This window comes from Alteromonas sp. G4i13, from assembly GCF_054960505.1.
In genome coordinates, this window is the sequence record NZ_JBHNYX010000021.1 from 1 (window position 1) to 57671 (window position 57671).

Genomic DNA, 57671 nt, shown 5'->3' on the forward strand with positions numbered 1-57671 from the left:
AAAAAAGAAGCTGCTTAACAGCTTAGGCGACAACTACCTTGAAAAACGCCGGTTGTGCCGTTGACACAGAATAAGACTAAAAACAGTCTTTATATGAAAAACCTTACGCCGGAAATAGAATTCGAAGGCGAGACATACCTATTCATGACTCAACAACTTAGTTCCATACCCGAAGATGTGCTCAAAGACTGCATCGGTTCTTTAGAGCAATCCCGCGAATTGCTAATAGGTGCAATAGACTTTGCTATTACTGGAATATAGCCTTTCTATAAGAGACTCTGACAGGTGGGCATAACGGCATAATGTGCCTAGAGAAGTGCACAAATGAGCCTGTCTTGTTTAGTCGTAGTTCTAATTACCTTTAAACACGATGACACTCTTTAAAAGTGCTAGTTCCATATTCTCACTAAGCGTAAGACAGATAACAAATGTAGTATTTCCTCCCTAAGCGCATAAGACAGGTACCGAATGCATACCGTTGTAAAAAGTGACTGTCCTGTTTAGTCTTACACAAACATGCCTGTCTTATTTAGTCTTTTTTGCGACATAATTCTTCCTTAAAAATCTAACGCCTAAAGCAGAGGCGCATTTACGCGTCCACTGCCTTTACTTGTTAGGCTAGTCTGTCCACAGACATGCCTGTCTTGTTTAGTACGTTTTCATCTACAAACTTGCCTGTCCTATTTAGTTTATCCACACCATTTTGGGGCACTTCTCCTTTTTTCTTCTTACAACTCTAAACAATAACCAACAGAGAAATAAAGAAAAAACCGTAATGTCGTTTTTCGCTCATTTATTAAAAACATCAAATCGACATGCAGATGATTTCAGTGTATTTAACGCTACACAAACATGCCTGTCTTGTTTAGTCTACACCCTATCTATTGTGAACAAAGTTCAGCTATAAAATGCATAAAACTCGTCGGAATGCGGTAACAGCGTGCGTCAAAAGCTTGCTCAACGGAGAAAAGAAATATGCCTGTCTTGTTTAGTACAGTAGCGAAGCGGAACCGAGCCAAACTTTAGCAGTCCCGCTTTAACAGCTTGTTATGTTTTTTTATTCGTTTCCCAATTATCAAGCAAGACTATGTATGATTCTGTTACTTGTTCCCAAACATCGATACTTTGTTGGTATGACTCTAAATAATAATTGATATCGTCCGCTGACTTCCTGGCAATTGCTCTAAATTTGATTGTATTAGCTACAGTTACTACACCAGATGCCCAAGGGCCGAATACTGTTAAGCCAACAGAAAATGCGACAAACTCTTTTGCAGCGTTTGTATTTGCACTTTGCAGATCCATAAGGTAAATACCTTTAAATAAGGTATTAAAAGTTGTTTCTAAGATGAGAGATAAAAATTGAGTAGTCATTGACTGGGTATCGTCTGCAAGCTTTTTCTGAGATTTCACTTGATAGATGAATGTGTCTCGTAATTTCGAATGACTCTCAAAAGAACCGTATAATTGTTCATTATCCAAACTGTTTAACATGTGACTAGAAATGTCATCTTTTTCCGCCCTCAATGAGTCAATTTGGTTTTCAAAGTCAGCGTTTAACTTTTGATAATCCTTAATTTCTCCTTCAAGAACTTTTGAAAAAGCACTATAAAACTTTTCATACTGTTTAAACGCACTCTCAGTTTGCTTAATACTTTTTTGGTAAGCGATTCTCATGGACTTACTTTTTGCTGAGTTGAATGCGCTTTCAAACTCTTCTTTTTTCATTTTGTAAGAATATAAATCTATGGATTTGATAACGCTCTCCTGAAAAACATAGACACAATGACTCCTTGTAAAAGTGCTAGCCCCTGCATTTTCGTGGGTTAACTTTTCAGCCAGAGCCATAATTAGTTTGTTCAATACTAAATCAATTTGGAGGCTAGCATGAACAAACATAGCATGATTTTTATAGGGTTGGATACTCATAACGAGTTTCATGAGGTTGCTTATTGAGAAGAACAGCGAGGTGCAGCCCCGGTTCATTATGGGCGTATTCCCTCATCTAAGGTCAGTGTCAAAAAGCTGCTCCGCCAGTTTGAATCTAAACACAAACATGCCTGTCATATTTAGTCTTGTCTTGTTTAGTGCTAAAATTCTTCAACATTTTCAAAGTCAAACTTAATTCCTGACGCTTTGTATACTGTACGGCGAACAACAGTAGCTGAATCAATATCAAAAAGTGCGATATTATGACCGTCTGCTAACGAACTTTTATAAGCGATGCCATCGTACCCTTTTGATTTGACATACTCGGATATAATTTGTGTTGGTGCATAGTCAGATTTCATATCTGAATCTTGAGTTGGCTCAGAGAATGCGTTATCAATATCTCTCCAGACCGCTTTGATTTTTTCTTCTGACATTGGCTCTTTAAAGTAAAGGTTAAATTTATGCTTTTCACCATGTTCTACCGAAAAGTCTAACACCTTCAGATTTCTCTCTATCTTTAATTGCGCAATAGAAATTATCGCACCTAGCCAAGGTCTTACTTCAGACATTGCCGTGTTTTTATCAGTGGCTACATACAGGTAAGGAATGCCTTTTGGGTTAGCCCTTCCTTCTACAGCGCTATCAACTAAAGGCTTCATCCTTTCTTCTGGAAAAGGACAAGGAAAGTCGTCCACATGCACCACTTCTTTGGATTCAGGGTCTTCTTGGCAATATGAGTACCAAGAGTGTCCATTTTGAGCTCGCCAAAGTGTTGCTCCAGCTTCAATTTTTCTTTCTCGATCACTACATGTTTCTATAAGTGAGTTAAGGAAATCTTGTGATTCATCATCGAGAATGTAACGATTCTTCCTATGAACAACTTCTTTGAAATCAAAATAGCTTCGCCAAGATTTAAAAGTCACTTCGGATTCCTTTTTTTACATAACGCAGAATTAAGGTGTGAGCAATGCTACCGCCAAACCTTAACCATACTGGCATAAACATGCCTGTCTTGTTTAGTTTTTAGACATGTGGGGCATAATGGCGAAGCCGCTCCACATAACACAAACATGCCTTTCTTGATTATTCTGTTAGGCTATTTGTTCCTGAATAGCTTCTATTAATTTCGAAGCCTTGGGGTGCTTTAGAGCGCGAGCCATTATTAGATATTGTAATGCTTCATTTACATCTCCATCTAATTTAATGATATTCACACCGATATTATAGGGAATACTGGCGTCCTCGTGAGGTAGCATATTTGCTTTTTTTAGAACTTCATTGGCTTCTTCTACACGGTCACAAGCGTCAAGTGCACAACTTAATTGATATAGTACTATTGGGTCACCGGGACATAGCTCACTTAAGTTAGTAAACTCCTCTAGTGCTTTTTCGTGCTCTCCCTTATGACCAAGAGCCATAGCCTTTAGAGAGATTAGGTGAGGAGCTGGGCTCTCCACTTCAGTTGATGCATTTTCCACTTGAAACAAAGCTTCGTCATAATCGCCTTTTCTAATTAGTTCCTCAACAGCATAGGAAAATTGTTCTGCACTTAGAACTTGTACTTTGTCTCCAGAGTCATTAACGTATTCTCGACTTTCCAGTACATTAATAGGTGCTGTCTTCAATAAGGCGTATGGTACTTTGACAACCTCACTACCGTCTTTATGTTTAACCATCTCATAAAGAAATACTTCATGTGGGATATTTCTATTTGCCAAATTAATATAGTGCTCTCTACGATCTTGTGGGCACTTCAACCCAAATACGATTTCTTTTATCTTGCTTGGCCAGTTATATGCACCTCCGGCAGGTTCAACATATCGCCATTCTTGTTCATAGGACCAAGATGTTGGCTTAGTACTGATGACTCGTTGTAACGTACAATCAGTAAATGCCAATTGAAAGGTACGATTCTGAAGTTGACCGTTTGTATCAATCCCGATCCCTAATTCAGTTTTAAAGCCATCCTTTGTCATTTCAGGAATGTCGTCAGAGTAAGTAACTTGAAGACAGTTGTCAGGATTACTCAATTTTGTATTAGGTTCTTCATTGTCAAATCCAACACAAATACCGTAATGCTCCCCACCATAATGAGACCACATTAGCTGATTCGAAGAGCTTTCCGCTAGGCTAAATATCCCTACACGTTCTAATTGATCATTAATATTCGCAAAAAACCTATCTGCATTTGATGTTTCATAGCCAGTTTTTTCAAGCATCAATTTACGAAAATATCTATATTTCTCATCTATTTCTCTTTTAGAACCAAGCTTTTTTAGAACCTTAGATAGTTTCTTATGAGACATTCCAAATGCAAAGTCTTTATTTTCTATTGAGCGAGTAGCTTGCATCACAAAACCGGCAATTGCTGCTTGTTTCATTTGTGCGACTTCATTTTTAATCCATTCAGAACCTATCTCTTTAAGGCTGCATTCGAAAGGATCATTAAGCGCACTTGCGACGGAAAGATGAACTTTTCCTGTAGTGAAAATCATTTCGGTATATTGATTGTCTGCTCTATATTTATATAACAATTTTCGTCCTTATTTATTGCTAACGACTTCCATAGCTAATTTCGCAATCACGCACTTGTCGCGTGCACTGACTTGTTATGTAATTATTCCTAGTTTTCTGGCTTCTAAGTTACTTGTGTATTCAAAAGGTTTGAATTCAACTGAGAATGATTCACTGCTTCTAAAGCCTCGCCAGAACTTAATAGTCGAGTTTTGACCTTTAAGAATCAAGCAAACTATTTCCAGTGCTCTAGGATCTATTTCTGGCCCAAAATATATACTAACCAGCGCATCAGATTCATATGTCCAACTTGTCCCTGCCACTTGATGAATACAACGCCATTCCTTTTCGTATGCCCAAGAACCAGACTTAGTGCAATAAAGCTCAAGAAACTGGTCGTAATCATTGTTAATGAGTGCTTCTGTGATGCTAAGTGTAGGCATTTTATCTGTATAAGTGACTTTTCTCACTTTCGAGAAAGGTTCGTAGTTCGTATCAAACTCGAGACAAAATCCTTTATATTTGTCAGCGTAGTGCGACCACATAAGAAGTTCATTATTAACTTCTGAAAAACATGACACGCCCCGCTGCTCAATATTTTTTTCAACTATTTCATTCGCTGATTGTTGGGTTGCTCTCATGAGCCATTTTTTTAGTTGATCAACCGGAATAGTCTTAAGTTGATTTCGAGTGAGTTCCGGAATTTCATCGATTTCAGAGTACTTTTTTCTAAAATCGTTTATTTCGCTATCTGTCGGCTCTCTTACTCTTGCAGATATTGCACAATCATAAGGGTCGTTGAAATTGGCAGGGGGCCCAAAATAGATGGTCTGAGATTTCAGGTTCAGTAAGCTTTGAACTGAAATCGACTCGTATTTATAAAGTGTCCTAGGCTTATCCATATCTCTCTCTGTACTCGCTCACATAACAGTTTACTCATCCCCAAACCGTCATGCTAATCCACACCACTTTCGGGAACCTTTCCTTGTATTTATACTACTCTAAACCATAAACAACAGAGAAATAAAGAAAAAATCGCATTGTCGTTTTTCGCTGATTTATTAAAAACACCATATCCGTATGCAAATGCTTTCAATGTATTCCACCAAGCCCAAAAACAAAAAAGCCAGCTTCCGCTGGCTTCTAAAACAAATAATTCAACGTCACTCGAACTAAAAATTACTTCCCCTGCCTAGCAGCCAACTTCTCCAACTGCTCGTCAGTGGCAGGAAGCTGGTGCTTCTCTTTCCACTCTGAATACGGCATTTTGTATACCACTTCGCGTGCGGCTTCGTAGTCGATATCAGCGCCCTGCTCGCTTGCAGCGGCCGAATACCATTTTGCCAAGCAGTTGCGGCAGAAATCGGCCAAAATCATCAGGTCGATGTTCTGAACGTCTTTATTCGCGTCTAGGTGTTCTACTAAGCGGCGGAATACCGCTGCTTCTACTTCGGTTTGCGTTTGCTTATCCATTATCTAATACCTCTAAAAAAGCGTTTTTCGTTATGGTTTGAATGTGTGGGTTAACGGATAAAACCCAACCCGCTATCTCTTTTAAAACCTAAAACGAAAAAAGGGAGCCAAGCTCCCTTTTTACTTATATACAGCTAACTAGGTTTAAAACCTAATCGGCATTACTCTGCGTCGTCAGACTTAGGCGCAGGCTTTTCTAGAAGCTCTTTAATGCTTAGGCGTACACGGTTTTGGCGATCGATTTCCATAACCTTAACGTCAACCATTTGGCCTTCTTCTAGGTAGTCAGTTACTTTGTTCACACGCTCGTGAGCGATTTGTGAAATGTGAACAAGACCTTCTTTACCTGGAAGTACTTCTACAAACGCACCGAAGTCTACAATACGTGTAATCTTACCGTTGTAAGTCTTACCTACTTCAATTTCAGCCGTTACTTGCTCAATCTTGCTAATAGCGATGTCTGCTTTCGCACGCTCTGTCGCGAAGATTTTGATAGTACCGTCGTCTTCAATCTCGATGTTAGTGTCAGACTCTTCAGTAATTTGACGGATCATTGCGCCGCCTTTACCGATTACGTCACGAATCTTGTCTTGGTCAATCTTCATTGTGTAAATGCGTGGAGCAAATTCACTTAGCTCTTCACGGTGACCGCCAATCGCTTCGTCCATTACTTTAAGGATGTGCAAACGTGCTTCTTTTGCTTGTTTAAGCGCAATTTGCATGATTTCTTTAGTGATACCTTCAATCTTAATGTCCATTTGAAGTGCAGTAATACCTTCGGTAGTACCCGCTACTTTAAAGTCCATGTCGCCAAGGTGATCTTCGTCACCAAGGATGTCTGAAAGTACAACAAAGTTGTCGTCACTCTTAACTAGGCCCATTGCGATACCCGCAACAGATGCTTTAATTGGAACACCTGCATCCATAAGCGCTAGTGAAGTACCACATACCGACGCCATTGAAGATGAACCGTTTGATTCTGTGATTTCAGAAACCACACGTACTACGTACGGGAATTCTTCTTCACTTGGCATTACTGCTTGAATACCACGCTTCGCTAGACGACCGTGACCAATTTCGCGACGCTTAGGCGAACCAATCATACCGGTTTCACCAACACAGTATGGAGGGAAGTTGTAGTGAAGCATGAAACGGCTGTCGCGCTTACCTTGAAGCTCGTCAATCATCTGTGCGTCACGCTCTGTACCAAGCGTAGCAGCTACAAGTGCCTGAGTTTCACCACGAGTAAATAGTGCAGAACCGTGAGTACGAGGAAGAATACCTGTCGCTACGTCTAGTGCACGGATCATTGCTGGGTCACGACCATCGATACGCGGCGCGCCAGATAGAATGCGTGAACGTACAACGTCAGACTCAAGTTCGTGAAGAAGGTCTAGTACTTCTTTCTGATCTTGCGTTTCGTCTTCAGCAATAATGGCTGCAAGCGCTTTTTCAGTTGCTGCAGTTACCGCGTCTTTACGCTCTAACTTGTCAGAAATCTGGTAAGCCGCAGTCATTTCTGCTTCAGCTAGTGCTTTAACTTTGTCTTTAAGCGCAGTGTTTTCTTCTTCTGGTGCCCAGTCCCACTTCTCAGTGCCAACTTCAGCAGCAAATTCGTTAACTGCGTTAACTACAGTTTGCATTTGCTCGTGACCGAACATAACCGCACCTAGCATGGTGTCTTCAGAAAGCACGTTCGCTTCTGATTCAACCATAAGTACTGCGCCTTCAGTACCCGCAACAACAAGGTCAAGCTCGCTTTCAGCTTGCTCTTCTGCGCGTGTATTTAGAATGTATTCACCGTTGCTAAAACCAACACGAGCCGCACCGATTGGGCCGTTGAAAGGAATACCAGAGATAGCAAGGGCTGCTGAAGTACCAATCATAGAGATGATGTCTGTAGGGATATCTGGGTTAGCAGACATTACAGTAACAACAACTTGTACTTCGTTTTTGAAACCTTCTGGGAATAATGGGCGGATTGGACGGTCGATAAGACGTGCAATCAGTGTTTCACCTTCAGATGGACGACCTTCACGCTTGAAGAAACCACCTGGGATTTTACCCGCAGCGTACGCTTTTTCTTGGTAGTTAACAGTAAGTGGGAAGAAGTCTTGATCTGCTTTGGCTTCTTTTTTACCAACTACTGTTACCAGTACAGACGTATCGTCCATGCTCGCAAGAACCGCAGCTGTTGCCTGACGAGCAATTACACCCGTCTCTAGAGTTACAGTATGCTGTCCATACTGAAATGATTTAGTAATAGGAGTCACTATTTGTCCTTTAATTTCAATCTTTATTTTATCGCTTTTAAACGCGGCGCATAGTATAGCCATGAAGTAGCGTTAATACCATGGTCAAATGCAGCCCCGCGCGGAATTTGTCGTGTTATTTGGTCATTAACCGCTACCACCTATAGCACCATGACTATATGAAATATCTGTGAAATTTCAATTATTGACTATATTTTCATCATATTGACACAAAACAGCGTATGCTAGAACAAAAAGCGAACAAAGCAAGAATATAAATAAGCATCACGTGCGACCAAAGCGCAGAAGTGATTAACCACAACAAGAACGTCTAATATTAGTGTGCTAAAGGAGATAACCATGTTGGTACTTCGACTTAATAAAGCAGGCATGCCACAAGAGTGGATAGATGTTGAACAAGCCGCAAAGCTTTACAGTCAAGATAAGGTGCTATTTGAGCTAGGTAGCGATGCTATTACGCTTAAAGGAGGCTGGAATCACGAAGGGCTGCAAAGTCAGCTTACCCTGTCTAGTATTATCGCGTGCGACGGCAAGGTAACAGATTTATCTGGCAAAGTTGCCCTTACTAATCGCTATTTGTTTAGGCGCGATAGCTACCTGTGTATGTACTGCGGCAATAAGTTTACGCCAAAGCAGCTTACCCGAGACCACATTATCCCACGCTCTCGCGACGGAAAAGACAGTTGGACGAACGTTGCCACTGCTTGCCAGCGGTGTAATCACGCGAAGGGTGCTAAAACACCAGAAGAAGCCAACATGCCTCTACTTGCAGTCCCCTTCAGACCCAATGTGTACGAACGCTTTTATTTAATGAACAGGCGGATTTTGGCTGACCAAATGGCCTTTTTACAAGGCCACTTTACCAGCCACAGAGAATGGACGTGCTTGGAATAAACGCTATAGCGCACCGCTAGTAGTTGTCTGTGCTTCGGGCATTGCTTTAGCTTGGTTTTGCACCGAAGAGGAATCGCTGTGTTGTGCAAGAAGCTGGCGCTGCTCTTCTTTTTGCGCTTTGAACCACAGACTTAACCAATCTGAGCACATTTTGTGCTCTAGCTCGTGGGCTTCGGCTGTGGGGCAAAACAAGCTTACCTTCACCACTACTTTGGCAAGTTCATTGGTTTTAATCTCGACCTCGGGGTCGATGCGAATAAACTCTTGCTCTAAGTGACGTTCAATTAAGCCTTTGTAGCGCTCTGCTACGTCGCGGAAATATTCACAATGTGCCTGAGCCCTGGCATGAAACGCTGGAAGCAAACTATAGGCGTTCACAGAAGGCTCGTTCACTATTTCAAATGAATGCAAACGGTAGCGACGCATAAAGTTAAGGTTACGCACAGTTTGGGTTACAAGCTGACTGTTAGGCACATACACGTGTTTACCCGTGTAGTTAAAGCTTTCAGGGTCTACTTCTAAAAGCGCTGTCTTTGCCCAGTCCATCTCTACTACTTCACCAATGATGTTATTCATTTGAATCCAGTCGCCTACCCTAAACGGCCGTGCGCCCAGGTAGTAAATGAACCCCATAAAGCACTGAATAAACTCGCGGGTTGCCAGCACAATTGCCACCATAAAAGCAGCAATGGAAATTGCCAGTGTTTGGATTTCAGAGCTCCACACCATCATTAACACAATAATGATAAAGGCATTACCCAGCTGCTCTAGGATATTGATTTGGTTTCGGCGGTCTTCGCCACGATGAGAACTAATGCGCCTGATAAGACGCAACACACCCTTTTTGATAAAGTGCAGTACAATTAAAAGTACTAGAGATGTCAGCAGTTTATAATCATTGGCAAAACTTATAAATTGATGCCATAACTGCGCTGGTTCTATCACAATCTCCATGTAGGCTCCGTCTGTACTCCGAGGGTAAATATTTGAATAGGCGAAAAAAAGCGCCGACGAATGTCAGCGCTTTTAATTATGAAGCATGTAAACTCGCGGCACAATGCCGACCAGTTATAACATCTTTTTATTAGTCGCGAATTTGGCCTTCGCCATTCACTAAATATTTCTCTGAAGTCAGTGACTCCAAGCCCATTGGGCCATAAGCATGCAGTTTAGTGGTTGCAATACCAATTTCTGCACCTAAGCCAAGCTGACTGCCGTCTGAGAAGCGTGAAGAGGCATTAACCATTACTACACTTGCATCAACAGTACGTTGGAACAGCTTGCCTTTTTCCGCGTCTTCAGTACAAATTACTTCCGTGTGGTTACTACCAAACTGCGCAATGTGGTCAACCGCAGCGTCGAAATCGTCAACCACGCGAATCGCGATTTCAAGGCCAAGATACTCTTCACCGTACGCGTCTTCAGAAATAACGTCAGCGCCGTCGAAGTACTGGCTACCTTTTTCATTAACGTGAACCTTAACGCCTTTCTCTTTAAACGCCTCGGCCACTTTTGGCAGAAAATCACCCGCAATAGCCTGGTGTACAATTAGACCTTCCAAAGCATTACACACGCCGGTACGTTGTGTCTTACCGTTTAGAAGTAGCGCCATCGCTTTATCTAAATTTGCATCTTTGTCTACATAAAGGTGACACACACCTTTAAAGTGCTGAATAACTGGCACCTTGGCGTTATCAGTCACGTAGTTAATAAGGCCTTCGCCACCACGTGGAATAATAACGTCAATATAGTCGCGTTGTTCCATTAGCTCTTGCATTAATGCGCGGTCAGGATTTGGCACAACCGTAACCAGTGCTTTCGGCAAGTTGTGTTTTTCCAGCACATCTTGCATAAGCTCAGCAATGGCTAAGCTGGTATCCAATGCCTCTTTACCACCACGTAATATTACTGCGTTACCCGATTTGAAGCACAGCGCGCCTGCGTCGGCAGTAACATTAGGTCGTGCTTCATATATCATGCACACAACACCAAGCGGTATACGCATTTTCTTAATTTCAATACCGTTTGGACGAGTACCGATAACGCGCTCTTTACCTACCGGATCGTCAAGTTCAACAATAACTTCAATACCCTCAGCCATGGCTTCAATACGCTCTTCATTAAGTATTAAGCGATCAACCATTGCTGCGTCTAAGTTATTTTCTTTAGCGCGCGCTACTTCCTTTTCGTTTACTTCAATAATTTTGCTTTTGTTTGCACGAATTGCCGCGGCCATATCAGTTAACACCGCGTTTTTCTGGCTTTCACTTAAAATTGCCAGTGTACGTGCAGCTTTTTTTGCCTGTTGTGCTAACTCTGTAATAATGCTCATTCTTTCTCCAGATTTGCTATGTGCTGATCAGAAATAATTGGCCCAGTCTTTTCCTCGAACTCATGGGCGAATTCTTCGTTTTCCTGATTCGCAATAAAATTCAATAAACAGCTACTGTAATTCGACTTGGCTTTTACCAATTTAGTACCGTCTTCTTTGCGTACTAGAATAGTGTCGCCTACCGAGAACTCACCTTTCACGTCTATAATCTCGCTACTTGTAAGCTGCTCTGCGTCGCTGTCTAAAGAGGCGTCAAAGTCCCCTTCAACTATCACCTCACCCTGCGCGTTTGATGTATGGCGCATCCAATGCACATTCTCTTGCATTGGTTTGTCATGAGGTACGAAATGCGTGCCCGGGTTTTCTCCCGCCAACAGCATATTAAACGACAGTTCAGTAAAGCCGTTAATAATATATGTATCTATACCATGCGAAACGGCTTTTTCGGCCGCTTCAATTTTAGTGCGCATGCCGCCGGTGCCTACACCGCCTTTAACCGCACCACCAGCCATGTCGTAAATGCTTTGGTCAATGGTATTAACTGACTTCAGCAATTTCGCGTCGTCATGTTCATGCGGGTTCTTGTCATACAACCCATCGATGTCTGAACAAATGATAAGCGCGTCTGCTTCCGCTGCCGACGCCACCATGGCCGATAAATTATCGTTATCACCCACTTTCAATTTGTCGGTGGTAACGGTGTCGTTCTCATTCACGATTGGCAGAATATTGTTATCCAATAAACTGAATATCGTTTCACGAATACTTACATAACGCTCTCTGTCTCGCAGGTCAGCATGCGTTAAAAGCATTTGGGCAGATGGAAAATCAAACAGTCTGTCCCACGTGGCGATCATTTCAGTTTGACCCGCTGCCGCCATTGCTTTTTTAACCGCAATATCTGACTTCTCTTGCTCTGGAAACAGATGCGCACCTGCTGCGACAGAACCAGAAGACACGAGTACAACTTGTGTACCGTTGGCTCTGCATCGCACGATAAATTGCGCAATGCTCAAAAGGTAATGACTGCTACAACCTTGTTGGTTGGGCGATATCAATGCACTACCCACTTTGATGACTACGCGTTTCCAATTTGGATGACTCATAATAAACTTTTTAACCTTAAGATTGTTGATTTGCTAATTCTTCACTGGCTTGCGCGAATGTTGCTTGTACGTTTGACGATGGGTTTTCGCTAAAGCGACTTACCACATAAAGCGTTAACGTACTTACCGCAAACCCTGGAATAATTTCATAAATAACGCTGCTTAACGTTTTACCGTCAGCTAAAACGGGCGCATAAATCCAGAACAATACGGTTACCGCACCGCTGATCATGCCCGCCATTGCCGCTTTCGCTGTAAGGTCCTTTTTATACAGACAAAACAGTACTAACGGACCAAATGCTGCACCAAAACCTGCCCAAGCATTACTTACTAAAGATAAAATTGTGTTCGACGCATCCATGGCTAATAACAATGCAACCACAGCTACACCATAACGGCCAATTGTTACCGTTTGCTTTTCACTCAGCGCCTTGGTTGAAGACTTTTTATTTACCATTACGCGGTAAATGTCTTCGGTTAACGAACTTGCGCTAACCAGCAGTTGCGACGAAATTGTACTCATAATAGCGGCTAAAATAGCGGCCATTAAAAATCCACTGATAAGTGGGTGGAACAGCAATTGTGAGAAAATAATAAATATCGTCTCAGGGTCGTCGACAGCAAGACCAAACTGATTGGCATAAGCAATGCCTACGAATCCTGTTGCCAGTGCACCAATGATGGTCACTAACATCCACGACATACCAATATTTCGCGCTGTGCCAATGGCATTAACAGAACGAATTGCCATAAAGCGAACAATAATGTGCGGCTGTCCAAAGTAACCTAAGCCCCAACCTAAACTCGATAGCAACCCTACAATCGTTAGCGTTTCTAACGATTCAGAAAAATTGGGTACAGATTGATAAGCGGCGCTTGTCATTTGCGACACGCTATCGAACTCGGTAAACGCGACAATTGGAACCAGTACCAGCGCCACGAACATAATGCACCCTTGTACAAAGTCCGTAAGGCTTACTGCCAAGAAACCACCAAGTAGCGTATAAGACACCACTACACCCAGCGTGATAAATAAGCCTAACTGATAATCGACTGAAAACGCGCTTTCAAACAACTTACCACCTGCAACTAACCCGGCAGAGGTGTATAGCGTGAAAAACAGTACGATAATCACCGCTGAAACAATGCGTAAGCTTGAGTTAGGCGTATCAAAACGCTTGGCAAAAAACTCAGGCACAGTAAGCGAGTCGTTGGCAACTTCGGTATAAACGCGAAGTTTTGGTGCTACTAGTAAATAATTGGCCAACGCACCTGCAACCAACCCTATTGCAATATAAACCGCATCGAAACCGGTTAAGTACATTGCACCTGGTAAGCCCATTAGCATCCAACCAGACATGTCAGACGCACCCGCAGACAGTGCGGTTACTTGAGGGCTAACTTGTCGCCCTCCCAAAATATAACCAGAAATATCACTGGTAGATTGTCGGTAAGCAAACAACCCTATCCCTAACATCGCTATAAAATACACCGCTAGTGATAGGTAACTTTCCATTGGCATAACGTTCGTTATTTCCTCTATTGCTCTTCGAAAACTCGTAAATGAAAACGCCATTTAACCTTTGCTAATTCAAATTCAAAAGCAAATAATTAAATCGAACAATAATCATTAGAGCTCTAACAATATAAGGATCTGACAGAAAATTTCAAGTGCAATTTTTAAACAACATCGTTTAGCTGGCACTTATGTTTAAATTAGCACCAACCATGTTTCACAGCATATTACGTTAACAACATTTATAATTACCACTAATATTCAACAACTTAAAAACACCAAGTCATTTATGAAACAATTTAACTTTAGCTGAAAAGGCGCGGAAATCAGCAACTTTACTATCAGCTAAAACATTTTCATTAAAAATACTTTGTTACGCGCACTCAGACGAAATAACATCCAAAAGAAGCTTTTCTACAGGCAATAAATGGGTAAGTTGCGTACAATCTTCACTATGTAGCGAGCGAACCCGATTAATTAGCTTCTCACACGCCTTTTCGTCATTTTTCACAGTAAATAGTTTCGGATGAATATAATATTTCCTGCAAACGGTGGGAGTATTGCCAAGTTCTGCTGCAACACACTTACTTAACGTACTCTCCCATTTCTTGGTTCTGGAGTTTGCTATCTGTTCATACACACTGGGCAGGTTTGTTAGTGCAAATCGACTTGATGCCCACGTTCGAAAGTCTTTACAACTGAACTGTTCACTTAGTTCTTTGTGGATGAACGCATTTACGTCTTCGCTCGTTACGTCGTGCCATTGTTTATTCTCATCTTGATAACGAAATAAACAGTAACCTTGTTGTTGCGCACAGTCACAAACTAATGAAGCAAGCTCAGGGTCATTTACTTTTAGTGTTCTTGGTTTGCCGTGCTTACCAATGTAAGCAAGTTCAACACTATCGTCACACTGCGCTTGTACATGCTTGCGCCGCAATGTAGTTAACCCATATGTGTTATTTTCCTTGCTATATTGAGCGTTGCCAACTCTAGCACCTGTGTAATCGAGCAACAGGCACACCAGCGCGCAAGCTCTTTCTTGCGTCCATGTTGGCTGTGAAATTAATGAAAGACAGTGCTCACGGAACTCAGGAAGTGCATTACCAAAGGCAACCAAACGCTCAAATTTTTCTACTTGCTGCTGCTCGTGCCATTTGCTGTGATAGATATATTGTTTACGTCCTTTTTCGTCATAGCCGACGGCTTGAACGCTGGCTTTACTGTCACGGCTTATAAAGGTGTCGCGCCAATTTGGAGGAATGACAAGCTTTTTGATACGCTTTAGCACGCGCTCTCCTGTGACTTTTTTTCCACTTGCATAACGATAGTAAAACCGTTTATCACCGCAAGCGATGCGCCTTATTGATAGATGGCTATCATCAGAGTAGACGTTGCAATAGCCCTTAATCCGTTTCATTTATAGATACTCCTTTCCTTACCAGCTAAGTAAGACCGACTGTTAAGGTGCTGCTACGGCCGCAGATGCTCGCTGTGCTTTCTTAGTCAGATTGCAAACAACGGTACCAAATCTCAATTTATAAATAGAATCTACAGAAGAACGTACAGAAATGATCACTACACGCAAGTAACCTTGCCGCAAGCCGACGCTTCCACGGCAAGACAGTGATTTTAAAGGCCATAACGAATTTTCACGCTATGTGTAAAATTATCTCAGTACCGGCTGTTTGGTCCGGTAGCGGCGATTGCTAAAACTCAGCATATCGCTTCGAAATCCTTCTTTATTTCGCCTTCCAGCTTACTAAATTATATTTAACCTTCCAAAAATAACCATTAAAAACAATAGCATAAAAACGAACTTTCTCTTTTTTCTACTAAAGTATAAACCGCTACTTTTCTTCGTCGGAATGCAACTTGAATAAGTATGAACAATAGTTGTCGAGTTACCTATGCACTTGGGTGAAGCCGAACAGCAATACCCTTTGAAGTGCAAGTGAAATGGATTGATTGAGAGAGTCCAAGTAAGAAGTCGAGGATTTAAAGATGAATGTTCAAAGTTCGAAAAACGTAGAGTCAAAAAGCGAAAACAGTAATGAACATGAGAATTTGAGAGCCCATGTTGTATCAACCGGTGATTTGCAAGTCGCGGCTGTATTTCCGTCAAAACTTAGAGTGCAGGAAGTACTCGAGATAGTTCAAGACCAAACATCTGTTGAGGTATCTCAAGTAGAAATTATCGAAGCTGGCGACCCTAAAATGAGTGAAAAACTTGAACGTAACAGCGCATCCATTGGCAAAAGCATGTGGTCGTCCCACCTGTTGCTTGGTTCAATCGGTCTGATTGTAGGTTTAGTGACCGCATTTTTGTTAACGCAGTTTGGCCCAGCGCTTACTCAACAAAATCCTTTGTTTACCTACATAGCACTAATTAGCCCAGGCATATTCATTGGGTTATTCATAGCGGGTTTAATCGGTTTACGTCCAGACAGAAATGAGGTTATACAAACCGTAAGACACGCGGTTAGATATGGTAAAGTTGCGCTGGTAATTAACCTTAAAAAGTCACAGTCTGCTTCTAAAGTCTCGCAATTACTGAAGCAGCACACCGACAAAGTGGTCGAATCTATTCGGTAGCAAGACTAGCGACATAATATGGAACGCTGCTTCAAAGCAGAATGTGATACAGTAATCATAGCGGAGTTATCAATCTAGCTTTTCCAATATTTTCGAAGGGCAATATAACGAACTCCACGTTTATTGCCCTTCGTCGTTTGGTCGGCGTCATTCTGAAAGAGAGATTAGGCACCAATTGTATGGATTTAATATTTTTTGATTTAGATGGCACTTTATTAAATAAGTCTTCTGAAATCTCCTCGTTTACCAAAGAGACGTTGGGCTTGCTTGGTGAGAGAGACATTGCATTCACCGTAGCAACGGGTCGTACCATGCATTCAGCGCAATTTGTGCTACAAGGTCAGTCTTTTGTACTCCCTCACATTTATAATAATGGGGTGGCAATTTGGGATCCTGCCGGAAACGCGCTAACACTAGAAAATTTGCTCGCGCCCAGTGAAGTAAATCTTATTATCGAGCACGCCGTAAATAATAATATTACGCCTTTCATTAACACAGTGAATATGGATAGCCCAGATCACGAGCACGTGATTTACCATTCGTCGCCTAAGCATCAGGTGGAACACGATTTAATTGAAAAGTATTTTTCGCGCACTAAAGCGCGACTAGCGTCTATTGAGTCGCTACCTGCTAATGCACATATTACAAACATCAGTATGATCGGAGATGCACCGCTAGTCTATGACATGTATAAGCAGCTCAACACGCACGAAGGACTGATAGCGTACTCTGGGCCAGCTATCGAAGGAGACGAGTACCGTTGGATGGATGTACACCACAATCTTGCGAATAAAGGCAGTGCGGTAGAGCTTTTGCGCCAACAGTTGAATGCAAGCAACGTTATTGTGTTTGGCGACAGTGATAATGATTTAAGTATGTTTAAGCTAGCAGACGAGGCTTATGCACCTTCTAACGCTAAACCTTATATCAAAGACGCCGCCACTTCCGTCATTGGGCATCACGATGAAGATGGAATCGCCCGCTTTCTACGAGAGCGATTCTCACTTTAGAAGATGCTGATTAAAAAGCATCGTGAAAATGGTAGCCTTCAAACTATATGAATTAGGCTAGTTAATTAAGGCTACCACTCTATAGGCTCTCTATCTTTTAAGAATTGGCCATGGGGGCCGCCCTCTTCCATGGTTGCTAACCAAATAGCCGTATCTGCTCCCTCCTCGGGCGTTTTGGGCGCATCACTTCCACCCATTCTGGTATGCACCCAACCCGGGGTCATGCTATTAACGGTTACATCAAGAGACTTACCGTCAGCAGCTTCATCAACTACCGCTGCCATCTTAACCGTAAGCGCATTAATAGCAGCCTTTGTTATCGCATAGCACATTGGCCCTTTCAGTCCCTCGGCGAAGCTACCGTAACTAGAGCTTACATTGATAATACGTCCAAAACCTCGCTCAATCATTTGCGGTAACGTTTGCTGGATAAGTGTAAGCGGGGCGTTCACATTAATTTGCATTGATTTAGCCAACGTCTCAGAATTTACATCTTTCCATGGCGTGTCGTCTAAGATACCTGCATTGTTTATGAGGATATCAACAGGGCCATACACGGCCTCAGCTCGAACAAACGCATCGACGATGGCTGTTTCGTTATCAAGAGGCATCTCAATAATATGCAAATCCCCTCCCACAATATCTTTCTTGGCTTCAAGGCCGGCCTCTTCGTCTCGACACCCCATTAGCACTTTATAGCCTTTAGACAGCATTCCTTTTACTATTTCTAGACCTATACCTCTGTTTCCACCTGTAACTAATACGTTTTTCGTCATTGCCAATACACTCCTTGCATTTACGCTTGGGCTTGTTTTGCCTCAAAACGATTGGATAAATAAAAACACAGCGGGAAGATTACACTCCACACTAGAGCGATAAAAATATAAGAAAGTACAACGCTTGCGCCCAATTCAACCGCGCCGAATTTGGCGCCGGCGATATAACTAAGCGGCGCGAAGATAGCTCCAGCAACCGCCGCAACGGCCATTCGACCATTAAAGGCGGTTAAACTGTGATAGACCGTACCTGCAAAGGCTGCCCAAAGAAGACTTAGCCAAATTGGAATTGGCCAGAAGCTGACCAGCGTTTCTGTCTCGTTAAAAATGAACAGCCCGCTTAGGGTTAAAAGTGCATCAACCACCGTGCCCAGTAAAAATACCGTGCCCATTAGCTTTATATCTTCCACTCGCTTGGGCGAAATGGCTATCCACAAAAGGATTAACCCTAACACTGGAATTACTGCTTTATTCTGGAACAAGATGACCAGCCACCAAATTCCTTGGAACCATACAAAGTTCGCAACCTTTAGTACCGCACTATTCTTCATTTGAAACGCTCATATTTTCATTACCAAAGCATACGTTTACCGGTACGTGATAGTTCAACCCTATTGCGACAAAAGTAAACGAAAACGCTCCAGTGTAAGTATAGATGCATAGACTGTTTGCTCTTTCCAATTACAAAGGATGTGTTAATCGTGAAAATGGTGAAGTATTACGTACTTGGTGCATTAGTGGCGTTAGCACTAACGCTGACCGTGCCAGTGATATTATTAAAAGTGGTATTTGGTTGGATTGCATTTTCCCTTATTGCCGTAAGCAGCGCCTATTTGCTCAACTATCCAAGCCTGTTTCGCAAACGTGAGGATGGCTCAATACCATTCTACATACGCTGGATTTTTGTACCTTTTTTACTGGGCTCTTGGCTTTACAATGAATACGCACGCAGAACGGATAAAGTCCCTCCCCTACAAAAAATTGAGCCGCACTTATTCCTTGCGTGCCGCATGTCGGGAAAACACGTTAGCCTTTTAAACGAAAACAACATTGATGCCATTCTTGACGTAACCGCTGAATTTGATGGACTGGATTGGACGGCATATCAAGAAGATTACCGCTATTTAAACGTACCGGTACTCGACCATACAAGCCCCACTCCTGAACAACTTGTTTTAGCAATAAATTGGTTGAATCAACAAATTTCTGAAAAGAAAAATGTTGTTGTGCATTGTGCGCTTGGACGAGGTCGCTCTGTTCTGGTAGTTGCAGCCTATTTACTGGCCAAAAACCCTACGTTGAGTGTAGATGATGCATTACGTGAAATTAACCAGATACGCCAAACAGCAAGGCTCAACAAACGTCAATTAGCATCGCTACAGCAGATCAGAGATGGTGGCCTACTTTCACTACAAAAGAATCTAACCCTTATCGTTAATCCAGTTGCTGGGGGCGGTAAATGGGAGCAATACCGAGATGACGTTCTTTCTCGATTAAATGAAAAATTCAAAGTGACCGTGAAAGAAACCACACCTGAAGTAGATGGTAAGGCACTAGCAGATAGAGCAAAACAAGACGGCGCCCACATTATTGTCGCATGCGGCGGCGATGGAACGTTAACTGAAGTCGCCTCGGCTTTGGTCAACACCGACGTTACCATGGGGATTATCCCCTTTGGTACAGCAAACGCACTAAGCCAAGTGTTGCATGGCTACATTAGTAAAGTCATGCCTATTAGTACAGCATGCGACATCATTATAGAGGGCAACACCTTAGCCATAGATACCGCGACCTGTAACGACCACGTTATGCTTTTGGTGGCAGCAGTTGGCTTCGAGGAAAAAATGATTTCGGCCGCTGATCGCGAAGAAAAGAATGTAGGCGGCCAGTTTGCCTACCTAAAAGGGCTATGGAACGCGATTTCAAATAATGAAAACATGACGTTTAAAGTAGCAAAAGACAACCAGCCAGCTGAAACCTTAGAAACGCCGAGCTTTGTTATTGCAAACGCAGCCCCAATGACCACAGCACTTGCTCAGGGCGCAGAGCCGCCCGACATCACCGATGGAAAGCTTGATTTGACCTGGCTATTACCTCAGCCCAGCTCTGATAAACAATTCGCATCGTTAGCAGAGCTAGTGCTAAGTCCAGCTGAAGCAAAGAAGCAATCTGAATCAATACGGCACGAACGCGCATCAAGCATAACGTTAACATTTGATAAGCCCACGGCGTATGCTGTCGACGGCGAGATCTACGAAGGCGAAAAGCTTGAGATAAAAACATGCCCTCGAAGCCTTAACGTTCTCACCAATTTTGAAGAAAAGGATTAAGCAGTACATGACTCAGAAAAGTAACTTTGAAGAAATCTATACCTTTCTTAATGAGAAGTTTGCTAACGAAACGGAATATCTACAGGCGGTACACGAAGTATTAGAAGATATTGTTCCTATTTACAATGCAAACAAAGACTACAAAGCGTTCGATATTATAAGACGCATTTGCATGCCTGAACGCATTATTTATTTTACCGTGTCGTGGATGAACAGTGATGGCGATATTGAAGTCAATCAAGGTTGGCGTGTACAGCACAATTCAGCCATGGGTCCTTACAAAGGTGGCTTGCGCTTTCATCCTACCGTCAACTTATCGGTGCTTAAGTTTCTAGCTTTCGAACAGTGTTTCAAGAATGCCCTGACCGGCTTACCCATGGGCGGAGGTAAAGGCGGGTCAGACTTTAACCCCAAAGGGCGTACTGATCGCGACATTATGTTGTTTTGCCAAGCCTTCATGCGTGAATTACAGCGACATATTGGCGCAAATACCGATGTACCTGCAGGTGACATAAACGTTGGCGCAAGAGAAATAGGATACCTTTATGGCGAGTATCGCAGACTAAACAATAAGTTCGAAGGCGTATTAACCGGTAAAGGCTTAGAATTTGGTGGTAGCTATGTACGTACTGAAGCTACAGGCTTTGGCTTAATTTACTTTTTAGAAGCGGTATGTCGACATCAAGGTACTCCAATTGAAGGCAAAACCATTGCAGTGTCTGGAGCCGGAAACGTAGCGTTGCATGCTGCACTCAAAGCGGTAGAGAAAGGCGGAAAAGTTATTTCGCTGTCTAATAGCCGAGGGCTTTTACATAATGAGAATGGGTTAACTGATACCGCGCTTAAATGGGCAATCGACAACCATGCAAACCGCAACAATATCCTTGCTGACATGGCAGATGAAAACATGGGCAAGTGGATAGCTGATAAAAAGCCTTGGCATTTAAAATGCGACATAGCACTGCCTTGCGCTACGCAAAACGAACTACTTGAAGAAGATGCAAAATCACTGCTAGATAACGGCTGTCAAATGGTACTAGAAGGTGCGAATATGCCGTGCACAAACGAAGCGCAGGCTTTGTTTTTAGACGCCCAAATTGCATACGTACCAGGCAAAGCATCTAACGCTGGCGGCGTTGCGCTATCAGGCTTAGAAATGAGCCAGAACGCCATGTTCAATCAACGTAACGCAAGCGCACTCGATGAACAGCTCTATTCAATTATGGAAAGCATTCATCAGCGCTGTGTTGATGAGGGTAAATCTGAAGGCGATGCTGGAAGCAGCTACGTTGATTATATGAAAGGCGCCAATGTAGCAGCATTTCGTAGACTCGCTGACGCCATGGTCGCACAAGGCGTGTAGCGCATATCCCATCTCCCTCTTTCGGTAAATTCACGGACTTACTGCCGTGAATTTATCGGAAACTGACTTGTAAAATTTGCGTTGTCCCCTTCCCCAACTCAATGACTCTGTGTCACTTCATTTGAAATTTCTTTTAAAAATCAGCGCGTAACAAATATCTCATTCATGGAATAAAAATAGCATTACCACAGGTGTGATTCATTTTTTAGGTATTTATAAGGAACTACCCATGAAAATTTTTGAAGCTTTGCGTCAAGACCATGAAAAGCAACGTTTACTGCTTAAAATTCTAGCTGAAACAAGCGGAAACACTGCTGCGCGCCGTGAATATTATCAAGAGCTTAAGACACAGCTTGAAAGTCATGCCATCGCTGAAGAGCGCCATTTCTATTCTCATCTTCTGGAGAAAGATGCCACTGTAGATTTAACACGTCACGGCATTGCAGAGCATCACGAAATTGATGAGTTACTCGCAAAGCTCGATGACACGGATATGAGTTCACCAGCTTGGTTGCGTCATTTGAAAACACTTCAGGAAAAGGTAGAACATCACCTTGCCGACGAAGAACAGGAATTCTTCCAAGTTGCAGGCAATGTGCTTAATGACCGCCAAAAAACAAAACTTGCAGATGAATATCAAAAAGAGATGAAGCAAGAGTTAGACGACGAAAAGCTCACCGCCTAACATGGAATATGTCACGTTGCCGAAATCGTCCTATTCGACAAACGTCATCACGTAAAAAGCCAGCTATTAAAGCTGGCTTTTGTTTATTTCATATTTGGTTGCTGTACTCGCTACGACTATGCGATTTATTGCATAGCCGCTAATACAGCGTTTTTCACCACCTACTTTTTAGCGATGATGTAAACAGCGTGAATAACACCTGGGAAATAGCCAAGAATAGTTAAAAGGATATTAATCCAAAAGTGAGCACCGATACCCACTTGTAAAAATACGCCCAGCGGTGGAAGTAAAATCGATAAAAGTATACGAATGATGTCCATAATAAATTCCTTGTTTTTGAAGTAATTTCACAACTCAGTGGGCAAAATACTCACACTTTGGCGAAGAAATCAGGCCCGCAGAGCGTTTTACACGCTTCATTATTAGTTTTGCATTTACGATGCCATGTCGCCAAATACTGCTGCAACGGCATGGTGATTACTGTAAAACAATAAATTTAATTTGAAAAAATAGCTATTCACCGAAAGGCGTATTTTGAAGCCAGTCTTCAAGGTCTGAACGGCTAAGTGGGCGACTAATGTAGTAACCTTGAACGATATCACAGCCCCAGTCCTTTAAGATTTCAAGCGACGCTACGTCTTCAACACCTTCAGCCACAACCTTTAAATTAAACACATTCGCCAAACTCAGCACGGTATGAACAATTTGCTGGTCGTTTTCATCACTCGCGAGCGACAGAATAAAACTCTTATCAATTTTAATCGTTTTTACGGGCAAGTTCTTTAAATAGGCTAACGATGAATAGCCTGTACCAAAGTCGTCGATGGCGAAATGAAAGCCCCGCGCCGTTAGTTCATTAAGGTTCTCTATAGCAAGCGACGCATCAGCAACTAAATCGCTTTCTGTTATTTCAAGTTCCAGAGCTTCAGGTGACAGGCCTTCCTGAGTTAAAAGCGACACCAGCTTCCCTAGAAGTACCTTATTTTGAATATCCTGAGTAGATAAGTTCATCGCAACGGTGAACCCATACCCCATACCTCTAAAATAAGCTAAGTCTGAAATGGTTTGCTTCATTACCCAAGTCGTAACTTGCTCAATTAACCCTGCTTGCTCAGCAATGGTAATAAACTCATCAGGTGGAACAAAGCCCAGAACACTATTATTCCAGCGAATAAGCGCTTCCATGCTGCATACTTTCATTGTCTGCAGATCTATTTTTGGCTGGTAAACCATGGACAGTTCGTTTTGCTTGCTAGCCAGCGCACGTTTTAGTTCGGTGGTAATTGATAGTCTGCGATTGTATTTATCTTCTAGTTCTGTCCTATAGCGAACGCACCAGCTGTCGCTGTGTATCGCTTCATCAGTAACAATATTCATTTTTCTGAATAATTCTTCTGATGTTGTTGCATCTTGCGGGCACTGGATAACCGCCATGGCGACTTTTACTGGAATTGCAATCAGGTTACTTTCCACTGGTTGCTCTAATATGTGCTTGAGCGTTTCGAGCTGGTCATCATTAAGTGAATCTTGCGTAATATATAAAATCTCACCGCCAGCTAATCTTGCGGATGTACCAGGCCAACGCTGAAGCCTCTCGGCCAATGCTTTCAGTGTATTATCGCCGTTAGAGTAACCGTAGAGGTCGTTAATGGTTCGAAATCCGATTACGGTAATGGCAACAACCTGTAACTCTCTTTCTTCCTGAAGTTCTGACTCAAAGAACCCTTCAACATAGTTCCGATTGAAAAGCCCGGTAAGCACGTCGTGTTCTGCTTGATAACGAATATGATTTTCACGACTTTTAATACTTGCTTGCATGCTGTCGACTGCGTTGGCAAGTTCGGTAATCTCTTTGAGGTTCGACGGTGCGTCAAGGGTTGCGCCATAGCTTCCTGACGCGACCTTATTCACTGCTTTTACCAAGGTAGACACTGGTCGACTCACGTTCCTGGCAAGCAGCAGAGAAAGACCCAGAGCAATGAATATTGCGACTAAGCAAAATGCCAGAATCGTCAATTGAATACGTGTGAAAGCACTAAATGAAGACGTTGTATCTACAGCTAGAGTTATCTTAACCGGCAAATTGCCATCAGAGGCGATATTCACCTCACGGGCAAAGTAAGTAAGCTCGTCTTTAAAGGTTACATCTATCCACGAGGGGTCGTGTTCTGACGCGAGGATCCGTTGCGCATCATTTTCTTTTAAGGTAGTCGTAAGAACATCATTGGTATTAGTTCTTGAGATAATAATTTCAGCGTCTACGAGCGCTTTTAGCTCTTCTAATAATCTGCTATCAAACTCAACGCCTATTAGCATGTAATATCTAAGCGTAGGTATTTCTACGCGAATTAGATTTAACTGTACTAATTTGTTATCGACTACGAAGAAACCGCTGTCTTTCCCTTTAGCAACCAATGCTAGGCTACTTTCCACATTTTGACCGACTTCGAATAGGTCTGTACGCGTTACAACTACTTGATGGTCTAGACTTACCAGAGCGATGATATCTGTGTTTAGTCGCTGCGCGTAACTGGTAAACGCCGCTTCAATAGAGGGTATATTCTCTGTGCCAACCGCACGCCTGAAATCAAATGAGCGAGACAGTACTTTTGAAACGTTGCGTATGACAGCTTGACGATCCGCAACCACTTTATCGAATACTTTCTCTGCTAAAACAATATTGTGGTCAATGTTTTGAACAACGAGAGTATTGGCTGAGCGCCACACTGCTCCAATTATCAGAAGTGATGCTATCACAATCCCTACGAATAGGGTTTGGAACAAACTCTGACTAAGTGTTTTTTGCACTATAGTGCCTCGTAAAAATTGTTTTGTTTATGTCGCAGACAGTATGACTAAGTATTGAAAAGCATAGCTGAATAATAAAAATAGGAACAGACATAACATCCTGTAAATTTTAGATTTTAACGCTTTGTTACAATTAACAAGGCCAGTTAAAAGTGGGCGTACAGGGTCACCTTAACAAGAATTTCACGGTGTAAAAACAGAAAAGGCCAGCATTGCGCCGGCCTTTACATTTATTTGGTGCGGAAAGCGGGACTTGAACCCGCACGAGCTATGCTCACCACCCCCTCAAGATGGCGTGTCTACCAATTCCACCACTTCCGCGAAAACTTTTTAGTTTGAACCTTCAGCGTCGTCAGACTTTGGTACGTCTGTCACATCGCTTTCAACAACAGGAACATCACTTTGAGCTGCACCTTCAATAACTGGTACGTCTTGATCAGCTGGTAGCTCTACTGGCTCTTCTACTGTCGCTGGAACTTCTAGGTTGTTCCACTCATCTTCTGCGCTTTCACGGTTTGCAGTCATTGCACCCAAAGAAAGGCTAATTAAGAAGAACAAGCCTGCTAATATAGCGGTCGTACGAGTCATGAAGTTACCCGAACCTGATGAACCGAAAACAGTGTTTGAACCGCCTGAGCCAAATGAAGCGCCCATATCTGCACCTTTACCTTGTTGGATCAATACAAATCCAATAAGTAATAGCGCTACAATTAGGTATGCTACTAATAGCACTTCGTAAATCATAAATACCTCGTCAGTTTGCCGCTTGGCAAATTGAAATAAAATCTTCAGCTTTTAAACTGGCTCCGCCAATTAAACCGCCATCTACATCTTTCTGTGCAAATAGGGTTTCAGCATTATCTGGCTTAACACTACCACCGTACAAAATACGAAGGCCTTGAGCCAATTGTGCGTCTACTTTATTAAAGTAGCCGCGAATAAATTCGTGTACTTCTTGTGCTTGCTCAGGGCTGGCTGTTTTACCAGTACCAATTGCCCAAATCGGCTCGTATGCAATAACAGTTTTGCTGAGTTCGTCTACCGACATGGCGCTAACTAGTGCATCTAGTTGCTCGCCAACAAACGATTCAACATCACCTGCTTCTCTCACTTCAAGTGGCTCACCTACACAAATGATGGGTACAACACCTGAAGAAACACATTGCTTTGCCTTTAATGCAACAAGTTCGCTTGACTCGCCTTGGTCTTCTCGTCTTTCTGAATGCCCAACAATTGCGTAACCGCAACCTGCTTCTTTAAGCATTTCAACTGACAACTCACCAGTGTGAGCGCCGTTATTAAGATGACTTACGTTTTGAGCACCAATGGCAAACGAATGGGTTTCAAATGCGTGTAAAAGAAGTGAAGGAGCGCAAATTACGATTTCCGAATCAGCTTTTACATTCGCCAGTTTTTGATTAAATTCAGCAACTAATGCCAAATTTCCGTTCATTTTCCAGTTGCCAGCCACGAATGGCTTTCTAAGATTTTTACTCACAACGCAGACCTTAGCCCTGTCTTCAAAGCGGGCGTGATATTAACTATTTAATTGAGAAGATACAAGCACAAAAAGCAAAATTTCCTGCTACGCCAACTAATTGGCGAGATTACGAACAGTTTCAGCAATATGCTCTGCCCATTTGTGAGATTGGCTTTCGTCATTCGACTCAACCATCACACGAATTAACGGCTCAGTACCACTTTTACGTAGAAGTACCCTGCCCGTTTTACCTAACGCAGACTCAGCCTCTTTCTTAGCATTTTGTACATTGCTGTGTGCTAAATAATCCACTTCTTGGTTAGCGTACCTCACGTTAACTAGCGTTTGCGGGTACATTTCAAACCCACTTGCTAAGTCGTGTAAGTCCATGTGCGAACGAAGCATTGCGGCAAGCACTTGAAGCCCAGCTACAATACCGTCACCCGTAGAGCTCATATTAAGATTGAGAACATGACCAGAGTTTTCACCGCCAATAGACCAGCCTTTTTGCTGTAGCAGCTCCATCACATAACGGTCGCCAACATTACTTCTTGCGAAAGGAACACCAAGCTTTGACAACGCATTTTCAAGGCCTAAATTGCTCATCAACGTGCCAACGACACCACCCTGCATTTTGCCGTTCTTAAGCGCGTCGCGGGCAATGATGTAAACAATCTGGTCACCATCAAGCACATTACCAAGGTGGTCTACCATCATAATGCGATCGCCATCGCCGTCTAGGGCAAAGCCAAGATCAGCGCCGGTCTCCTTAACCTTTTCAACAATCGCATCCATTGAGGTTGCGCCCACACCGTCGTTAATGTTTAAGCCGTTAGGCGCTGTACCAAGTTCGATAACCGTAGCACCTAACTCTCTCAATACATTGGGGGCAATGTGATACGTTGCGCCATGTGCGCAGTCCACAACAATTTTAAGATCTGTCAGCGATAATTCTGAAGGGAATGTCCCCTTACAAAACTCAATATAACGACCCGCAGCGTCGTTTATACGCGTGGCCTTACCCAGCTTATCAGATGCCACACATGTCATTGGACGCTCAAGCATATCTTCAATCGCTAATTCGATATCATCATCAAGCTTAAAGCCTTGCGCTGAGAAAAATTTAATGCCGTTGTCATAAAACGGATTATGTGACGCACTAATCACTATCCCTGCTTCTGAGCGAAATGTTTTGGTGAGATAAGCAATGGCTGGCGTTGGCATGGGGCCTAGCAAGCCGATATTGATACCAGCAGCCGATAAACCAGCCTCTAAAGACGACTCTAGCATGTAGCCAGAAATACGCGTGTCTTTACCAATAAGTACTTTGTTCGTCCCTCGTCCGGCAAGGACCTTACCTGCTGCCCACCCGAGTTTTGTAACAAACTCTGGGTTGATATTGCTCTCGCCTACCTTTCCGCGGATACCGTCGGTGCCGAAATATTTGCGCTGCGTCATTATTATTCCTTATTTTACTGAATTCAGCATTTTCACGATATTGACAGCATCAGCTGTTTCTTTCACGTCGTGAACGCGAATTATCTGTGCGCCCATTTGGGCGACAATTGTAGCGAGGCTTATGCTTCCCGCCAAGCGCTCATCCACTTTTCTATTTAGCAAATTGCCAATCATCGACTTGCGAGACATGCCTACTAACACTGGGTAACCCAGCTTCATAAGCGATGGCAAGTGTTTCACCAGCGTATAATTGTGTTCCAGTGACTTTCCGAAACCGTAGCCAGGGTCGAACAAAATCTTGTCTTTAGCAATGCCCGCTTCTTCACACACTTTGGTGCGCGCGAGTAGAAACTGACCCACATCATTCACTACATCATCATACTCAGGGCTTTGCTGCATGGTTCTGGGTTGCCCCTGCATATGCATTAAACAAACAGGTACTTGTGCTTCAGCTGCTACTTGCAATGCACCAGGCTCTTGTAACGCGCGTACATCGTTGATTAGCCCCGCGCCGGCTTTCACCGCTTCCCGCATAACGTCAGCCTTGCTGGTATCAATAGAAATAACACATGGGGTATTTTTAGCTACGGCTTCAATAACGGGTATTGTGCGGTCAAGCTCTTCCTGCAGCGATACGTCGGGCGCGCCTGGCCTTGTCGATTCACCACCTATATCAATAAAAGTTGCCCCTTCTTCAATCATGCGAAGCGCATGGTCAAGGGCTTGAGATACATTTGTGTGCTTGCCGCCGTCAGAAAATGAATCAGGAGTAACATTTAAAATGCCCATTACCTGAGGCTGTGACAGATCTATGAAGTACTTACCAAACTGCATGAATTACCTGCATTATCTTTATTTTGAAATTACCGTATTTCTTAGACAGAAAATATGTTGAGAAATGAAGCTATAAAGCAAACTGATTTTGATCCGCTGTGTTAGCAATGAAACCTACTTAAAAATGCATGCTCTTTGCCTTGTTGCTTGCTGAATTCTTTGGTTAGTTCTTCGCCGTGATTTTTTCATTGTTCTTTGCAAAGAACAGTGTAAAGCGTAACGAAATAAATAACTCAGCTGACACCGTGACATAAACTGTAAGTCAAATTCCCAGGTTAAAATCAATCAGCTCTAACAAAAAACGCCAGTTAAACTGGCGTTTTTCAATGGATGTAGAAGGTTAGCTTGGAATATCGCCCGGCTTACCTACCGACGGTTTGTCTACACCGTCATTTTTAATTTCACCTTCGCGAACCGGCGCACCACCACTTGGCTTATCGCCACCCGATGGCTTGCTGTCATCCCAGTCAGCAGGAGGACGAACGTCAGTGCGGTTCATCAGATCATCAATTTGCTTAGCATCAATGGTTTCGTACTTCATCAGTGCGTCTTTCATTGAATGTAAAATATCGATGTTGTCTTCAAGGATCTTTTGAGCGCGCTCGTAGTTGCGGTCAATCAGTGACTTAATTTCCGCATCAATGGCACGTGCTGTGTCATCAGACATATTTGTTGCCTTAGACATAGACTTGCCTAGGAACACTTCACCTTCGTCTTCAGCGTAAAGCATTGGACCCATTTTGCTCGACAAGCCCCATTGGGTCACCATCTTACGTGCAATTTCAGTTGCGCGTTCGATGTCGTTAGATGCACCCGTTGTTACTTTGTCGTCACCATAAATAATGGCTTCAGCAATACGCCCACCAAACAAGCTAGAAATCATACTTTCTAAGTGCTGTTTAGAGTGGCTCACTCGGTCTTGCTCTGGTAAGTACATGGTCACACCCAGCGCGCGACCGCGTGGAATGATTGACACTTTGTATACCGGATCGTGCTCTGGCACTAAGCGACCTACGATAGCGTGACCCGCTTCGTGATACGCTGTCATTTCTTTTTCAGGCTCAGACATCACCATAGACTTACGCTCAGAGCCCATCATGATTTTGTCTTTCGCTTTCTCAAACTCTTCCATAGAAACAAGGCGCTTGTTGCCGCGAGCAGCGAATAACGCAGCTTCGTTTACTAGGTTAGCAAGGTCAGCACCTGAGAAACCTGGTGTACCGCGAGCAATAACTGACGGTTCTACGTTATCAGCCACTGGCACTTTGCGAATATGAACCTTAAGAATTTGTTCACGGCCGCGGATGTCAGGAAGACCAACCACTACTTGACGGTCAAAACGACCAGGACGAAGAAGCGCAGGGTCTAGTACGTCAGGACGGTTAGTTGCCGCAATAACGATAATACCTTCATGACCTTCAAAGCCGTCCATTTCAACAAGCATCTGGTTAAGGGTTTGTTCACGTTCGTCGTGACCACCACCTAGACCAGCACCACGTTGACGGCCTACCGCATCGATTTCATCGATAAAGATAATACAAGGCGCCGCTTTTTTCGCTTGCTCGAACATGTCACGCACACGAGATGCACCTACACCCACGAACATTTCAACGAAGTCAGAACCCGAGATAGTAAAGAATGGTACTTTCGCTTCGCCGGCAATCGCTTTTGCAAGCAAAGTTTTACCCGTACCAGGAGGACCTACCATTAGTACGCCCTTCGGAATTTTACCACCTAGTTTTTGGAACTTAGACGGATCGCGCAGGAAGTCTACCAATTCAGATACATCTTCTTTCGCTTCGTCACAGCCTGCTACGTCAGCAAATGTTGTCTTAATCTGGTCTTCACCAAGTAGGCGAGCTTTGCTCTTACCGAATGACATAGCGCCACGGCCGCCACCACCTTGCATTTGACGCATGAAGAAAATCCACACACCAATAAGCAGTAACATGGGGAACCATGAAATGAAAATAGACGTCAGAAGAGACTGCTCTTCTGGTGGTTCACCGTACACTCTTACGTCGTTCTTAACCAAGTCAGAAATTAACTTGTCATCGAAGTAAGGTACGAATGTTTGGAAAGTTTCGCCTGAACGCTTAGTACCTCGAATTTCGCCACTATTATTGATGCGAACTTCTCGAATATTTCCCTGTTCTGCTTCTCTCAAAAACGTTGTGTAGTCAGTTTGCGAACGAGACGATTCACTCGGTGAAAAGCTCTGGAAAACCGACATTAAAACAACGGCGATGACTAACCATAAGATTAAATTTTTTGCCATATCGCTCAATGCTACTAACCTCTATAAACCCGAATTGCTTGTATATTCAACAAGTTGTTTATTGAATAAACGACACAACTCGCAACGAAAACCGCTTATCTCAAAGCGTACTACACTTTATACCCACAAGCCACCAAATACACCTCTCGCGAACGTGATCTGGACGAGTCAGGCTTACGCGTCTTTATGGTTGTGAAAGATTGTTTAAGTGCGTTCATGAACTCAACAAACCCCTCACCTTGGAACACCTTTATGACAAACGAACCACCAGGCTTTAACACTTGGTGACACATATCAAGCGCTAGTTCGCAAAGATACATAGAGCGAGATTGGTCAACCGACGCGTTACCTGCAAGGTTCGGTGCCATATCAGACAACACAATATCTACGGTGTTCCCACCGATTCTGTTCAATAGTGCGTCGAGAACAGCGTCCTCTCTGAAATCACCTTGTAAAAAGTCTACGCCCACGATTGGGTCCATGGGCAAAATATCGCACGCGATAACTTGACCATTGTCGCCAACGAGCTGTGCGGCTAGCTGTGACCAGCCCCCCGGTGCAGCACCAAGGTCTACAAGTGTCATTCCTGGTTTAATAAGCTTATCTTTTTTCTGAATTTCTTCCAGTTTATAGATAGCTCGCGAGCGCCAACCTTCCTTATTTGCTTTTTGCACATAATGGTCGTTAACGTGTTCTTGTAGCCAGCGTTTACTGCTGGCGGAGTGTTTCTTTTTTGTCATTCCAATACAATGTCATTAGGATTGTAGAGAAGATGGCGTTAGAATACGTTATTTCAAGCATAAACTAACAGATTAATTGTAAGAAATATTACTTCATGAAACTTTCAAATAAACAGAAACAATTCCTAAAAGGCCTTGCACACCCTTTAAAACCTGTTGTGCAGCTAGGTGGGAACGGCCTGACAGAAGGTGTGGTTGCCGAAATTGACAACGCCCTTAGCCATCACGAATTAATTAAAGTTAAGGTGCCAACAGACGATCGCGAAGAAAAAGCGCTAATCATGGATGCCATTGTTCGTGAAACAAACTCAGTTAAGCTACAGGTAATCGGCCACACGCTAATTATCTACCGTCAAAGCGAAGACTGTAAAATTCAGTTGCCAAAATAGCTGCAAAATAACCGAATATAAGGTGCCGATCCCCGTCGGCACCGTAGTTTTTCTTCTTACTTCCCGTTAACATCACTTTAATAATAGTGAAAAACTAGGGTTTAAGGGAAATCTATGACGCTAAATAATCTTACTGCCATTGTTACTGGCGGTTGTTCCGGACTTGGTCACGCCACTGCTATCGCACTTCGAGATGCAGGTGCTAACGTCAGCCTTTTCGACTTAAATGAAGAGCTTGGCGCACAGCGCGTAGAAGAATTAGGCAAAAACAACACACTTTTCACCAAAGTCGATGTACGCGATGAAACTTCTGTTCAAGCAGCTATAGACGCGACAACCGAAAGGTTTGGCGCCATTTCTTTAGTGGTTAACTGTGCAGGCATCGCACCAGCTAAGCGACTGCTCGACAAAGAAGGCAATCCGGCGCCGTTGGGTGACTTCCAGAAAACTATCGATATTAACTTAGTAGGAAGCTTTAATGTTTCTCGCTTAGTTGCAGCGACGATGGCAAAGCAATCGCCAATTAGCGAGGAAGGCGAACGCGGTCTTATCGTAAACACTGCTTCAGTTGCTGGCTACGAAGGTCAAATAGGGCAAACCGCTTATGCTGCGAGTAAAGGTGGTATTATCGGCCTAACTCTTCCAATGGCTCGAGACTTAGCCCCGTTGGGTATTCGTGTTAACACCATTGCGCCGGGTGTAATGGGCACGCCAATGCTACTTGCTATGCCAGAAAAGGTGCAAGACGCCCTTTCTGCTAACGTTCAGTTTCCTAAGCGCCTTGGCCTACCTGAAGAGTTTGCAAAACTGGTTATTCATATGGCAAACAACAGTTACTTGAATGGTGAGACCATCCGACTAGATGGTGGTTTACGCATGCCACCTAAATAGTTGCGAGGTTTTGCCATCAAGGGAGCTTATCGCTCCCTTTTTTAGTTATTAGCTGTTTAAATAAAATTTTTTAATTCTACATTCATAAGGGAAAAATTTTGCTGCAGCGATTCAGACAACGATAAACTCACCAGACTCGTCCATTATCCTTGTGTGCCCTTTTTGATTTTGCTTTGCTGAATACAGCGCCTTATCCGCTTTGAGCAATTGAGACGCAATCACATCAGATTGTGCTAATCCGTTTTTATCTAGCACCGATCCACCTATACTCACGGTTATAGGCCTTCCATCGGGCAATAAAATAGTACTAATAGCGCTATGCAGTCTTTCACTAAAACATTTAATAGATTCGAACGTCGCTTGGTAGAGTACAATCAAAAACTCTTCTCCTCCCCACCTCGCTACAACGTCTGTCTCGCGCACCTGCCCAAGAATAACTTTTGAAAGGTTGATAAGTACCCTATCGCCGACTTTGTGACCAAATGAGTCGTTGATATTTTTAAAAAAATCAATATCTAACAGCAAGAAAGATAGCGGAAAAAAGGCGCATGAAGATTGGACTATCAATGCGTTGATGTCCTCTTTAGCAGCTCGACGATTAAGCAGGGGGGTCAGAGAGTCTCTGCGACTCACTGCAGTTAACTCTTCCGTCTTTTTTTCAAGGAGGTCTCTGGCTTCCAAAAGTTCCTGATAAAGCTTATCTCTCTCCTCGGCTACGTAAATAGCCCAGTAAACGATGTTGCCTGTAACCGTTAAATTCGCTACGGCGGGAACACGTCTTCCCGCATCAGAAATCAACGTTATTTGTACCTCTAAATATTTTCCATTAGCGAGGATTATCGGCTTTATGTAGCTTTCATAAAATATTAAGCTCGCTTTCGATAGGATATTGGCTATTTTAGCTTCAACAGGGCGTGTTAAACCAAGGAAGGAATAAGCAAATGGGTTTAGCCATGTTATTTCCGTCGTTTCGATATGAGATTTTAATAATAGGCAGGGAAAATCTTCCTCTTTCCACTCATTCAACGGACAAACTCCTGCACGATTGAAGAGACAGTCAATGGGTTCGTCATATGTAAACAATGCCCATGGGCATCAACGATTTCAAGCTGAGCATTAGGAATTATTTGATTCATATAGTTACCGACAGCTGTTGAGGCTAGATTGTCGTGTTTGCTCTGCAAAATAAGTGTGGGAAGGGTAAGTTTAGAAAGTAGCGCTCTGTCGTCAGCAAAAAACGTGGCTTTAGCAAAAGGCTTAGCATACTTCGGGTCAGTAGAACAAAAACTCGTTTCAAGCTCCTGAGTTAAGCTGGCATCGCTATCTTGACCCATTACTAAAGGCGCCAAATAATTAGCCCAACCCACATAGTTTTTATCCATGAGATTAATTAACTCCTCCAAATCTTCTTTCTCAAAACCGCCTTCATAATCAGGTGGAAAATTCAGAAAACAAGGAGAAGGGCATATCATTGTGAGTTTTGAGAAGGTATCTGGAGACTGAATGGCAGCGTGCATGCCAATCATGCTACTTACTGAATGACCGATAAAATTGACCTTAGTTAAGTTCAACGCCTCACAAATTTCAAGTACGTCCTGAGCGTAGCCAGCTAGCGAAGAGTAACGGACCTTGTCGTAGGCTGCAAAGTCAGAGGCGCCACATCCAACATAGTCAAACAGTATCACTGTATATTTATCATCGAGGTAAGGTAGTAGATGTCGCCACATTTTTTGATCACAGCCAAAGCCGTGTGCCAACATAATGATAGTACTTCCTGAACCACATATCTTTACGTTGTTCCTCGCCTCTACACTTTGGGAAGTTTGCATGGTTGCACCTCAATTGTTGTTTAGTTCTTAGCGTGAAGAAGTAATAAATTTGAACGACAGCGCCGAACTACACTTCAATTAATTAACAGAGTATAACGAAATTCTTAGGACAGATTAACGTAATTTCACTCACCTTCCCCACCATTCACAATTAACGCAATATTGTATAAACGATTCACGGCATGGTAATTGATTGAATTTTTGGGGTAACGACCTTTACTACTTATTTTACCCGCTTCCTGTTCCATCAAAATAGATAGCGCATCATCAACGGTCTCTACAGTGTAAATATGGAACAGCCCTTTTTTCACTGCGTCGATAACGGTGGCATCTAATACCAAATTAATCGCATTTGATTTAGGAATAATCACGCCCTGCGTACCGGTAAGGCCGCGGTGTTGGCACAAGTCGAAAAAACCTTCTATCTTTTCGTTCACACCGCCAACCGCTTGCACTTCACCATACTGGTTTATGGAACCCGTGATAGCCAAGGTTTGTAAGCAAGGGATTTCAGTCAACGCAGAGATAAGCGCAACCAGTTCACCAAGGGATGCACTATCGCCATCAATATGTCCGTATGACTGCTCTAGCGCTATATTTGCCGATAGGGTTAACGGGAAATGCTGGGCATACTTGTTGCCCAAGTAGCCGTTTAGCAACATAACGCCTTTTGAGTGAATAGGCTGTCCAAGCTCTACCTCACGCTCAATATCAACGACACCACTTGCGCCGGCAAATACAGTAGACGTAATGCGTGCAGGCGTACCAAATGCAGTGTCACCAATATCCAATACCGTTAACCCGTTTACTTTGCCTACCGCTTTTCCTTCAGTGGCAATAAGCACGTGCCCTTCTTTAATATCGTTTAATAGTGTTTGGCTGACACGGCCGGTGCGACGCTTCTTGGCACTTAATGCTGTTTTTAAATGATCAAGTTCTAGCGTGTCGGCATTAGATTTCTGGCAGAAATAATAGGCTTCATTAACTAGCTCGATAACTTCAGCGAAGTGCGCAGATAGCTTTTCTTTATGTTCAGCCATTCTTAACGAGTACTCAACTAGCCTGCACATCGCGTTAGCGGTAATGCCTTTAAGTCCTAACTGAATAAGATGCGCACGTACTTTGCCCACGAAATCAAAAAGCGCCTGTCTGGTGACGGGAATTTCCAAATCAAAATCCACCAACACTCTAAACAGTTCATCAAACTCGTCATCGTAATCTTGCAGCGTGTAGTATAAATCACGCGAGCCTAACAGAACGATTTTCACATTTAAGTCGATGGGCTGTGGATTGAGCGTAATATTGTTCACCATACCCACATCTTGCTGGGGTAAGTCCATGCGCAAGCGCTGTGACTTGATGGCAAGCTTAAGAGTATCCCACACGAAAGGTTGTTCAATAAGTTGGTCGACATCCAACAACAAATAACCGCCATTTGCACGATGGAGCGCACCCGGCTGAATCATGCGATAGTTGGTAAACACGCTGCCGTGAATGTTGGTGTACTCTATTTTGCCAAACAAATTTTGATAAGTAGGGTTCGGCTCATAAATAACAGGGGCTGCGTCATCGAGTTTATTCGACACCAAAACGTTAGGAAGAAATTGCTCTTCTAAAAATACCTTCTTGTCGAAGTCATCACTCTTCTCTTCTTTCTGCTCTTCACTGTGAATGACTAAGATAGCATTGACTAATGCAGTTTTAAGCTGCTTGAGGTACTTCATTACCCCTAGCTCAGATGCGTATTTGTGTTCAAGCACTTTTAGCAGCGGCTTAATTCCCTGCTCTGCGGTCTTTTTGTCAAGCTCACGCAGACGCTCAGAGTTTTCGCGTTTCCACGTAGGTAGGCTTAACAGACCTTCGCTTAACCTATTTTCTAGCTCGTCAATAAGAGTATAAAACCCTTCCCGTTGTGCATCAGATAATGACGCAAACTCTGTGTCACTTATTGGCTTGCCGTTAACGATAGGTGAAAACGTAATAGAGCCGCCCTCTTCGTACAGCGCAACATCATTCGCTTGTGCGTAACGCTCTACCGCATCGATAGCCGCATCGTACTTTTGCTCGAACTCTCTGGAAATTGACGCGCGACGGCGCTGATATCCCGGGTTATCAAAAGCAATGGGCAGTGAGTCTAAGACATCGTCAATAAGCGCAGCCATGTCCTTGTGGAATGCTTTCCCACCACCGGGAGGAAATTTTAGCGCAACAGGTTCGCGCTCTTCGTCAAAATTGTTGATATAACAACAATCATCAGGCGCCGGTAGCTGGGCAACTTGGCGTTCAATGTAATCCTTCACTAGAGTGAAGCGCCCCGTAGCGGGCTCACCCATCACGTAAAGATTATAGCCTTTGGTGTTAATACCTAACCCAAACGTAAGTGCTTCACGCGCACGCTCTTGCCCAATGAAGGTCGCATTTAGCGCTTCATCATCTTTTAAGGCACTGTTTATCGCTCGGCGATTTATGGTAGGTGAAAGCGCGTCTACATCTAACGCATATAATTTACTGTCTACAGACATGTCTGTTCTATCTTTGTTTCTTTACTTAAGTGAAACCCTAATTAACATTAGTGTCAAACGCTTATCCTGAATAAGGCAGCTTTGCATCGCTAATTGCACAACAAACAACCACCTTCATGATTTTAGAGAGGAATTGGCAAGCACTACGAGCTTTTTGTGGTCTTCATTAGAACTGATACCTTGCGACACAAGGTGTAGCATCTAATAAAAGCCGAAAAGGAGTTAAGTACGAAAGAATTTACTTCAATTTAACCGCTGCATTTATTTCTGCCGCATAATTTGGATCAGAGCATTAAAATCACAGCGTTAAGAAAAGCGCGCCAAGGTCTGAGCCGTAAGGACAATGTGGTCAAGACAAAGCTCTGAAGAATCCTGTAACAGTAAGGCTTTAAAGTAGGTAGCAACGCAAGTTGCTTTCAATTACCTTAGAAAACACAAGAACCGAAATTCGTTTTGGCGACGAGACCAGGTTTCGCGCGCAATAACCAATGAACAAAAACAGGGTAATAACAATGACAAAAAAATTGAAAACTCGCTCAACCCTTCTGCTCACCTCCTCTTTCCTTGCTACCTTTCTGGGTACGGCATTTTCTTCAATGAGTATCGCTAACGTAAACTATGCAGATAACTCAGGGTTTTCTATTACCAATGAGAGTGAAAGCTATGCGCCAGTTGAAGTCGTGTACTCTCATTTTATTCAACATGTGGATATGTGGTGGCCGAAAGACCACACATGGTGGAAAGGTGCTTTGCGCATAGATGAGCAGGCTGGTGGCTGTTTCTGTGAAACGACAGACACGGCGAGTGCAGCGCATATGCAGGTAAGCTATGTTGAACCGAACAAAAAAGTGGTGATGACAGGTGGCTTAGGCCCGCTTCAAGAGATGGGTATGTCAGGTGCACTGACATGGGAATTCAGCACAATAGCATCGAGCACTTCATCGGATGCAAACACACAAGACGGTCGCATACCGAAAACTAAAGTCACCCTTACCTACCACGCCTCAGGCAATATTCACTTTAATGGCCAAAAAGCATCTAACGAAGACGCCGCCAATTTAGTTCGAGTAGTAGACAAAGTGCAGGCGCAACAACTAAATGCGCTAACTGCGTTTAGTGACAATAATTAGATGCGACACCGGGGCCTGTTTATCGACAAGATAAGATGGCGCCAAGAGAAAGTAAGATGAGCAAATGGGGCGAGTTCTGGTGTTCAATCGACGTAAACTGTGTCATTAATGCTCACTTTTCAAGCAAGCAACAATAAATATTGCCAAGTTCGGTGTTAAGCTATTGAGGCATGGCTTAGCGCTGGGTTATTCTATTGGGCTATATGTATGTTAAGTGGGTGAATCCCACGCGCGGTTAGTTGGCGTTGCTACAAACTCGCCTTATGCCGCCCCATAAACGTTTTAACTTTTAATGCGGAAGCCTAAGTTTCATGGCCGATAATCAGTACAATCCGAAAGACATTGAACAACGCGTTCAGCAATACTGGGAAGAAAACCAATCGTTTAAAGCAAATGACGACGTAGAAAAAGAAAAGTTCTACTGCCTGTCTATGTTCCCATACCCTAGTGGCCGACTTCACATGGGCCACGTGCGCAACTACACCATTGGTGACGTGATCAGCCGTTTCCAGCGCATGCAGGGTAAAAATGTATTGCAGCCTATGGGTTGGGATGCTTTTGGTCTTCCGGCTGAAAACGCAGCAATTAACAACAACACTGCACCTGCGAAATGGACATACTCAAATATTGATTACATGAAAAACCAACTTCGCTCGTTGGGTTTCGGTTACGACTGGGATCGCGAAGTAACTACATGTAAATCAGATTACTATCGCTGGGAACAGTGGTTCTTCACACGTCTTTACGAAAAAGGTCTTGTTTACAAGAAAAACTCTACTGTGAACTGGGACCCTGTAGACCAAACTGTTTTGGCTAACGAGCAGGTAATCGACGGTCGTGGATGGCGCTCTGGTGCGCTGGTTGAGCAAAAAGAGATCCCTCAGTGGTTTATTAAAATTACTGACTACGCCGAAGAACTTTTACAAGACTTAGAACAGCTTGAAGAATGGCCAGACCAAGTACGCGCAATGCAGGCAAACTGGATTGGCCGCTCTGAAGGTGTTGAAATTACCTTCGATTTAGCGTCAGCGGTTAACGACATTGCCGATTTGACGGTATATACCACGCGCCCAGATACCTTCTACGGCGTTACTTACGTTGCAGTGGCTGCGCAGCACCCTCTTGCCGAATTCGCAGCAAAATCGAACCCAGATTTAGCGGCATTTATCGACGAATGTAAAAACACCAAAGTTGCTGAAGCTGAATTAGCAACCATGGAGAAGAAAGGTTTCGCCACGGGTTTTGAGGTTGTTCACCCACTAACCGGTGAAAAGCTTCCAATTTGGGTCGCTAACTTCGTGTTGATGGACTACGGTTCAGGCGCGGTAATGGCTGTTCCTGGCCACGACCAGCGCGATTGGGAATTTGCGACTAAATACAACCTACCTATTCAACAAGTCATTGCGCCAAACGCAGGTGATGAAGATAAGTGCGACCTTACCGCCTCTGCATTTACTGAAAAAGGTAGCTTGATCAATTCAGCTAAGTTCGACGGTCTTGAGTTCGATGCCGCATTTAATGGTATTGCTGATGAACTTGAAAGCAAAGGCTGTGGAAAGCGCAAAGTAAATTACCGTCTTCGTGACTGGGGCGTAAGCCGTCAGCGCTACTGGGGCGCACCTATTCCAATGCTAAATTTGGAAAACGGTGAATCTGTTCCGGTTCCTGCTGACCAACTACCGGTTGTTTTGCCTGAAGACGTAGAAATGAATGGCGTTACCTCGCCAATTAAAGCTGACCCTGAGTGGGCAAAAACCACATACAATGGCGAAGCCGCGTTACGTGAAACGGATACCTTCGACACCTTTATGGAGTCATCGTGGTACTACGCGCGCTATGCCTGTGCTACTAACAACGACGCCATGCTTGATCCAACATCAGCTAACTACTGGTTACCAGTAGATCAGTACATTGGTGGTATCGAGCACGCTATCTTGCACTTACTTTACTCGCGTTTCTTCCACAAGTTGTTACGCGATGAAGGCTTGGTAAACTCTGATGAACCGTTCAAGCGTTTGCTGTGTCAAGGCATGGTATTAGCTGACTCGTACTATCGTGAAGACGCGTCGGGTAAGAAAACCTGGTTCTCGCCTACCGAAGTAAGCACTGAAAAAGACGACAAAGGCCGTATTGTTAAAGCATGGCTGACAGCAGATGGCAAAGAAGTTATTCATGGCGGTATGACGAAAATGTCTAAGTCGAAGAATAACGGTATAGACCCACAAGAAGTTATCGACCAATACGGTGCCGATACAGTGCGTCTATTCACCATGTTCGCTGCGCCACCGGAGCAAACCCTTGAATGGGTAGATTCTGGTGTTGAAGGAGCAAACCGCTTCTTACGTCGTATCTGGAAATTAGTGACAGAACACGTTGAAAAAGGCACGCCAGAAGCGATTGACGTTAAAGCACTGTCGAAAGACCAACAGGCACTTCGCCGTGAAGTACATAAGACCATTGAAAAGGTGTCTGATGACTTAGGCCGTCGTCAAACCTTTAACACTGCGGTAGCAGCGGTGATGGAATTGTTAAACCACCTTCAAAAAGCGCCACAAGACAACGCGCAGGACATCGCTATTATGCGCGAAGCCTGTGAATCAATCTTGTTGCTTCTAAACCCAATTACGCCGCACATTGCTCACGAGCTATGGAAAGTGTTGGGTCACAGCGAAGATATTGACCTTGCACCTTGGCCACAAGCTGATAAAGCTGCATTGGTTGAAGACGAAAAGCTAATCATTGTTCAGGTTAACGGTAAGGTTCGTGCTAAGATGACAATTGCTGCTGATGCTAGCAAAGAGAGCATTGAAGCATCTGCGAAAGAACAGCCTAACGTTCAGCAATTCATCGAAGGTAAAACCATTCGTAAAGTGATTGTTGTGCCTGGCAAGCTTGTAAACATTGTAGCTAACTAGGTCAGATACTGATGAAAAAGCACTTACAATTCGCAGTCGCTGTGTTGGGAACCGTATTGGTTACTGGCTGTGGCTTTCATTTGCGAAGTAGCCCTAGCCTACCTGACGACATAAACACCGTTGCTATTGAAAGTGCCCGAGCACACGCGCCCTTGGCGCGTGCGCTTGATAAACGCTTAAACGTTTACGGTTTATCCAGTGTTAGCGTAGATAAAACATCGCGCTCTAACCAAAACGTAAACATCTATTTGCTTCCAGAGAAATTAGAACGTCAGCTGCTGTCGGTTTATCCTTCGGGTCAAGTCGCTGAATATGAACTGATATATGTTGTGCGTTACCGCGTGCAGTTTCCTGGTAAGGAAGCGGTAATGGTGCAATTTGAAGTAGTACGTGACTATCAAGACGACCCTGACCAAGTGTTGGCAAAGTCTCGCGAACTTGAATTGATGCTAAGTGAAATGCGCGATGAAGCCGCTGATATCATGATCAGACGCCTTTCCAGTCAGGCAGCCGCTGCACCAAATGCGTCAACTTCCGTTAGTCAGTAAACATCAGAATTTTTCATGCAGATTTATCCAAACCAATTTAGCCAAGATATCACCAAGGCGCTTCGCCCGTGCTATCTGGTGTTTGGAGATGAACCCCAGCAGAAGTTTGATGTCATTGAGCAAATACGCGCTAAAGCAAAAGCCAATGGCTTTGAAGAAAGAACCGTTCTTGTTGCTGAAACAGGCTTTAACTGGAATCAGTTGATTGAAGCCACACAAAGCATGTCGCTTTTCTCAAGCCAACAGTTTATTGAATTAGAGCTACCTACGGGAAAACCGGGCACTGAAGGCAGTAAAATGCTGCAAGAAGTCGCGGCATCATTAAACCCCGATATTTTGTTGCTGGTTCACGGCCCCAAAATTGGCAAAGACGTGCAGCGCGGCAAATGGTTTAAAGTGCTTGATGATTTGGGCGCGTCGGTATTGTGTTACCCGTTGGAAGGCAAGCAGCTCAATGCATGGCTTAACCAGCAGTTAAATGCCCACCAACTCTCCGTATCAGCGTCGGGTGCTAAGATGATTGCTGATTTCTGCGAAGGCAACATGCTTGCTGCTAAGCAAGAAATTGATAAGCTCGCCCTACTCTATCCACACCAGTCTATTTCAGACGAACAAATTGAAGAGGCGATGGTCGACCAGTCGCGTTTCAACGTGTTTCAACTAGTTGACGTTATGCTTAGCGGCGACAGTACCCGCTGCATAAAAATGCTATACCGATTAGAGAGTGAGGGCCTGGAGCCTAACATCATTATTTGGGCGCTGATTCGAGAGTGGGAGCAGTTATGGAAACTAAAACTAGCGCAGCAAAGCGGTGCCCCCATTCAGTGGCAAAAATTCGGTATTTGGCGTAATAGACAAGGTTTTTATCAAAGTGCCTTGAATCGTCTGAGCATCGCGCAGCTAGAAGACATCCAAAAAGCGTTGACTCAGTCAGATCATGCATTCAAACAGAGTGTCATTGCCCGCCCTTACGTCGAAATGTGTCACTTGTGCATGATGTTCATGGGTATGGACCTTCGCGAAATTCCTCTGTTACAGGCATAATGGGCAATTCTAAGTGAGTCTTTCCGGCGCTTCTCGAGCATATCCAACGGTGAAAGCCATTCTTGGTGGTACGTTTAATCCGCCGCATAAAGGCCATATTGGTGCGGCACTTAAAGCGGCAGATGAAATTGGAGTAAACCACGTTCATCTCATGCCTTGTAAATTAGCTCCGCATAAGTCAGTAGGTGTATCAGAAAGCCATCGGGTAAAAATGATTGAACTTTGCGCCCAAAACAATGACAGACTTATTCCAGAGTTAATTGAACTGACGCTTCCGTCACCCTCTTATACAGTTAAAACACTGCGTGCACTTAAAGAGAAAAGCGATGACACAATCTGTTTTTTCATTGGCGCAGATTCGCTGTATAATCTGGACAAATGGTACGAGTGGGAACACCTGCTCGATTATTGTCACTTAGTGGTTATGCGCAGAGACGACGAAAAATTTTCGCCGCCTCCCGCAATACAAGCTTGGTTAGATTGTCATGTGGCTAACGATAAAAATGTTATTCACGCAAAGCCTGCAGGCCATGTAGTGTTAACCAACACACCGCTGTTTAGTGTTTCATCTACTGAAATTCGTGACGTACTAGCAGGTGCTGCTACGCCTGAAAAAGCGGGTACGCCAAACAGTTCAAATGCTGACCTATCTAACTTATGGTTAGAAGAAAGCGTTTTAGATTACATAAACGAACATCAGTTATATAAAAGTTAAGTAAGTGAGGAAAACTCTTGGAGAGTCAACAGCTCAAACAGTTTGTTAAAGACAAAATTGACGATATGAAAGGCCGTGATGTTATTGAACTAGACGTTCGCGGCAAATCAAGTATTACAGATACCATGATCATTTGTTCAGGTAACTCAAAGCGCCACGTTTCATCTATTGCAGAAAATGTCATGGTAGAAGCGAAGAAAGCGGGTCACGCACCTGGAAGTGTGGAAGGTAAGGAAACCGGCGAATGGGTTCTGGTTGATTTTGGTGATGTTATTTTGCACGTTATGCAAGATGAAACCCGTGATTTCTACCAGCTAGAGAAACTGTGGTCGTAGTGGCGTAAACGCTTGCTATAAACATGCAGTAACACGGTCAATAAAGGCCATACTCAAATGTGTATGGCCTTTATTGTATAAGTGAAATACTAATTCCTGCGGTAAGGGTAAAAGAAGTGCGTATACAAATCGTCGCGGTCGGAACAAAAATGCCAAGCTGGGTAAGTACGGGCGTGGATGAGTTTATTCGTCGTTTCCCTAGCGACATGCCAGTGTCCTTTACTGAAATACCTGCCGGAAAGCGAGGCAAAAACGCGGATATTAAGCGCATTTTGGAAAAAGAAGGCGAGCAAATGCTAGCCGCTATTCCCAAAGGAAATCGCATTGTTACGTTAGAAGTAACAGGTAAACCCTGGGACACTCCCACGCTTGCTAAACAACTCGACAATTGGAAAATGGACGGGCGCGACGTAAGCCTGCTTATTGGTGGTCCAGAAGGGCTAGCACCAGAATGTATTGCTGCGTCGGAACAAAAGTGGTCCTTATCAGCCTTAACTCTACCCCATCCACTTGTTAGGATCATTCTTACAGAAAGCTTATACCGCGCGTGGTCGGTGACGCAAAATCACCCTTATCACCGTGAGTAATTGGTCGCTTTATTAATGCAAAGGAAGTCAATGCAACGAAAACGTCAAGCAATACGGGACCACTCCGCTGAAGCGAACTTGTTCGCGCGCCGAGCGACCATTGCTTTTATTATTGTTGTGGCCATGTTGGGCATTGTACTTAACAATCTCTATTCTTTGCAGGTCACCCAGTTTGAAGATTATCAAACCCGGTCTAACGGTAACCGAATTAAAGTGCTGCCCGTACCGCCTAACCGCGGTCTCATTTATGACCGTAACGGCGTGCTTTTAGCCGAGAACCGTCCAGTTTTCAGTTTGGAAGTTATTCCAGAGCAAGTGGATGATATTGAGCAAACCCTTGCAGATCTGACCGAATTAATGAGCATCACCAGCGATGAAATTGAACGCTTTCAATCTACGCTAAAAGGAACGCGAAGATTTAAACCCGTTGCGCTTCGCACTCAGCTAAGCGAAGAAGAAGTAGCGTTGTTCTCTGCCAGTAAACACAAGTTTCCGGGTGTTCAAATTGAAGCGCGTTTAGCTCGTCATTACCCTTATAAAGAAACGCTTACCCATGCACTGGGTTATGTTGCACGCATTAACAAGCGAGACTTACAAAAACTCGTTGAAGCAGGTCAAGAAGATAATTACGCCGCAACCCACGATATCGGTAAGCTAGGCATAGAGAAATATCACGAAGAGCTGCTTCATGGAAAAGTGGGTTATCAGCAGGTCGAAGTAAACAACCAAGGCCGAATTATTCGTGTACTCAGTGTTGAGCCACCAACACCGGGCAAAGACATCGTACTTAACTTGGATTTAGAGCTTCAGTTAGAAGCCCAGCGAATAATAGAAGGCATGCGCGGCGCTGTAGTGGTTACCGATGTTAAAACAGGTGGCGTACTGGCACTTTATTCTAACCCTAGTTACGACCCCAATTTATTCGTGCACGGTATCAGCAGCAAGAATTACTCTGCGCTACTGAATTCACCGGACCGCCCGCTAATTAACAGGGCGACACAAGGACAATACCCTCCCGCTTCTACCATTAAACCGCACCTTGGTTTTGTTGGACTAGAAGAAGGCATCATCACCAAAGACTACACCATTAACGATACAGGACGCTATCAATTGCCAAATGTGTCGCACGTGTGGCGCGATTGGCGTCGATGGGGACATGGCAAAGTTAACGTATCAAAAGCAATAGAAGTGTCGTGCGATACTTATTATTACGAGCTAGCGTATAAATTGGGTATCGATAAAATCAGTGAATCTATGTACGAATTCGGATTTGGAGATTTCACGGGTATCGATCTTTACGAAGAGTCAGATGCCAACATGCCTAGCCGAGGCTGGAAACGCGCTCGCTTTAATCAACCTTGGTATATTGGTGACACCATCCCCGTTGGTATAGGACAGAGCTATTGGACCACCACGCCGGTCCAGTTAAATACATCGGTTAACACGCTGATCAATGCTGGGGAACGCTATATTCCACAAATCATTCGCGGTTATATGAACACCGATAGTTCTGTCGAACTTATCCCGCTTAAGTCGCTGCGGCCTATAGAAATTAAGAACCGTAACAATTTAGATGTGGTGTTAAACGCCATGCGCGATGTTGTGAGTGGCGAAGAAGGCGGCGCGCGTCATGCATTTGCAGATACCCCTTACGACTCTGCGGGTAAGACAGGAACAGCGCAGTTGTTTACCGTTGGCCAAAATGAAAAATATGACGCTACTAAAATTGATGAGCGTCTTCGAGACAATGCCATGTATGTTGGCTTTGCCCCTTTCGATGATCCAGAGATATCGGTAACCGTGGTCCTTGAAAACGTAGGCGGTGGTAGTAAGAACGCAGCACCCGTCGCCCGTCAAATCATGGATTTCTATTTCAGAGACCGAGTTTTTGAAACTGCCGAAGCTGACTCGGCAAACACTGATAATGAATTAGGGACAAACTAGTGAAGAGAACCACCATAAACCCTAATAAAGTAAGTTTTCTTCAGCGCATTCATATCGATGGCTGGCTGTTAGTCGGGCTACTCGTGCTAAGTTGTGTTGGGCTATTTACTCTGTACTCGGCGTCAGGTCAGGATATGGAGCAAATGGAGCGCCAGTTTATCAGGCTGGGATTTAGCTTTATCGTTATGTTCGGATTAGCCCAAGCCCCTTTGGGCGTGTTTAGGTTTTTCTCAACCTATGCCTATGGTGCAGGCCTGCTCATGCTAATTGCCGTTTTATTATTTGGTGATATGGGCAAAGGCGCACAGCGCTGGCTAGACCTGGGCTTTATCCGTTTTCAGCCCTCTGAACTGATGAAGCTTGCCGTGCCTATGATGGTTGCATGGTATATCAGTAAATTCACTATGCCGCCGCGCACCACCCACATTATCGTTGGGTTTGGTTTGGTGGTCGTGCCCACCATTCTCATTGCAAAGCAGCCTGATTTAGGGACCTCGTTACTCATCGCCAGTTCAGGTATCTTTGCCATATTCCTGGCAGGTATGAGCTGGCGTCTTATTTCAGTAGTGGGCGGCCTCATTGGCGCGTTTGCGCCTGTGATGTGGTTCTTTTTAATGAAGGATTATCAAAAGCAGCGGGTTCTTACTTTTTTGAACCCGGAAAGCGATCCACTAGGTTCTGGCTACCACATAATCCAATCTAAAATTGCCATTGGTTCCGGTGGTGTAGACGGCAAAGGCTGGTTACAGGGTACGCAGTCACAACTCGAGTTTTTACCCGAACGCCACACCGACTTTATCTTTTCAGTATTCAGTGAAGAGTTTGGTCTTACCGGTGTAATGTGTTTAATGGCAATATACATTTTTATAATTATGCGCGGCCTTATAATTTCTAGCCGGGCACAAGACGCCTATGCAAAATTGCTTGGCGGCAGTATTACCCTTACCTTTTTTGTTTATGTGTTTGTAAACATGGGCATGGTGTCCGGATTACTTCCCGTGGTGGGTGTTCCCCTTCCTCTAGTGAGCTTTGGAGGAACATCTATGGTGACTTTAATGGCAGGTTTTGGCATTCTTATGGCCATTGCCACTCAGAAACGTTTAATGTCTAGATAACTTGTATGTTACAACGCCTTTTTTCGGTACTTGATTTTGTAAAAGCGGGTTTAGTTAATGCGGGTCTTGTTGCCCAAAATCTGGCAAACGGACAGTTCTTTCGCTATGGCTCAGCTGTTTTTATAGTTTTGGCATTAGTGGGATGCCAAAGTGCACCTACACAATCTGGTCGCTATACTCAAAAGCAAGACTCAGCGCCTAAGCACGTTGCCAAGAAACCAGAAACACTTGATGCTGTACCAAAATACGAAGCCTACCGCATGTTTAACAGCAGGCCTTACAAGGTACTGGGCAAGCACTACACGCCAATGGATAGTGGTAAAGGCTATGAGGAGGTTGGTTATGCCAGTTGGTATGGTCAGAAGTTTCACGGTCACTTAACCTCAAATGGCGAAACTTACAATATGTTTGCCATGAGCGCAGCTCACAAAACATTGCCACTGCCCTCTTACGTGCGTGTTACTAACTTGGAAAATAACAAACAAGCGATCGTCCGCGTTAACGACCGCGGCCCTTTTCACGATGATAGAATTATCGATTTGTCGTATGCAGCCGCAGTAAAACTAGGCTACCACAGCAAAGGCACAGCGCGAGTCAAACTTGAAGTTATCCACTTTGATGAACAAAACAATGTGACGGTGGGAAACAGTCCAACCGTTACTTACGATGAATACTTGGGTATTGCGGTAGTACCCGCACCGGCCTTGGCAGCAACTTCACCCACCCCGCCATTAGCCCCCTCTTCGAACACCGCGGATACCAACACAAGCAGCAGTGAGAAAAGTACCAACGCGGTAAGTGATGCGATCTATATTCAAGTTGCTGCGCTTTCAAACGCCGAGAAGGCAAAATCTATCTCTAACGTGCTATCGGCGTTATATCAAATTCCCGCTCATCTACCAGTAGCAGATAACATTTATAAACTACAGTTAGGCCCTATCCACGATGAAGCAGTCGTCGCGGAGGTTCTTGAACAATTAAAGCAAAATGGCTATCCCAACGCTTACGCGATTACGCAGACCATGTAGTTAGTTGGGTTGTCGCACGCTCATAAAAACAACGACATTGTGGCAGCATTGTGTCATTCAGCAGGCAATATCACGGTTTCTTCGCCTAATACCTACAATCACGTAAACTTTTTTGATAAAACCTAGTCTTATAAGCAGCCTTTCGTTAAGATCTCTCGTCACCTCAGCTAATAAGTAGGTGAAACAACAGAATTCGGTTACGAACTGGACAAAAGCTAAAATTGGGTAGCCATGTTTTGCGGTCATCGTTTCGCGGTCATCGCAACAATAGGGTAAGCTTTAACTCACACGGATAAAACGGTCAAAGAAATTAGAACCATGCTCAGAATAATTCAACGCGCTAAACCGTCATTACTTTCATTTGCCTTTTTGGTGATAGGCACTTTACTACACACAGCAAATGCTGCCGTAGTCACTCCGCCTGCTCCTTCAGTTGCCGCAGAAGGTTTTCTTCTAACCGACTTTGAAACGGGTCATGTGATTGCATCTAAAAATGCGGACATGCAGCTTGCTCCTGCGAGCTTAACGAAAATAATGACTATTTATGTTATTGGCAAAGAATTACAGGCCGGTAACATCAGCTTAGACGACGAAGTGACTATCTCGGAAAACGCATGGGCGAAGAAATTCCCTGACTCGTCAAAAATGTTTATTGAAGTAGGTACACAAGTTTCAGTACGTGACTTACTGCGTGGCATTGTTGTGCAGTCAGGTAACGACGCCTGTGTTGCTATGGCAGAACACGTAGCAGGTTCAGAATCTGCTTTTGCCAGCATGATGAATGCACACACGGCATCACTTGGCATGAGTGGTTCTCACTGGGTTAATGCTCACGGTCTTCACGACCCTGACCACTACACTACCCCTCGTGACATGGCGATTCTGTCTCGCGCGCTTATCGCAGAAACGCCAGAAATGTACAAGATTTATAGCGAGAAGGAATTCACCTACAACGGCATTAAGCAATACAACCGCAATAGCCTGTTGTGGGACAAAAGCTTAAACGTTGATGGCATTAAAACTGGCCACACGTCTGATGCGGGCTACAGCCTAATCACTTCTGCAGAGCAAGGCGGTATGCGTCTAATCTCTGTAGTTATGGGGACTGATAGCGAACGTGCACGTAAAGTTGAAAACAAAAAGCTACTTAAGTATGGCTTCCGTTTTTACGAGACACTTACGCCATACCAAGCTGGTCATAGTTTCGTTGCTCACCGCATCTATATGGGTGATAGAGAGACAGTAGACCTTGGAATTAATCAATCTACCCCCATTACTATTCCACGCGGTCAGGCGGCTAATTTAGAAGCTAACTTCGAACTTGATGACAAGCTTGAAGCACCACTTGCAAAAGGTCAGGTTGTCGGAAAACTTTATCTACAACTAGACGGTGAAGATGTGGCTAGTTATCCCCTAGTTACCCTTCAAGAAGTAAAAGAAGGCAGCTTCTTTAATCGCATAAAAGACTACATTATGCTTCAGCTAGGATTTGACGACGAGTAAACACCTTTACTGAATACGTTAAAAAGCTAGTTGTGAAGCGGCCAGATTTGTTACAATCTGGCCGTTTTTTTATATGATATTTTAAGTACCAAGGATATCGCATGGATACCCGTTTCGACGAATTACTAGATTTTCCAACAAACCAAACGTTTAAAGTCATGGGCGTTGCTCATGAAGACCTACCTCAACAGGTAGTGAGCTGCCTTCAGCAACACGCGCCAGGTGATTACTCGCCTAACGTAAAACCAAGTAGTAAAGGTACTTACCACTCGGTTTCTATCAGTGTGCGTGTAACCAGTAAAGAGCACATGGAAACCATTTACACTGAACTTGCCAAATTAGAGCTGGTTAGGGTTGTACTTTAAGTGAATGAGCAGTCGATAGCGTCTGACGCAAACGGCGTTATAGTGCGTCAGTTAGGGCGTCAGCCGTATGAGCCTATCTTCGAGGCAATGAAACGCTTCACCGATGAGCGAGACCAAAGCACCCAAGATGAAATTTGGCTTGTTGAACACGATGCCGTCTTTACGCAAGGACAAGCAGGCAAAGCTGAACATATACTTATGCCTGGTGATATTCCTGTTGTTCAGGTTGACCGAGGTGGCCAAGTGACCTATCACGGTCCAGGCCAACAAGTAATTTATCTGATGCTAAACATAAAGCGCAGAAAGCTAGGTGTTCGCCATTTAGTCACTGCTATGGAAGAAGCGGTGGTCGGACTACTTGGAAAATACGGCGTAACCGCGTATCCAAAGCCCGATGCGCCTGGCGTTTACGTCGATGAGAAGAAAGTTTGTTCATTAGGTTTAAGAATACGTAATGGCTGCTCGTTTCATGGCTTAGCTTTAAATGTTAATATGGACTTATCACCGTTTCAGCGTATTAATCCTTGCGGTTATGCCGGTATGGAAATGATCGATACCGCGCGCCTCAATGGTCCAACTACGCTTGAGACCGCTGGTAATGAATTAACGCATTTGTTGCTAGAAGCGCTTTCCATTGCACAGCCAACATACAAAGAAGGTTTTGATGAGTAATGCACGACCTCAAGCGGGGATAAAACTCCGTGATGATGAAAAAGTAAAACACATTCCCGTCACTATTATTCCTACTGAAAAGGAAGAAATGCTGCGCAAGCCGGAGTGGATTAAAATCAAGCTTCCTCGTACTACCGAGAAAATTGATCACATCAAACAGACACTTCGCAAAAACAATCTTCACTCTGTGTGTGAAGAAGCGAGTTGTCCTAACCTTGCCGAGTGTTTCAACCACGGTACAGCCACCTTTATGATTCTAGGTGATATTTGTACTCGTCGTTGTCCTTTCTGTGACGTAGCCCACGGTAAACCTCTGCCTCCTAGTGCAGAAGAGCCTGAGAAGCTGGCTAAAACCATTGCAGAAATGAATTTGCGCTATGTGGTTATTACTTCTGTTGACCGCGATGACCTTCGCGACGGTGGCGCTCAGCATTTCGTAGATTGTATTAACGCCATTCGCGAACACAGTCCAACAACGACAATCGAAGTATTAGTACCCGATTTTCGTGGACGTATGGATCGTGCACTTGAGATTTTCAAAGACGGCGTGCCTGATGTGTTCAACCACAACTTAGAGACGATCCCGCGTTTATACCGTGAATGTCGCCCTGGCGCGAATTACCAATGGTCGTTGGATTTGCTTAAGAAGTTTAAAGCGCAACACCCTGACGTGATGACCAAATCTGGTCTGATGATGGGTATGGGCGAAGAGAACGAAGAAATTCAAGGCGTACTTGATGATCTGCGCGCTCACAATGTGGACATGCTTACGCTGGGTCAATACCTTCAGCCAAGCCGTCACCACTACCCGGTTAAGCGCTACGTACACCCTAAGGAATTCGACGCCCTTGGTGACTACGCAAAAGAAATTGGCTTCACGCATGCAGCATGTGGCCCAATGGTCCGCTCGAGCTACCATGCAGACCAACAAGCAGCGGGTAAAGAAGTTAAGTAGTACCGAACTTCAGCATAGGGCTCAGCCTAACGTTGCTAAAAAGTTGATACAGAATAAAAGCGGTGATCTTCACCGCTTTTTTGTGCCTTCGTATTTCAGGGTGACAAACCCGTGGGTATTGTTAGAATGCCCGTCAAATTACGCTATCCCCTTTTGAAAAGTATTCCCAAATTAAGGGTAAGGTCATTTCATGCGCAAACATATATATATTGCCTATACAGGTGGAACTATTGGTATGAAGCCGTCTAAACAAGGCTACGTACCCGCTGCAGGCTTCTTGTCAGACACACTGAAAAAGATGCCGGAGTTTCACCGTTCTGAAATGCCCCTTTTTACCCTGCATGAATACGATAACCTTATCGATTCATCAGACATGGACCCGTCTGACTGGCAGCGTATTGCCGATGATATCGCCGACAACTACGACAAGTACGATGGCTTCATTATTTTGCACGGTACAGACACCATGGCATACACCGCCTCGGCGTTGAGTTTCATGCTTGAGGATTTGTCAAAACCTGTCATTGTTACCGGTTCTCAAATTCCACTGGCAGAGCTTCGCTCAGATGGTCAAGTCAACCTTCTAAACGCGTTATATGTTGCCGCGAACTTCCCCATTGCCGAAGTCGGACTGTTCTTCAACAACAGACTACTTCGTGGCAACCGCAGCCGCAAAGTAGATGCAGATGGATTCAGTGCCTTTGACTCCCCTAACTTTCCTCCACTGTTAGAAGCTGGCATTAACATTCGTCTGAAAGCCGGTGAATTAGCGAAGACACCAAATAACACCTTAACGGTATCGAACGTCAAAGCCCAACCGATCGGCATGGTAAGTTTGTATCCCGGTATTGCGCCAGAGGTGATTAAAAACACGCTACAGCAACCTGTGAACGCGTTGATTTTACTGAGTTATGGTGTGGGCAATGCACCTCAGAACCCTGAGCTTATTGCACAGTTAAAATACGCAAAAGCCAGAGAAATTCCTGTTTTGAATTGTACCCAGTGTATGCGCGGTCGCGTAAACATGGGTGGCTATGCCACCGGCCATGGCCTACAAGAAGTAGGAGTTTTATCGGGTAGCGATATGACACCCGAGGCTGCCCTCGCGAAACTGCACTACTTATTAAGTAAAGGGCTTCCTTTTGAGGAAATAAGCCATCTATTAACGCAAAACTTGCGTGGCGAATTAAGCGACTAGCAGCGTTACAAATAAAGTTTTTAAGAAAAAGGTTTCAACAAGTGATAACAACATATTCGGGTATGCTTAAAAAAATGCGTACCTCCGCCGATGAAAACAATACCGTGCACTACTCGCTTCCAATTGGTGATGAGCTGGTAGATATCAATTCTCTTATCGGCAAGGAAGTAACGGTAACCTACTCTGGTGACATCAACTGTGTTCACTGCAACCGCAAAACCAAAAAAAGCTTCAACCAAGGATACTGCTACCCGTGTTTGATATCGCTGGCACAATGCGATAGCTGCATTATTAAGCCAGAAAAGTGCCATTACCACGAAGGGACGTGCAGAGAACCTCAGTGGGGTGAAGAACATTGCTTTAGTGAGCATTTTGTTTATTTGGCTAACACAGGTACGGTAAAAGTGGGCATCACTCGTCAAGTCACCGAAGGCGTGTCTACGCGGTGGATGGATCAAGGAGCTACGCAGGCTACCGTAATGCTGCGAGTTCCTGACAGGCTTACCAGTGGTTTGGTTGAAACGTTATGCAAAGATCACATTGCAGATAAAACCAATTGGCGAACAATGTTAAAGGGCAAACCTGACGAGGTTGATTTAGAACAGGTCAAAACCGAATTAATGGGTAAAATTGAAAGTGAGCTAGAAGCGCTGAAGCAAGAAAAAGGGCTTCAAGCAGTATCAGAAGTGACTACGCCTATCCATGATATTCATTACCCTGTTGAAGATTATCCGGTAAAGATAAAATCTTTAAACTTAGATAAGACACCGTCATTTACTGGTGTGTTGCAAGGTATCAAAGGGCAATACTGGATGCTAGATGGCGATCGCGTTATTAATATCAGGAAGTTCGCTGGTTATAACGTAGACCTATCTTTCTAGGTTAAATGTTAGGGTCTTATTTTAGCTTACTTATAAAAATAAGACCCTTCTTACCCGCCGCTAGCTATCTAATGCGGCAGTTTATTCGAATAGGTATCAACTACTGCCAGAATTCAAAGTAGTCGTTACTATTTCTTTGCGGTTTAGGTGCAGGCTCAAACGCTGGTGTTCCTAAATATAAGAAACCTACCAGCTCGTCTTCTTCACTTAAGCCTAATCCGTTTCTTACCGTCTCACAGTGTGCGTAGCCACCGGTGCGCCACATGCCGTTAAACCCTTGTGCTACTGCTGCCATTTGCATCGCCATAACGCCACAGCTTGCCGACGCTATCTGCTCAACACGCGGTACCTTTTCATGTTCCACATGCTTTGCGATGGCTACGATAACCATAGGTGCGCGGTGAGGAAGCTGCACGGCACGTTCAATTTCTTTCTGCGACTTTTCATTTTCAATAGCGGATTGCTCATAGAGTGCACCTAGCTTATCAAGCCCTTTTCCTGTGCACACGATAAAACGCCACGGAGTAAGACAAGCATGGTCTGGGGCACGTAGTGCAGCCTGCATAATATTCTCTAAGGCATCTCCACTAGGTGCTGGCGCTTCCAATCGAGGCTGAGAACTTCTGTTGAGTAACAATGTTAATGCGTCCATTTACGTCCCTACTTTATTTTTTCGCGTTGCTGTTATCACGCTTCGATTTTCATAATCGAGAAAAGCGTGCCAACAACAATAATTTACCTAACCTGATTGCTAGATCCTACGGTTCATAAACGAAAAAGACCAGAAAATTCCGGCCTTTTGTACAGGAAATGGAGCGTCCCTAATTACTTTTAGAACGCATGGCTTTATTCACATAGTAATCGACACTAAAGAAGCGTCCACCACCATAGATAAACAAAACTAAAAGCATAATAAAATAGGTAGCTGCGAATTCGATGCCGTTGTTAAGTACCACAAAGTTACCGCTGGATGTAAGCCAGTCATAATGGCCATGCTCTTGTAACAATGATTTAGCTGCCGCAAGCTTTTCTGGCGCAGCCATAATGTTTTCATTCAGTAAGATTGTACCGTCGGCCAACCATGAAGACGCATCAGCAATAGCGAGCCATCCATTCTTAGCGTGAACACTCACCATAGCGACTATCATGGTTACCATTAATGGAATACTCACCAAGCGGGTCAATGCACCCAATAACAATAGAACACCGCCCACGAGTTCTGCAGCTGTAGCTAAGAACGCCATTACAAAAGGCATTGGTAAACCAAGCCCATAATCATCGTTACCAAACCAATCTACAATACTGTCGAAACTGGATGCTTTATTCCAGCCAGCCTGTATCATCACTGGTGCTAAATACAAGCGCAATAAAAGTAAAGGAATGCCATCTGCCACTTGCAGTCGGGTTACGATTTGTTGGTAAATGTGTGTCATTGTTTTGCCTACTTTGTGTGATTAAGAAATAAGAACGGCACTTTATGAAAAAAATTTCATCGCGCGAAAATAAGCCCTCACCGTTTTTACGACTAATGAAAAAGGGCCATGGAAAAACCGGCTATAAAGCAAAGAATGGAAAATTTCTTATGACGATGAGCGAGGATAGTCACAAACGTATTGCCTCTCTCATTCGAAAGTGGCTGGAACAAGACGAAAAAAAGAACGCAGAATAAAAGTCATCGTAAGTCTCCGAAAACAAAGACACTCACAAAAAATTACAATTAAGTTCGCGATCTTACTCGATTTAGGTAACATAATAGAATGCAGTACGTGAGTAAGGTATGCCTGATCTATCTTGCTCTGGTTAGTTAATTCAAAAAAAGGTAGTGATTAAAATGGCAGCCAAAGGAAATTGGACTAAATCCTTGTTTATTGGCTTGTGGACGGTGCTTAACTTCACCCGCAAACTTTTCTTTAATTTGATATTCATTGTTATTTTTGTTGGATTGATAATCGCAATAACTGGTCAGGACGATGAACAGTTTACCGTAAACAAAGACAGTGCTTTGTTTCTTACGCTTAACGGCAAGCTAGTTATAGAAAAAGAAAGCATTGATCCTTTCGAACAGTTCTTACAAGAATCGCTAGGCAGTGAACCTGAAAACCCAGAAGTACTGGTACGCGATGTAGTGAAAGTGCTTGAAAATGCGCAAAAAGATCGCCGTATTAAAGCTTTGGTTCTTGACCTTCAAGGTCTTACCGGCGGTGGTTTAGACAAGTTGCGCACCGTAGCTAATGCTATTGACGCATTTAAAGAATCTGAAAAGCCCGTTTATGCCATTGGTGATTACTTTTCCCAAGACCAATATTACTTGGCAGCACACGCTGATAGCATCTATCTGAACCCAATGGGCGGGTTAATGTTTGAAGGTTACGGCCGTTATGGCATGTACTTCAAAGACATGCTAGAAAAGTTAAAAGTAACCACGCATATCTTCCGGGTTGGTACTTATAAATCTGCTGTTGAGCCTATCATGCGAAATGATATGTCTGAAGAAGCAAAAGAAGCGGAAAAACAGTGGTTAGATGGTTACTGGGCGCAATACAAAGCGGATGTAGCAGCAGCTCGCGGTATCGATGAAGCAAACTTTGACGAGACCCTTGAAGGTTTATTAGCAAAGTTTGAAGCGGCAGGCGGCGATTTCGCACAGTATGCGCTTGAGAATAATTGGGTAGACGCATTGAAGACCCGCGAAGAAGTAAGATTGGAGC

General features: G+C 43.8%; 53 protein-coding genes, 1 tRNA gene and 1 pseudogene (1 of these 55 running past the window's edge). 28 read left to right on the forward strand and 27 right to left on the reverse strand.

Annotated features, from left to right (window positions below; all coding sequences use genetic code 11):
• The first annotated feature begins 54 nt into the window (after positions 1 to 54).
• Positions 55 to 261, forward strand: a complete 207-nt coding sequence (locus tag ACFI6J_RS11735; RefSeq protein WP_289617965.1) for a CcdB family protein — start codon at positions 55 to 57, stop codon at positions 259 to 261.
• Between the two features lie 786 nt (positions 262 to 1047).
• Here the strand turns inward: ACFI6J_RS11735 and ACFI6J_RS11740 are convergent.
• The gene (locus ACFI6J_RS11740) at positions 1048 to 1929 is read right to left on the reverse strand and encodes a hypothetical protein (RefSeq protein WP_462586172.1); all 882 of its coding nucleotides are present in this window, start codon (positions 1927 to 1929) and stop codon (positions 1048 to 1050) included.
• On the opposite strand from ACFI6J_RS11740, the pseudogene ACFI6J_RS11745 reads away from it, so the two are divergent.
• Positions 1888 to 2061: pseudogene (locus ACFI6J_RS11745) on the forward strand (IS110 family transposase); the annotation flags it as partial. The gene ACFI6J_RS11740 and the pseudogene ACFI6J_RS11745 overlap by 42 nt on opposite strands.
• Positions 2062 to 2090: 29 nt before the next feature.
• Here the strand turns inward: ACFI6J_RS11745 and ACFI6J_RS11750 are convergent.
• From ACFI6J_RS11750 to pnp, 5 genes are all read right to left on the reverse strand, one after another.
• Positions 2091 to 2855 (reverse strand): RES family NAD+ phosphorylase, encoded by a 765-nt coding sequence (locus ACFI6J_RS11750; protein WP_462586159.1) that lies wholly within the window; start codon positions 2853 to 2855, stop codon positions 2091 to 2093.
• A 168-nt stretch (positions 2856 to 3023) separates the two neighbouring features.
• Positions 3024 to 4466, reverse strand: a complete 1443-nt coding sequence (locus tag ACFI6J_RS11755; RefSeq protein WP_462586160.1) for a DUF2971 domain-containing protein — start codon at positions 4464 to 4466, stop codon at positions 3024 to 3026.
• A 75-nt stretch (positions 4467 to 4541) separates the two neighbouring features.
• The gene (locus ACFI6J_RS11760) at positions 4542 to 5348 is read right to left on the reverse strand and encodes a DUF2971 domain-containing protein (protein ID WP_462586161.1); all 807 of its coding nucleotides are present in this window, start codon (positions 5346 to 5348) and stop codon (positions 4542 to 4544) included.
• Between the two features lie 277 nt (positions 5349 to 5625).
• Complete coding sequence (locus tag ACFI6J_RS11765) at positions 5626 to 5919, reverse strand: DUF1244 domain-containing protein (protein ID WP_012518312.1); 294 nt, start codon at positions 5917 to 5919, stop codon at positions 5626 to 5628.
• Positions 5920 to 6080: 161 nt separating this feature from the next.
• Positions 6081 to 8192, reverse strand: coding sequence for a polyribonucleotide nucleotidyltransferase (gene pnp, locus ACFI6J_RS11770; protein WP_458730894.1), 2112 nt, complete (start codon positions 8190 to 8192; stop codon positions 6081 to 6083).
• 339 nt (positions 8193 to 8531) lie between these two features.
• On the opposite strand from pnp, the gene ACFI6J_RS11775 reads away from it, so the two are divergent.
• Complete coding sequence (locus ACFI6J_RS11775) at positions 8532 to 9086, forward strand: HNH endonuclease (RefSeq protein ID WP_462586162.1); 555 nt, start codon at positions 8532 to 8534, stop codon at positions 9084 to 9086.
• Positions 9087 to 9089: 3 nt separating this feature from the next.
• On the opposite strand, the gene ACFI6J_RS11780 is transcribed toward ACFI6J_RS11775, so the two are convergent.
• The 5 genes from ACFI6J_RS11780 to ACFI6J_RS11800 all read right to left on the reverse strand — a co-directional run bounded on the left by ACFI6J_RS11780 (position 9090) and on the right by ACFI6J_RS11800 (position 15460).
• On the reverse strand, positions 9090 to 10040 hold the full coding sequence (locus ACFI6J_RS11780; RefSeq protein ID WP_462586163.1) for a mechanosensitive ion channel family protein: 951 nt from the start codon (positions 10038 to 10040) through the stop codon (positions 9090 to 9092).
• 130 nt (positions 10041 to 10170) lie between these two features.
• On the reverse strand, positions 10171 to 11418 hold the full coding sequence (locus ACFI6J_RS11785) for a glutamate-5-semialdehyde dehydrogenase (protein ID WP_462586164.1): 1248 nt from the start codon (positions 11416 to 11418) through the stop codon (positions 10171 to 10173).
• Positions 11415 to 12524: a glutamate 5-kinase gene (gene proB / locus ACFI6J_RS11790; protein ID WP_014998269.1), complete on the reverse strand. Its 1110-nt coding sequence runs from the start codon at positions 12522 to 12524 to the stop codon at positions 11415 to 11417. The genes ACFI6J_RS11785 and proB overlap by 4 nt, the downstream gene beginning before the upstream one ends.
• 16 nt (positions 12525 to 12540) lie before the next feature.
• A complete protein-coding gene (gene putP / locus ACFI6J_RS11795; protein ID WP_462586171.1) occupies positions 12541 to 14046 on the reverse strand; it encodes a sodium/proline symporter PutP in 1506 nt (501 codons plus the stop codon).
• A gap of 367 nt (positions 14047 to 14413) precedes the next feature.
• Positions 14414 to 15460: a DNA topoisomerase IB gene (locus ACFI6J_RS11800; RefSeq protein ID WP_278345866.1), complete on the reverse strand. Its 1047-nt coding sequence runs from the start codon at positions 15458 to 15460 to the stop codon at positions 14414 to 14416.
• Between the two features lie 584 nt (positions 15461 to 16044).
• Between ACFI6J_RS11800 and ACFI6J_RS11805 the strand changes: the two genes are divergently transcribed.
• On the forward strand, positions 16045 to 16635 hold the full coding sequence (locus ACFI6J_RS11805) for a hypothetical protein (RefSeq protein WP_278345867.1): 591 nt from the start codon (positions 16045 to 16047) through the stop codon (positions 16633 to 16635).
• 179 nt (positions 16636 to 16814) lie between these two features.
• Positions 16815 to 17645 (forward strand): HAD family hydrolase, encoded by an 831-nt coding sequence (locus ACFI6J_RS11810; RefSeq protein WP_075176520.1) that lies wholly within the window; start codon positions 16815 to 16817, stop codon positions 17643 to 17645.
• A gap of 71 nt (positions 17646 to 17716) precedes the next feature.
• Here the strand turns inward: ACFI6J_RS11810 and ACFI6J_RS11815 are convergent, their stop codons facing one another.
• Both ACFI6J_RS11815 and ACFI6J_RS11820 read right to left on the reverse strand, forming a co-directional pair.
• Entirely contained in the window at positions 17717 to 18421 is a 705-nt protein-coding gene (locus ACFI6J_RS11815; RefSeq protein WP_014976474.1) for an SDR family NAD(P)-dependent oxidoreductase, read from the reverse strand.
• A 20-nt stretch (positions 18422 to 18441) separates the two neighbouring features.
• Complete coding sequence (locus ACFI6J_RS11820) at positions 18442 to 18972, reverse strand: DUF2878 domain-containing protein (RefSeq protein WP_039229417.1); 531 nt, start codon at positions 18970 to 18972, stop codon at positions 18442 to 18444.
• Between the two features lie 150 nt (positions 18973 to 19122).
• Between ACFI6J_RS11820 and ACFI6J_RS11825 the strand changes: the two genes are divergently transcribed.
• The 3 genes from ACFI6J_RS11825 (at position 19123) to ACFI6J_RS11835 (ending at position 22799) form a co-directional block, all read left to right on the forward strand.
• A complete protein-coding gene (locus ACFI6J_RS11825; protein WP_278345868.1) occupies positions 19123 to 20751 on the forward strand; it encodes a diacylglycerol kinase family protein in 1629 nt (542 codons plus the stop codon).
• A gap of 7 nt (positions 20752 to 20758) precedes the next feature.
• The gene (gene gdhA / locus ACFI6J_RS11830) at positions 20759 to 22114 is read left to right on the forward strand and encodes an NADP-specific glutamate dehydrogenase (protein WP_014949373.1); all 1356 of its coding nucleotides are present in this window, start codon (positions 20759 to 20761) and stop codon (positions 22112 to 22114) included.
• Between the two features lie 229 nt (positions 22115 to 22343).
• Positions 22344 to 22799, forward strand: coding sequence for a hemerythrin domain-containing protein (locus tag ACFI6J_RS11835; RefSeq protein ID WP_014949372.1), 456 nt, complete (start codon positions 22344 to 22346; stop codon positions 22797 to 22799).
• 161 nt (positions 22800 to 22960) lie between these two features.
• Here the strand turns inward: ACFI6J_RS11835 and ACFI6J_RS11840 are convergent, their stop codons facing one another.
• From ACFI6J_RS11840 to rlmE, 9 genes are all read right to left on the reverse strand, one after another.
• On the reverse strand, positions 22961 to 23119 hold the full coding sequence (locus tag ACFI6J_RS11840) for a YqaE/Pmp3 family membrane protein (protein WP_014949371.1): 159 nt from the start codon (positions 23117 to 23119) through the stop codon (positions 22961 to 22963).
• Between the two features lie 193 nt (positions 23120 to 23312).
• Positions 23313 to 25607 (reverse strand): putative bifunctional diguanylate cyclase/phosphodiesterase, encoded by a 2295-nt coding sequence (locus ACFI6J_RS11845; RefSeq protein ID WP_278344102.1) that lies wholly within the window; start codon positions 25605 to 25607, stop codon positions 23313 to 23315.
• Positions 25608 to 25842: 235 nt separating this feature from the next.
• Positions 25843 to 25928 (reverse strand) — tRNA-Leu (locus ACFI6J_RS11850).
• A 9-nt stretch (positions 25929 to 25937) separates the two neighbouring features.
• Positions 25938 to 26351, reverse strand: a complete 414-nt coding sequence (secG, locus tag ACFI6J_RS11855) for a preprotein translocase subunit SecG (RefSeq protein ID WP_278344101.1) — start codon at positions 26349 to 26351, stop codon at positions 25938 to 25940.
• 10 nt (positions 26352 to 26361) lie between these two features.
• Positions 26362 to 27105, reverse strand: a complete 744-nt coding sequence (tpiA, locus tag ACFI6J_RS11860) for a triose-phosphate isomerase (protein ID WP_039229431.1) — start codon at positions 27103 to 27105, stop codon at positions 26362 to 26364.
• A gap of 96 nt (positions 27106 to 27201) precedes the next feature.
• On the reverse strand, positions 27202 to 28545 hold the full coding sequence (glmM, locus tag ACFI6J_RS11865) for a phosphoglucosamine mutase (protein ID WP_014949367.1): 1344 nt from the start codon (positions 28543 to 28545) through the stop codon (positions 27202 to 27204).
• 9 nt (positions 28546 to 28554) lie between these two features.
• Positions 28555 to 29379 carry a dihydropteroate synthase gene (gene folP, locus ACFI6J_RS11870; RefSeq protein WP_039232715.1) on the reverse strand — a complete coding sequence of 275 codons (825 nt, stop codon included), beginning with the start codon at positions 29377 to 29379 and terminating at the stop codon, positions 28555 to 28557.
• 340 nt (positions 29380 to 29719) lie between these two features.
• The gene (gene ftsH, locus ACFI6J_RS11875) at positions 29720 to 31666 is read right to left on the reverse strand and encodes an ATP-dependent zinc metalloprotease FtsH (RefSeq protein WP_278344098.1); all 1947 of its coding nucleotides are present in this window, start codon (positions 31664 to 31666) and stop codon (positions 29720 to 29722) included.
• A gap of 101 nt (positions 31667 to 31767) precedes the next feature.
• The gene (gene rlmE, locus ACFI6J_RS11880) at positions 31768 to 32397 is read right to left on the reverse strand and encodes a 23S rRNA (uridine(2552)-2'-O)-methyltransferase RlmE (RefSeq protein WP_014949364.1); all 630 of its coding nucleotides are present in this window, start codon (positions 32395 to 32397) and stop codon (positions 31768 to 31770) included.
• Between the two features lie 95 nt (positions 32398 to 32492).
• On the opposite strand from rlmE, the gene yhbY reads away from it, so the two are divergent.
• A complete protein-coding gene (yhbY, locus tag ACFI6J_RS11885; RefSeq protein WP_014949363.1) occupies positions 32493 to 32786 on the forward strand; it encodes a ribosome assembly RNA-binding protein YhbY in 294 nt (97 codons plus the stop codon).
• A 114-nt stretch (positions 32787 to 32900) separates the two neighbouring features.
• Positions 32901 to 33677 (forward strand): 3-hydroxyacyl-CoA dehydrogenase, encoded by a 777-nt coding sequence (locus tag ACFI6J_RS11890; protein WP_061094926.1) that lies wholly within the window; start codon positions 32901 to 32903, stop codon positions 33675 to 33677.
• Between the two features lie 111 nt (positions 33678 to 33788).
• On the opposite strand, the gene ACFI6J_RS11895 is transcribed toward ACFI6J_RS11890, so the two are convergent.
• The 3 genes from ACFI6J_RS11895 to ACFI6J_RS11905 form a co-directional block, all read right to left on the reverse strand.
• Positions 33789 to 34703 carry a GGDEF domain-containing protein gene (locus ACFI6J_RS11895; protein WP_278344097.1) on the reverse strand — a complete coding sequence of 305 codons (915 nt, stop codon included), beginning with the start codon at positions 34701 to 34703 and terminating at the stop codon, positions 33789 to 33791.
• The gene (locus ACFI6J_RS11900; protein ID WP_278344096.1) at positions 34700 to 35506 is read right to left on the reverse strand and encodes an alpha/beta fold hydrolase; all 807 of its coding nucleotides are present in this window, start codon (positions 35504 to 35506) and stop codon (positions 34700 to 34702) included. Before ACFI6J_RS11900 ends, ACFI6J_RS11895 begins: the two co-directional genes overlap by 4 nt.
• Positions 35507 to 35631: 125 nt before the next feature.
• Entirely contained in the window at positions 35632 to 38028 is a 2397-nt protein-coding gene (locus ACFI6J_RS11905) for a Lon protease family protein (protein WP_462586165.1), read from the reverse strand.
• Between the two features lie 512 nt (positions 38029 to 38540).
• Between ACFI6J_RS11905 and ACFI6J_RS11910 the strand changes: the two genes are divergently transcribed.
• From ACFI6J_RS11910 to ACFI6J_RS11985, 16 genes are all read left to right on the forward strand, one after another.
• Positions 38541 to 39158, forward strand: a complete 618-nt coding sequence (locus ACFI6J_RS11910; RefSeq protein WP_039229447.1) for an SRPBCC family protein — start codon at positions 38541 to 38543, stop codon at positions 39156 to 39158.
• Between the two features lie 311 nt (positions 39159 to 39469).
• Positions 39470 to 42073, forward strand: a complete 2604-nt coding sequence (gene leuS / locus ACFI6J_RS11915; RefSeq protein ID WP_462586166.1) for a leucine--tRNA ligase — start codon at positions 39470 to 39472, stop codon at positions 42071 to 42073.
• 11 nt (positions 42074 to 42084) lie between these two features.
• Positions 42085 to 42621: an LPS-assembly lipoprotein LptE gene (locus ACFI6J_RS11920; protein ID WP_014976413.1), complete on the forward strand. Its 537-nt coding sequence runs from the start codon at positions 42085 to 42087 to the stop codon at positions 42619 to 42621.
• Positions 42622 to 42636: 15 nt separating this feature from the next.
• Positions 42637 to 43665 carry a DNA polymerase III subunit delta gene (gene holA, locus ACFI6J_RS11925; protein WP_462586167.1) on the forward strand — a complete coding sequence of 343 codons (1029 nt, stop codon included), beginning with the start codon at positions 42637 to 42639 and terminating at the stop codon, positions 43663 to 43665.
• Positions 43666 to 43678: 13 nt separating this feature from the next.
• Positions 43679 to 44380, forward strand: coding sequence for a nicotinate (nicotinamide) nucleotide adenylyltransferase (gene nadD / locus ACFI6J_RS11930; RefSeq protein ID WP_462574207.1), 702 nt, complete (start codon positions 43679 to 43681; stop codon positions 44378 to 44380).
• A 17-nt stretch (positions 44381 to 44397) separates the two neighbouring features.
• Entirely contained in the window at positions 44398 to 44715 is a 318-nt protein-coding gene (gene rsfS / locus ACFI6J_RS11935; protein ID WP_014949353.1) for a ribosome silencing factor, read from the forward strand.
• 116 nt (positions 44716 to 44831) lie between these two features.
• The gene (rlmH, locus tag ACFI6J_RS11940; protein WP_014949352.1) at positions 44832 to 45302 is read left to right on the forward strand and encodes a 23S rRNA (pseudouridine(1915)-N(3))-methyltransferase RlmH; all 471 of its coding nucleotides are present in this window, start codon (positions 44832 to 44834) and stop codon (positions 45300 to 45302) included.
• Between the two features lie 30 nt (positions 45303 to 45332).
• A complete protein-coding gene (gene mrdA, locus ACFI6J_RS11945; protein ID WP_462586168.1) occupies positions 45333 to 47246 on the forward strand; it encodes a penicillin-binding protein 2 in 1914 nt (637 codons plus the stop codon).
• Positions 47246 to 48361, forward strand: a complete 1116-nt coding sequence (gene rodA / locus ACFI6J_RS11950) for a rod shape-determining protein RodA (protein WP_014949350.1) — start codon at positions 47246 to 47248, stop codon at positions 48359 to 48361. The genes mrdA and rodA overlap by 1 nt, the downstream gene beginning before the upstream one ends.
• Positions 48362 to 48366: 5 nt before the next feature.
• Complete coding sequence (locus ACFI6J_RS11955; RefSeq protein ID WP_281716244.1) at positions 48367 to 49389, forward strand: septal ring lytic transglycosylase RlpA family protein; 1023 nt, start codon at positions 48367 to 48369, stop codon at positions 49387 to 49389.
• 318 nt (positions 49390 to 49707) lie between these two features.
• Positions 49708 to 50892, forward strand: coding sequence for a D-alanyl-D-alanine carboxypeptidase family protein (locus ACFI6J_RS11960; RefSeq protein ID WP_462586169.1), 1185 nt, complete (start codon positions 49708 to 49710; stop codon positions 50890 to 50892).
• A 101-nt stretch (positions 50893 to 50993) separates the two neighbouring features.
• Positions 50994 to 51257, forward strand: a complete 264-nt coding sequence (gene ybeD / locus ACFI6J_RS11965; protein ID WP_014949347.1) for a DUF493 family protein YbeD — start codon at positions 50994 to 50996, stop codon at positions 51255 to 51257.
• Entirely contained in the window at positions 51258 to 51929 is a 672-nt protein-coding gene (lipB, locus tag ACFI6J_RS11970) for a lipoyl(octanoyl) transferase LipB (protein ID WP_462586170.1), read from the forward strand. It begins immediately after the preceding gene.
• A complete protein-coding gene (lipA, locus tag ACFI6J_RS11975) occupies positions 51922 to 52884 on the forward strand; it encodes a lipoyl synthase (protein WP_049588697.1) in 963 nt (320 codons plus the stop codon). Before lipB ends, lipA begins: the two co-directional genes overlap by 8 nt.
• Before the next feature lie 190 nt (positions 52885 to 53074).
• The gene (gene ansA / locus ACFI6J_RS11980) at positions 53075 to 54082 is read left to right on the forward strand and encodes an asparaginase (RefSeq protein WP_014976407.1); all 1008 of its coding nucleotides are present in this window, start codon (positions 53075 to 53077) and stop codon (positions 54080 to 54082) included.
• Positions 54083 to 54123: 41 nt separating this feature from the next.
• Positions 54124 to 54963 (forward strand): DUF2797 domain-containing protein, encoded by an 840-nt coding sequence (locus tag ACFI6J_RS11985; RefSeq protein ID WP_101564466.1) that lies wholly within the window; start codon positions 54124 to 54126, stop codon positions 54961 to 54963.
• A gap of 100 nt (positions 54964 to 55063) precedes the next feature.
• Here ACFI6J_RS11985 and ACFI6J_RS11990 read toward each other — a convergent pair whose 3' ends face one another.
• Positions 55064 to 55615, reverse strand: coding sequence for an NAD(P)H nitroreductase (locus ACFI6J_RS11990; RefSeq protein WP_014949342.1), 552 nt, complete (start codon positions 55613 to 55615; stop codon positions 55064 to 55066).
• A 169-nt stretch (positions 55616 to 55784) separates the two neighbouring features.
• Positions 55785 to 56396 carry an HvfX family Cu-binding RiPP maturation protein gene (locus tag ACFI6J_RS11995; RefSeq protein ID WP_338853584.1) on the reverse strand — a complete coding sequence of 204 codons (612 nt, stop codon included), beginning with the start codon at positions 56394 to 56396 and terminating at the stop codon, positions 55785 to 55787.
• A 44-nt stretch (positions 56397 to 56440) separates the two neighbouring features.
• Here ACFI6J_RS11995 and ACFI6J_RS12000 point away from each other — a divergent pair, with 44 nt between their 5' ends.
• Both ACFI6J_RS12000 and sppA read left to right on the forward strand, forming a co-directional pair.
• The gene (locus ACFI6J_RS12000; RefSeq protein ID WP_014949340.1) at positions 56441 to 56632 is read left to right on the forward strand and encodes a hypothetical protein; all 192 of its coding nucleotides are present in this window, start codon (positions 56441 to 56443) and stop codon (positions 56630 to 56632) included.
• 162 nt (positions 56633 to 56794) lie between these two features.
• Positions 56795 to 57671, forward strand: the 5' end (the start) of a protein-coding gene (sppA, locus tag ACFI6J_RS12005) for a signal peptide peptidase SppA (RefSeq protein ID WP_338853583.1). Its footprint extends 989 nt past the window's final position; 877 of the gene's 1866 nt are visible here — the first part of the coding sequence; the start codon lies at positions 56795 to 56797; its stop codon lies off the right edge, out of view.

Excerpts from the sequence above, each read along its gene's own strand:
- ACFI6J_RS11805 (WP_278345867.1), top strand. The coding sequence starts at position 16,045 with ATGAATGTTCAAAGTTCGAAAAACGTAGAGTCAAAAAGCGAAAACAGT.
- gdhA (WP_014949373.1), top strand. The coding sequence starts at position 20,759 with ATGACTCAGAAAAGTAACTTTGAAGAAATCTATACCTTTCTTAATGAG.
- ACFI6J_RS11820 (WP_039229417.1), bottom strand. The coding sequence starts at position 18,972 with ATGAAGAATAGTGCGGTACTAAAGGTTGCGAACTTTGTATGGTTCCAA.
- holA (WP_462586167.1), top strand. The coding sequence starts at position 42,637 with ATGCAGATTTATCCAAACCAATTTAGCCAAGATATCACCAAGGCGCTT.
- ACFI6J_RS11765 (WP_012518312.1), bottom strand. The coding sequence starts at position 5,919 with ATGGATAAGCAAACGCAAACCGAAGTAGAAGCAGCGGTATTCCGCCGC.
- ACFI6J_RS11800 (WP_278345866.1), bottom strand. The coding sequence starts at position 15,460 with ATGAAACGGATTAAGGGCTATTGCAACGTCTACTCTGATGATAGCCAT.
- secG (WP_278344101.1), bottom strand. The coding sequence starts at position 26,351 with ATGATTTACGAAGTGCTATTAGTAGCATACCTAATTGTAGCGCTATTA.
- ACFI6J_RS11810 (WP_075176520.1), top strand. The coding sequence starts at position 16,815 with ATGGATTTAATATTTTTTGATTTAGATGGCACTTTATTAAATAAGTCT.
- ACFI6J_RS12000 (WP_014949340.1), top strand. The coding sequence starts at position 56,441 with ATGAAAAAAATTTCATCGCGCGAAAATAAGCCCTCACCGTTTTTACGA.
- yhbY (WP_014949363.1), top strand. The coding sequence starts at position 32,493 with ATGAAACTTTCAAATAAACAGAAACAATTCCTAAAAGGCCTTGCACAC.
- ACFI6J_RS11815 (WP_014976474.1), bottom strand. The coding sequence starts at position 18,421 with ATGACGAAAAACGTATTAGTTACAGGTGGAAACAGAGGTATAGGTCTA.
- ACFI6J_RS11780 (WP_462586163.1), bottom strand. The coding sequence starts at position 10,040 with ATGGAGATTGTGATAGAACCAGCGCAGTTATGGCATCAATTTATAAGT.
- putP (WP_462586171.1), bottom strand. The coding sequence starts at position 14,046 with ATGCCAATGGAAAGTTACCTATCACTAGCGGTGTATTTTATAGCGATG.
- leuS (WP_462586166.1), top strand. The coding sequence starts at position 39,470 with ATGGCCGATAATCAGTACAATCCGAAAGACATTGAACAACGCGTTCAG.
- glmM (WP_014949367.1), bottom strand. The coding sequence starts at position 28,545 with ATGACGCAGCGCAAATATTTCGGCACCGACGGTATCCGCGGAAAGGTA.
- ACFI6J_RS11760 (WP_462586161.1), bottom strand. The coding sequence starts at position 5,348 with ATGGATAAGCCTAGGACACTTTATAAATACGAGTCGATTTCAGTTCAA.
- ACFI6J_RS11900 (WP_278344096.1), bottom strand. The coding sequence starts at position 35,506 with ATGCAAACTTCCCAAAGTGTAGAGGCGAGGAACAACGTAAAGATATGT.
- ACFI6J_RS11995 (WP_338853584.1), bottom strand. The coding sequence starts at position 56,396 with ATGACACACATTTACCAACAAATCGTAACCCGACTGCAAGTGGCAGAT.
- mrdA (WP_462586168.1), top strand. The coding sequence starts at position 45,333 with ATGCAACGAAAACGTCAAGCAATACGGGACCACTCCGCTGAAGCGAAC.
- ybeD (WP_014949347.1), top strand. The coding sequence starts at position 50,994 with ATGGATACCCGTTTCGACGAATTACTAGATTTTCCAACAAACCAAACG.
- ACFI6J_RS11775 (WP_462586162.1), top strand. The coding sequence starts at position 8,532 with ATGTTGGTACTTCGACTTAATAAAGCAGGCATGCCACAAGAGTGGATA.
- ACFI6J_RS11835 (WP_014949372.1), top strand. The coding sequence starts at position 22,344 with ATGAAAATTTTTGAAGCTTTGCGTCAAGACCATGAAAAGCAACGTTTA.
- lipA (WP_049588697.1), top strand. The coding sequence starts at position 51,922 with ATGAGTAATGCACGACCTCAAGCGGGGATAAAACTCCGTGATGATGAA.
- ACFI6J_RS11740 (WP_462586172.1), bottom strand. The coding sequence starts at position 1,929 with ATGAGTATCCAACCCTATAAAAATCATGCTATGTTTGTTCATGCTAGC.
- ansA (WP_014976407.1), top strand. The coding sequence starts at position 53,075 with ATGCGCAAACATATATATATTGCCTATACAGGTGGAACTATTGGTATG.
- ACFI6J_RS11910 (WP_039229447.1), top strand. The coding sequence starts at position 38,541 with ATGACAAAAAAATTGAAAACTCGCTCAACCCTTCTGCTCACCTCCTCT.
- ACFI6J_RS11955 (WP_281716244.1), top strand. The coding sequence starts at position 48,367 with ATGTTACAACGCCTTTTTTCGGTACTTGATTTTGTAAAAGCGGGTTTA.
- rlmE (WP_014949364.1), bottom strand. The coding sequence starts at position 32,397 with ATGACAAAAAAGAAACACTCCGCCAGCAGTAAACGCTGGCTACAAGAA.
- ACFI6J_RS11920 (WP_014976413.1), top strand. The coding sequence starts at position 42,085 with ATGAAAAAGCACTTACAATTCGCAGTCGCTGTGTTGGGAACCGTATTG.
- proB (WP_014998269.1), bottom strand. The coding sequence starts at position 12,524 with ATGAGTCATCCAAATTGGAAACGCGTAGTCATCAAAGTGGGTAGTGCA.
- ACFI6J_RS11840 (WP_014949371.1), bottom strand. The coding sequence starts at position 23,119 with ATGGACATCATTCGTATACTTTTATCGATTTTACTTCCACCGCTGGGC.
- ACFI6J_RS11960 (WP_462586169.1), top strand. The coding sequence starts at position 49,708 with ATGCTCAGAATAATTCAACGCGCTAAACCGTCATTACTTTCATTTGCC.
- ACFI6J_RS11890 (WP_061094926.1), top strand. The coding sequence starts at position 32,901 with ATGACGCTAAATAATCTTACTGCCATTGTTACTGGCGGTTGTTCCGGA.
- ACFI6J_RS11905 (WP_462586165.1), bottom strand. The coding sequence starts at position 38,028 with ATGTCTGTAGACAGTAAATTATATGCGTTAGATGTAGACGCGCTTTCA.
- ACFI6J_RS11990 (WP_014949342.1), bottom strand. The coding sequence starts at position 55,615 with ATGGACGCATTAACATTGTTACTCAACAGAAGTTCTCAGCCTCGATTG.
- folP (WP_039232715.1), bottom strand. The coding sequence starts at position 29,379 with ATGCAGTTTGGTAAGTACTTCATAGATCTGTCACAGCCTCAGGTAATG.
- ACFI6J_RS11785 (WP_462586164.1), bottom strand. The coding sequence starts at position 11,418 with ATGAGCATTATTACAGAGTTAGCACAACAGGCAAAAAAAGCTGCACGT.